Source organism: Aquisalimonas sp., from assembly GCF_007120195.1.
Taxonomy (GTDB): Bacteria; Pseudomonadota; Gammaproteobacteria; order Nitrococcales; family Aquisalimonadaceae; genus Aquisalimonas.
In genome coordinates this window covers 1-57,671 of sequence record NZ_SKOG01000073.1, presented here as the reverse complement: position 1 = coordinate 57,671, position 57,671 = coordinate 1, and the positions used below count along the sequence as shown (strand labels likewise).

General features: G+C 65.9%; 43 protein-coding genes (1 of these 43 running past the window's edge). 28 read left to right on the top strand and 15 right to left on the bottom strand.

Annotated features, from left to right (window positions below; genetic code table 11):
• Nucleotides 1–512: the 5' end (the start) of an acyl-CoA dehydrogenase family protein gene (locus QZT63_RS06365; protein WP_290649553.1), read on the bottom strand. It extends 694 nt beyond the left edge of the window; the window shows 512 of its 1,206 coding nt (coding positions 1–512); the start codon lies at nucleotides 510–512; its stop codon lies off the left edge, out of view.
• Between the two features lie 579 nt (nucleotides 513–1,091).
• On the opposite strand from QZT63_RS06365, the gene QZT63_RS06360 reads away from it, so the two are divergent.
• From QZT63_RS06360 to QZT63_RS06300, 13 genes are all read left to right on the top strand, one after another.
• On the top strand, nucleotides 1,092–3,047 hold the full coding sequence (locus QZT63_RS06360) for an AMP-binding protein (RefSeq protein ID WP_290649552.1): 1,956 nt from the start codon (nucleotides 1,092–1,094) through the stop codon (nucleotides 3,045–3,047).
• 5 nt (nucleotides 3,048–3,052) lie between these two features.
• Nucleotides 3,053–3,874, top strand: coding sequence for an ABC transporter ATP-binding protein (locus QZT63_RS06355; protein ID WP_290649550.1), 822 nt, complete (start codon nucleotides 3,053–3,055; stop codon nucleotides 3,872–3,874).
• 2 nt (nucleotides 3,875–3,876) lie between these two features.
• A complete protein-coding gene (locus QZT63_RS06350) occupies nucleotides 3,877–4,773 on the top strand; it encodes a branched-chain amino acid ABC transporter permease (RefSeq protein WP_290649548.1) in 897 nt (298 codons plus the stop codon).
• A 4-nt stretch (nucleotides 4,774–4,777) separates the two neighbouring features.
• Complete coding sequence (locus QZT63_RS06345) at nucleotides 4,778–5,836, top strand: branched-chain amino acid ABC transporter permease (RefSeq protein WP_290649546.1); 1,059 nt, start codon at nucleotides 4,778–4,780, stop codon at nucleotides 5,834–5,836.
• Between the two features lie 108 nt (nucleotides 5,837–5,944).
• Entirely contained in the window at nucleotides 5,945–7,267 is a 1,323-nt protein-coding gene (locus QZT63_RS06340; protein ID WP_290649544.1) for an ABC transporter substrate-binding protein, read from the top strand.
• A gap of 63 nt (nucleotides 7,268–7,330) precedes the next feature.
• The gene (locus QZT63_RS06335; protein WP_290649542.1) at nucleotides 7,331–8,158 is read left to right on the top strand and encodes an ABC transporter ATP-binding protein; all 828 of its coding nucleotides are present in this window, start codon (nucleotides 7,331–7,333) and stop codon (nucleotides 8,156–8,158) included.
• 41 nt (nucleotides 8,159–8,199) lie between these two features.
• Nucleotides 8,200–9,444, top strand: a complete 1,245-nt coding sequence (locus QZT63_RS06330) for an AMP-binding protein (protein ID WP_290649540.1) — start codon at nucleotides 8,200–8,202, stop codon at nucleotides 9,442–9,444.
• Nucleotides 9,445–9,508: 64 nt separating this feature from the next.
• Nucleotides 9,509–11,026, top strand: coding sequence for a CoA-acylating methylmalonate-semialdehyde dehydrogenase (locus tag QZT63_RS06325; RefSeq protein WP_290649538.1), 1,518 nt, complete (start codon nucleotides 9,509–9,511; stop codon nucleotides 11,024–11,026).
• A gap of 55 nt (nucleotides 11,027–11,081) precedes the next feature.
• A complete protein-coding gene (locus tag QZT63_RS06320; protein WP_290649536.1) occupies nucleotides 11,082–12,242 on the top strand; it encodes an acyl-CoA dehydrogenase family protein in 1,161 nt (386 codons plus the stop codon).
• 51 nt (nucleotides 12,243–12,293) lie between these two features.
• Nucleotides 12,294–13,070: an enoyl-CoA hydratase gene (locus QZT63_RS06315; RefSeq protein WP_290649534.1), complete on the top strand. Its 777-nt coding sequence runs from the start codon at nucleotides 12,294–12,296 to the stop codon at nucleotides 13,068–13,070.
• Nucleotides 13,070–14,194, top strand: coding sequence for an enoyl-CoA hydratase/isomerase family protein (locus tag QZT63_RS06310; protein WP_290649532.1), 1,125 nt, complete (start codon nucleotides 13,070–13,072; stop codon nucleotides 14,192–14,194). The genes QZT63_RS06315 and QZT63_RS06310 overlap by 1 nt, the downstream gene beginning before the upstream one ends.
• Nucleotides 14,195–14,262: 68 nt before the next feature.
• Nucleotides 14,263–15,165, top strand: coding sequence for a 3-hydroxyisobutyrate dehydrogenase (gene mmsB, locus QZT63_RS06305; protein ID WP_290649530.1), 903 nt, complete (start codon nucleotides 14,263–14,265; stop codon nucleotides 15,163–15,165).
• Nucleotides 15,162–15,968, top strand: coding sequence for a crotonase/enoyl-CoA hydratase family protein (locus tag QZT63_RS06300; RefSeq protein ID WP_290649528.1), 807 nt, complete (start codon nucleotides 15,162–15,164; stop codon nucleotides 15,966–15,968). Before mmsB ends, QZT63_RS06300 begins: the two co-directional genes overlap by 4 nt.
• A 160-nt stretch (nucleotides 15,969–16,128) precedes the next feature.
• On the opposite strand, the gene QZT63_RS06295 is transcribed toward QZT63_RS06300, so the two are convergent.
• Both QZT63_RS06295 and QZT63_RS06290 read right to left on the bottom strand, forming a co-directional pair.
• The gene (locus QZT63_RS06295) at nucleotides 16,129–17,316 is read right to left on the bottom strand and encodes an acetyl-CoA C-acyltransferase (RefSeq protein ID WP_290649526.1); all 1,188 of its coding nucleotides are present in this window, start codon (nucleotides 17,314–17,316) and stop codon (nucleotides 16,129–16,131) included.
• A 249-nt stretch (nucleotides 17,317–17,565) separates the two neighbouring features.
• On the bottom strand, nucleotides 17,566–18,711 hold the full coding sequence (locus QZT63_RS06290) for a CaiB/BaiF CoA-transferase family protein (RefSeq protein ID WP_290649524.1): 1,146 nt from the start codon (nucleotides 18,709–18,711) through the stop codon (nucleotides 17,566–17,568).
• Nucleotides 18,712–18,891: 180 nt separating this feature from the next.
• On the opposite strand from QZT63_RS06290, the gene QZT63_RS06285 reads away from it, so the two are divergent.
• Nucleotides 18,892–19,659: a 3-hydroxyacyl-CoA dehydrogenase gene (locus tag QZT63_RS06285; RefSeq protein WP_290649523.1), complete on the top strand. Its 768-nt coding sequence runs from the start codon at nucleotides 18,892–18,894 to the stop codon at nucleotides 19,657–19,659.
• A gap of 156 nt (nucleotides 19,660–19,815) precedes the next feature.
• Here the strand turns inward: QZT63_RS06285 and QZT63_RS06280 are convergent, their stop codons facing one another.
• Entirely contained in the window at nucleotides 19,816–20,955 is a 1,140-nt protein-coding gene (locus tag QZT63_RS06280; protein WP_290649522.1) for an acyl-CoA dehydrogenase family protein, read from the bottom strand.
• A gap of 136 nt (nucleotides 20,956–21,091) precedes the next feature.
• Between QZT63_RS06280 and QZT63_RS06275 the strand changes: the two genes are divergently transcribed.
• The gene (locus QZT63_RS06275; RefSeq protein WP_290649521.1) at nucleotides 21,092–21,757 is read left to right on the top strand and encodes a nitroreductase; all 666 of its coding nucleotides are present in this window, start codon (nucleotides 21,092–21,094) and stop codon (nucleotides 21,755–21,757) included.
• Nucleotides 21,758–21,862: 105 nt separating this feature from the next.
• On the opposite strand, the gene QZT63_RS06270 is transcribed toward QZT63_RS06275, so the two are convergent.
• Nucleotides 21,863–22,774 carry a methylenetetrahydrofolate reductase gene (locus tag QZT63_RS06270; protein WP_290649519.1) on the bottom strand — a complete coding sequence of 304 codons (912 nt, stop codon included), beginning with the start codon at nucleotides 22,772–22,774 and terminating at the stop codon, nucleotides 21,863–21,865.
• 366 nt (nucleotides 22,775–23,140) lie between these two features.
• Between QZT63_RS06270 and QZT63_RS06265 the strand changes: the two genes are divergently transcribed.
• The 5 genes from QZT63_RS06265 to QZT63_RS06245 all read left to right on the top strand — a co-directional run bounded on the left by QZT63_RS06265 (nucleotide 23,141) and on the right by QZT63_RS06245 (nucleotide 28,827).
• Nucleotides 23,141–23,662: a DUF5943 domain-containing protein gene (locus tag QZT63_RS06265; protein ID WP_290649517.1), complete on the top strand. Its 522-nt coding sequence runs from the start codon at nucleotides 23,141–23,143 to the stop codon at nucleotides 23,660–23,662.
• A gap of 69 nt (nucleotides 23,663–23,731) precedes the next feature.
• On the top strand, nucleotides 23,732–24,982 hold the full coding sequence (locus QZT63_RS06260) for a sarcosine oxidase subunit beta family protein (protein ID WP_290649515.1): 1,251 nt from the start codon (nucleotides 23,732–23,734) through the stop codon (nucleotides 24,980–24,982).
• Nucleotides 24,983–25,002: 20 nt separating this feature from the next.
• Nucleotides 25,003–25,290: a sarcosine oxidase subunit delta gene (locus tag QZT63_RS06255; protein ID WP_290649513.1), complete on the top strand. Its 288-nt coding sequence runs from the start codon at nucleotides 25,003–25,005 to the stop codon at nucleotides 25,288–25,290.
• On the top strand, nucleotides 25,287–28,250 hold the full coding sequence (locus tag QZT63_RS06250) for a sarcosine oxidase subunit alpha family protein (RefSeq protein ID WP_290649511.1): 2,964 nt from the start codon (nucleotides 25,287–25,289) through the stop codon (nucleotides 28,248–28,250). The genes QZT63_RS06255 and QZT63_RS06250 overlap by 4 nt, the downstream gene beginning before the upstream one ends.
• Before the next feature lie 4 nt (nucleotides 28,251–28,254).
• On the top strand, nucleotides 28,255–28,827 hold the full coding sequence (locus tag QZT63_RS06245) for a sarcosine oxidase subunit gamma family protein (RefSeq protein ID WP_290649509.1): 573 nt from the start codon (nucleotides 28,255–28,257) through the stop codon (nucleotides 28,825–28,827).
• Nucleotides 28,828–28,849: 22 nt separating this feature from the next.
• On the opposite strand, the gene uvrA is transcribed toward QZT63_RS06245, so the two are convergent.
• Nucleotides 28,850–34,384: an excinuclease ABC subunit UvrA gene (gene uvrA / locus QZT63_RS06240; RefSeq protein ID WP_290649507.1), complete on the bottom strand. Its 5,535-nt coding sequence runs from the start codon at nucleotides 34,382–34,384 to the stop codon at nucleotides 28,850–28,852.
• Between the two features lie 87 nt (nucleotides 34,385–34,471).
• Nucleotides 34,472–35,431 carry a universal stress protein gene (locus QZT63_RS06235; protein ID WP_290649505.1) on the bottom strand — a complete coding sequence of 320 codons (960 nt, stop codon included), beginning with the start codon at nucleotides 35,429–35,431 and terminating at the stop codon, nucleotides 34,472–34,474.
• Between the two features lie 212 nt (nucleotides 35,432–35,643).
• On the opposite strand from QZT63_RS06235, the gene QZT63_RS06230 reads away from it, so the two are divergent.
• Nucleotides 35,644–36,675 carry an NADP-dependent oxidoreductase gene (locus QZT63_RS06230; protein ID WP_290649503.1) on the top strand — a complete coding sequence of 344 codons (1,032 nt, stop codon included), beginning with the start codon at nucleotides 35,644–35,646 and terminating at the stop codon, nucleotides 36,673–36,675.
• A 147-nt stretch (nucleotides 36,676–36,822) separates the two neighbouring features.
• Here the strand turns inward: QZT63_RS06230 and QZT63_RS06225 are convergent, their stop codons facing one another.
• The 4 genes from QZT63_RS06225 to QZT63_RS06210 all read right to left on the bottom strand — a co-directional run bounded on the left by QZT63_RS06225 (nucleotide 36,823) and on the right by QZT63_RS06210 (nucleotide 40,187).
• A complete protein-coding gene (locus QZT63_RS06225) occupies nucleotides 36,823–37,263 on the bottom strand; it encodes a VOC family protein (protein WP_290649502.1) in 441 nt (146 codons plus the stop codon).
• A gap of 63 nt (nucleotides 37,264–37,326) precedes the next feature.
• Entirely contained in the window at nucleotides 37,327–38,538 is a 1,212-nt protein-coding gene (locus QZT63_RS06220) for an MFS transporter (RefSeq protein ID WP_290649500.1), read from the bottom strand.
• The gene (locus tag QZT63_RS06215) at nucleotides 38,535–39,779 is read right to left on the bottom strand and encodes a threonine ammonia-lyase (protein ID WP_290649498.1); all 1,245 of its coding nucleotides are present in this window, start codon (nucleotides 39,777–39,779) and stop codon (nucleotides 38,535–38,537) included. The genes QZT63_RS06220 and QZT63_RS06215 overlap by 4 nt, the downstream gene beginning before the upstream one ends.
• A gap of 3 nt (nucleotides 39,780–39,782) precedes the next feature.
• Entirely contained in the window at nucleotides 39,783–40,187 is a 405-nt protein-coding gene (locus QZT63_RS06210) for an acyl-CoA thioesterase (RefSeq protein ID WP_290649496.1), read from the bottom strand.
• 185 nt (nucleotides 40,188–40,372) lie between these two features.
• On the opposite strand from QZT63_RS06210, the gene QZT63_RS06205 reads away from it, so the two are divergent.
• From QZT63_RS06205 to QZT63_RS06185, 5 genes are all read left to right on the top strand, one after another.
• On the top strand, nucleotides 40,373–41,560 hold the full coding sequence (locus QZT63_RS06205) for a trypsin-like peptidase domain-containing protein (RefSeq protein WP_290649494.1): 1,188 nt from the start codon (nucleotides 40,373–40,375) through the stop codon (nucleotides 41,558–41,560).
• A gap of 34 nt (nucleotides 41,561–41,594) precedes the next feature.
• A complete protein-coding gene (locus QZT63_RS06200) occupies nucleotides 41,595–42,653 on the top strand; it encodes a glucosaminidase domain-containing protein (protein ID WP_290649492.1) in 1,059 nt (352 codons plus the stop codon).
• Between the two features lie 200 nt (nucleotides 42,654–42,853).
• Nucleotides 42,854–43,786: an efflux RND transporter periplasmic adaptor subunit gene (locus QZT63_RS06195; RefSeq protein WP_290649491.1), complete on the top strand. Its 933-nt coding sequence runs from the start codon at nucleotides 42,854–42,856 to the stop codon at nucleotides 43,784–43,786.
• Nucleotides 43,787–43,814: 28 nt separating this feature from the next.
• Entirely contained in the window at nucleotides 43,815–46,985 is a 3,171-nt protein-coding gene (locus tag QZT63_RS06190; protein ID WP_290649490.1) for an efflux RND transporter permease subunit, read from the top strand.
• Between the two features lie 34 nt (nucleotides 46,986–47,019).
• On the top strand, nucleotides 47,020–47,934 hold the full coding sequence (locus QZT63_RS06185) for a YihY/virulence factor BrkB family protein (RefSeq protein WP_290649488.1): 915 nt from the start codon (nucleotides 47,020–47,022) through the stop codon (nucleotides 47,932–47,934).
• Nucleotides 47,935–47,999: 65 nt separating this feature from the next.
• Here QZT63_RS06185 and metH read toward each other — a convergent pair whose 3' ends face one another.
• The 4 genes from metH to QZT63_RS06165 all read right to left on the bottom strand — a co-directional run bounded on the left by metH (nucleotide 48,000) and on the right by QZT63_RS06165 (nucleotide 54,284).
• On the bottom strand, nucleotides 48,000–51,689 hold the full coding sequence (gene metH / locus QZT63_RS06180) for a methionine synthase (protein WP_290649487.1): 3,690 nt from the start codon (nucleotides 51,687–51,689) through the stop codon (nucleotides 48,000–48,002).
• A 161-nt stretch (nucleotides 51,690–51,850) separates the two neighbouring features.
• On the bottom strand, nucleotides 51,851–52,660 hold the full coding sequence (locus tag QZT63_RS06175; RefSeq protein ID WP_290649485.1) for a gamma-glutamyl-gamma-aminobutyrate hydrolase family protein: 810 nt from the start codon (nucleotides 52,658–52,660) through the stop codon (nucleotides 51,851–51,853).
• Complete coding sequence (locus QZT63_RS06170) at nucleotides 52,657–53,700, bottom strand: amidoligase family protein (RefSeq protein ID WP_290649484.1); 1,044 nt, start codon at nucleotides 53,698–53,700, stop codon at nucleotides 52,657–52,659. Before QZT63_RS06170 ends, QZT63_RS06175 begins: the two co-directional genes overlap by 4 nt.
• Nucleotides 53,701–53,759: 59 nt before the next feature.
• Nucleotides 53,760–54,284 (bottom strand): zinc ribbon-containing protein, encoded by a 525-nt coding sequence (locus tag QZT63_RS06165; protein ID WP_290649483.1) that lies wholly within the window; start codon nucleotides 54,282–54,284, stop codon nucleotides 53,760–53,762.
• Nucleotides 54,285–54,511: 227 nt separating this feature from the next.
• Between QZT63_RS06165 and leuS the strand changes: the two genes are divergently transcribed.
• Together leuS and lptE are read left to right on the top strand one after the other, a co-directional pair.
• The gene (gene leuS / locus QZT63_RS06160) at nucleotides 54,512–56,968 is read left to right on the top strand and encodes a leucine--tRNA ligase (protein ID WP_290649556.1); all 2,457 of its coding nucleotides are present in this window, start codon (nucleotides 54,512–54,514) and stop codon (nucleotides 56,966–56,968) included.
• A 22-nt stretch (nucleotides 56,969–56,990) separates the two neighbouring features.
• A complete protein-coding gene (gene lptE / locus QZT63_RS06155) occupies nucleotides 56,991–57,488 on the top strand; it encodes an LPS assembly lipoprotein LptE (RefSeq protein ID WP_290649481.1) in 498 nt (165 codons plus the stop codon).
• The last annotated feature ends 183 nt before the right edge of the window (nucleotides 57,489–57,671 follow it).

The following is a 57,671-nucleotide window of genomic DNA, read 5'->3' as shown; positions in this document are numbered from 1 at the left end:
ATGGCGTTGGTAATGAACCACTTGCGCCCATTGATCACGTAGTCGTCGCCGTCGCGCAGGATGGAGGTCTCCACGTTGGTGGCGTCGCTCGAGGCCACGGCGGGTTCGGTCATGGCGAAGGCAGAACGGATCTCGCCGGCGAGCAGGGGGATGAGCCAGCGCTGCCGCTGCTCTTCGGTGCCGTACTTGAGGAGCACCTCCATATTCCCGGTGTCCGGGGCATTGCAGTTGAACACCTCGGCGGCCCAGAACACCCGCCCCATGATCTCCGCCAGCGGCGCGTACTCGATGTTGGCGAGCCCCGGGCCGTAGTTTGCGTCCGGCATGAACAGGTTCCAGAGCCCCTGCTCCCGGGCCTTGGCCTTGAGCGTTTCCAGAACCGCCGGAGACTTCCAGCGCTGTTCCTTCACCTGCTGATTGAAGGCGTGCTCGTTGGGGTAGACGTGCTCGTTCATGAACGCGGTGAGCCGCTGCTGCAGGTCCTGCACGCGCGGCGAATGCTGGAAATCCATGGTGCGGTCTCCTCCAGGGCAATCGGTTCATCAAATACCAGTGCCTGTCTGAATACCATAGAATAAACTGGCTGTTCGCTGTGCGTGGAGCAAGATCCCCGACCAGCGCCCCGGGCCGCGCGCGCAGTGGCCCGGCCTTGTCGACGTGCGCTTCGGGTCCGCGCGCACGCTCTTGGGACCCTGCCACCATGACTGTGTGAATCCGGGGATACCGGCGGCGCCGGGGTGTTTGCGCGCCCGGGCGGATCCAGGTCGCGGTGTGCGCAGGTGCAGCGCGGTGTCCATGCGGCTGCATCAAGGGCACGGCAGGCCTTGCATTTGTTGCCGGAGTCCGTACCCTGAACCCGTAATAATCATTATAAGTGCAGCCAATAATCAAAATGGCCTGCATAAAGCCGGAGGAGAGTCCGCGATGCGGCACGCCGTCTTCGAGGCCGTTGGTCCCGCTCCCGGGGGGCGAATTCGTGCCCATCCGTTGTCCAGCCACTGTCCTTTCACGTTGTCCGGTGAGTCTCGGGCCCACGAGCCCGCACGTGGCCGTGGGCCGCATCCCGTCGATGCCTGCGAGGAGCTGATGTAATGGCGGCAACCAATAGCAACCGCAACGATACGTTCCCCAAGCTCCTTATGCATAACGCGCAAACGCGGCCAAACCGGCCCGCCATGCGCGAGAAGGACTTGGGTATCTGGCAGACCTGGACCTGGAGCGAGGTGCTCGATGAGGTCGAGGCCCTGGCCGGTGGGTTCAAGACGCTTGGAGTTGCGCGCGACGACAAGGTCGCCATCATCGGTAATAACCGGCCACAGCTGTACTGGGCCTTTGCTGCCCCCCAAGCCATGGGTGCCGTCCCGGTGCCCGTCTATCAAGACTCGGCCGGTGAGGAAATGCAGTACGTGCTCGACCACGGGGATGTGCGATTCGTGGTCGCCGAGGACCAGGAGCAGGTGGACAAGGTCCTGTCCGTGAAGGACCGGCTGCCGAAGCTCGAGGCGGTAATCTACGAGGACCCGCGCGGGCTGCAGGGCTACGATTATCCCTTCCTGTATTCGTTGCAGCAGATCCAGGAACGTGGCCGTGAGTACGCGCGCTCGAACAAGGGCTTTTTCCAATCCGAGGCGGCGAAGGGCCAGGGTGAGGACCTGTCGGTGATCGTCTATACTTCCGGGACCACCGGTCGCCCGAAAGGGGTGATGCTCAGCTACGACAATCTGCTCAAGTCGGCCCAGCATGCAGTGGCCTTCGATCACCTCACCGAGAAGGACGAAACCCTGGCCTATCTGCCCATGGCATGGGTGGGGGATCACTTCCTAACGTACTGCCAGGGATTCCTCGCCGGGTTCTGCCTGAACTGTCCGGAATCCCCGGATACCGTGATGTCGGATCTGCGCGAAATCGGGCCCACGTATTTCTTTGCCCCGCCGCGGACCTGGGAGAACCTGATCACCAGCGTCATGGTACGCATGGAGGATGCCAGCCGCGTCAAGCAGAAGATGTTCCACTATTACCTGGCGTTGGCGCGCCGGGTGGGTGTGCGCATCCTGGAGGGGAAGGCAGTGTCCAGCGCCGACCGCATCAATTACGCCATCGGGAATGCCTTGGTCTTTGGGCCGCTGCGCAACGTCATGGGTTTCTCGCGCATTCGCGTCGCCTATACTGCAGGCGAGGCCATTGGCCCGGACATTTTCGATTTCTTCCGATCGATCGGCATCAACCTCAAGCAACTCTACGGCCAGACGGAGTGTTCCGTGTACCTGTGTCTGCAAAAGGATGACGATGTCCGGGCCGACACGGTTGGACCGCCCGGGGAAGGCGTGGAGATCCAGCTCGATGAGAACGGGGAGGTACTCTACCGCAGCCCGGGCGTCTTCATGGGCTACTACAAGAACGACGAGGAGACCCGGAAGACCAAGACCTCCGACGGCTGGGTGCACAGCGGTGATGCCGGCATGTTCACCCAGGATGGTCACCTGCGCATCATTGATCGCGCCAAGGATGTTGGCCGCCTTAACGACGGCACGATGTTCAGCCCGAAGTTTGTGGAAAACAAGCTCAAGTTCCACCCCCACATTATGGAGGCGGTGGCGTTCGGGCACGAGCGCGATTCCGTGACCGCGTTCATCAATATCGACTTCGAGGCGCTTAGCAACTGGGCCGAACGCGAGAACATCTCGTTCACCGGCTACGTCGATCTGGCGGGTCGCACAGAGGTCTATGCGTTGATCCGCGAGGAAGTCGAGGCGGTGAATCGGGATCTGGCTTCCGATCCGGAGTTGGTCCCCATCCAGATCACGCGCTTTCTCATCCTGCACAAGGAGCTGGACCCGGACGACGGTGAAATCACGCGCACGCGCAAGGTCCGCCGGCGCATTATCAACGAGCGCTATCAGAATCTCATCGAGGCCTTATATCGGGGCGACGACCGTGTGCACGTGGAGGCGCCTGTCACTTATGAGGACGGCAGCACCGGGGTGCTCGCGGCGGATCTGCGCATCAGTGACGCCACCACCTACCAATACATGAGCAAGGCAGGATAAGGCCCATGGCAGCCCAACCAGAACCGAAGCCCGGTCACCGCCAGGCGGGCGAGATCCTGCTGAAGGTCGAGAACGTGGATCTCGCCTTTGGCGGTGTGCGGGCACTTCGAGAGGTGAGTTTCGAGGTCCGGCGTCAACAGATCTTCGCGATTATCGGACCCAACGGTGCCGGGAAGTCGTCGATGCTCAACTGCATCAACGGCTTCTACCATCCAAACAGCGGCACCATTGCCTACAAGGGCGCCCCCCGCAAGCGCATGCGCCCGTACCAGGCGGCGACGCAGGGGATTGCACGGACTTTTCAGAATATCGCCCTGTTCAAGGGTATGAGTACGCTCGACAACATCATGACTGGGCGGCACCTCAAGGCCAAGGCCACGTTACTGGAAAACGCCATCTGGTTCGGGCGCGCGCAGCGCGAGGAGATGGAGCACCGCAAGTTTTGCGAGGGGATCATCGACTTCCTGGAGATCCAGCAGCACCGCAAGACGCCGGTCGGCACGCTGCCCTACGGCCTGCAAAAGCGCGTGGAGCTGGGTCGGGCACTCGCGGCAGAGCCTGAGTTGCTACTCCTCGATGAGCCCATGGCGGGCATGAACCTGGAGGAAAAACAGGACATGGCCCGTTTCATCCTCGATGTGAACGACGAGTTCGGCATGACCATCTGCTTGATTGAGCACGATATGGCCGTGGTCATGGATCTCTCGGACCACATCGTTGTGCTCGATCATGGCGAGAAGATCGGCGAGGGCTCACCGGAAGAGGTGAGTTCCAACCCCCGCGTGATCGAAGCCTACCTGGGGACAAGCGAGGAAGAGGGGGCCTGATCATGCCGATCGAATTATCGTTTTTCCTGGAGGTGCTGGTCGGTGGGCTCCTCGCGGGAATGATGTATTCCCTGGTGGCGCTCGGATTCGTGCTGATTTTCAAGGCCTCCGGTATTTTCAACTTCGCACAGGCCGCCATGGTGCTGTTTGCCGCAATGTTCATCGCCGGCATGCATCAGCGTTACGGCGTGCCGTTCTGGCTCGCGATCCCCCTCACGATCGTGTTGATGATTGGCGTTGCCTGGATCATCGAGCGGGTGGTGCTGCGGCCCCTGGTGAACCAGGAGCCGATCATCATGTTCATGTCCACGATCGGCATCTTCTTCGCCCTGATCGGCTTTGCCGAAATGATCTGGGGGAGTCGTTCCCGGTCACTGGATATCGGCATCCCGCAGGATCCGATCTTCGTCGGCGATATGCTGTTTCAGAGCTACGATCTGGTTGCCGGGGGCATTGCGCTGGTCCTGGTATTGCTGCTCGCGCTCTTTGCCCAGCGAACGCGCATGGGGCGGGTGCTGCGCGCCGTGGCGGATGATCACCAGGCGGCGCAGGCCGTTGGTATTCGCCTGAGTACGGTTTGGGTGGTGGTCTGGTCCATCGCCGGGTTCGTGGCTGTAGTCGCGGGTGTGGTCTGGGGTGGCAACCTCGGTGTCCAGCCCGTGATGGTCGATGTGGCCTTCAAGGCGCTGCCAGTGCTGTTGCTGGGCGGGCTCACGTCGATTCACGGGGCCATTATCGCCGGATTGATTATCGGCGCCGGCGAATCCCTCGCCGAGGTCTACCTCGGGCCCATCATCGGCGGCGGCATCGATAACTGGTTTGCCTATGTGATTGCCATGGCGTTCATGGTGTATCGCCCCGAGGGCATGTTTGGCGAAAAGATCATCGAAAGGATCTAACGGCATGCTGTATCGCGAATCCGGACAGTTCAAGACGACCTACGCCGCCGACCAGGCCATTCTGCCGATCAAGCAGGACCTCTACTTTGTCATCCTGGCAATCCTTATTGCGGTGGCGATCCCGTTCTTCGTCTCCAATTACGTCATCCAGGCGCTGCTGTTGCCGTTTTTGATCTACTCCCTGGCGGCCATCGGGCTGAATATCCTCGTGGGCTATTGCGGCCAGATCTCGCTCGGAACCGGTGGTTTCATGGCAGTCGGGGCCTTCGCCGCCTGGAACCTGATGGCGCGCATCCCGGATATGCCGCCGCTGGTGGCATTCATCCTCGCGGGGCTGATTGCCGCGGGGGCGGGGATTCTTTTCGGTCTGCCGGCACTGCGCATCAAGGGGTTCTACCTGGCGGTGACCACGCTGGCAGCCCAGTTCTTCCTGATCTGGCTGTTGCAGCGGCCCTGGTTCGTTGGCTACAGCCCCACGGGCGTGATCTCGGCGCAGACCATCGAGATCCTGGGCTGGCGCGTCGACACCCCGGTGGACCGTTACCTGTTCGCACTGGCCGTGCTGATCGTCATGGCGCTCGTCGCCAAGAACCTGGTACGCAGTGCCACTGGGCGAAAATGGATGGCCATACGGGACATGGACGTGGCCGCGGAGATCATCGGCATCCGGCCGATGATCACCAAGCTCAAGGCCTTCGCCGTGAGCTCCTTTTTCGTTGGCATCGCCGGTGTCCTGTGGGCCTATCTGTACCTGGGGCAGCTGGAGGCCGAGGCGTTCGACATCTACACGTCCTTTGATGTCCTGTTCATGGTCATCATCGGCGGTCTCGGTTCCATTCTGGGCAGTTTCCTGGGTGCAGCGTTCGTGGTCATCGTGCCGATCCTGCTGAACGTCATACCCGGCGCCCTTGGACTGCCGTTGGGTACGGCGATGATCAGTTACATCGAGATCTTCATCTTCGGTTCGCTGATCATCTTCTTCCTGATCGTCGAGCCCCACGGGCTTGCCCGCTTATGGAGCATCGCAAAGCAGAAGTTGCGGTTGTGGCCCTTCCCGTACTGATTCGGGGGAGGCCCGGCCCGGAGCGGTTTTTAGGGTGTGACCACGGTCCGATTGCCGTGGTATCCGGAGCACAAGGCGGGTCCCGAAACCCGCATGGAGGAGAGAGCAATGACATTTTCGATAACCCGAAAGCTCGGCGCGGTGGGTATGGGGCTGATCATCGGCATGACCGGCCTGTTCGCTGCCCAGGCGCAGGCCGATGAACAGTATCTGCCAAGTCTGGTGTATCGCACCGGTCCTTTTGCCCCCAGCGGTGTCGGTTTTGCCGACGGCTTTGCCGATTACGCCAGCCTGATCAACGCCACCGGTGGGATCAACGGCGTACAAATCCGGCTCGAGGAGTGCGAGACGGCCTATTCAAACGACCGCGGCGTGGAGTGCTATGAGCGGCTCAAGGGCCGTGGCAACGGTGCCACTGTGGTTGCGCCGCTGTCCACGGGGATTACCTATGCGCTGATCCCCCGCGCCCGTCGGGACAACATCGTCGTCCATTCCATGGGGTATGGCCGTGCGGACGCGGCGGATGGCCGCGTGATGGACTGGGTGTTCATGGTGCCCACCACCTATTGGTCCAGCTCCACCGTGACAATGCAGTACATCGCCGACCAGGAAGGCGGTTGGGAGAACCTGGAGGGGAAGACCCTCGTACACGCCTACCACGACTCCGCTTACGGCCGTGAGCCCCTGGCTCTGTTCCGCGGCTACGCCGAAGAGTACGGCTTCACCCTTGAGGAAATGGCCATCTCGCCCCCCGGCGTGGAGCAGCGTTCGGTCTGGACGCAGATCCGGCGTATGCAGCCGGACTGGGTGTCGTTGTACGGCTGGGGCGTCATGAACCCCACGGCAATCCGCACCGCCGCGTCGATGGGTATCGACCGTGAACGGATCATTGGCGGCATCTATGCCGCCCAGGATGATGCCGTGCGGCCGGCAGGCAGTGCTGCCGTGGGCTACAAGGCGGTGACCTTCCACGGTCCCGGGCGTGACTACCCGATCTATGACGAGCTGCAAGAGCACGTCTTCGATGCCGGAAACGCGGCGGGTGGCGGTGACCAGATCGGCAACATCGCCTACAACCGCGGCTTGATTAACGCCGCCTACATCGTGGAAGCCTGGCGCCAAGCGCAGGAAGAGTTCGGCGAAGGCGAGGTGATGGGCCGCGAGGAGACCAAATGGGCCTGGAATCAGCTGACCGTCGATGAGGAGCGCACGGAAGAGCTTGGCATGGCCGGGCTGATGCCACCAATCAACGTCACCTGCGAGGATCACGAGGGCGGTGGTCTGGCCCAGATCCAGCAGTGGGATGGTGAGAGCTGGAACGCCCTGACCGACTTCATGGAGCCTGACCTGGAGCGGGTCTTCCCGATGTATCGGGAGTCCGCCGAGAGCTTCGCCGAGAGCGAAGGCATCGAGGTGCGGGAGTGCGACTGAAGCCCTGAAGGTGCCGCCGGGCGCGTATCGCGCCCGGCGGCGGGCGACACGGGAGGCAAGTCAATGGCGGAGCAAACCGGCGAGGCGGCACCGCTCCTGGATATGCAGAACGTCGAGGTGGTGTACAACCACGTGGTTCTGGTGCTCAAGGGCGTGTCCCTGCACGTGAGGGAAGGCGATATTGTGGCGTTGCTCGGCGGTAACGGTGCCGGCAAGAGCACAACGCTCAAGTGCATCTCCGGTTTGCTGACCGGGGAGCGGGGTGAGATCACCCGCGGCTCGCTCACCTACGACGGCGAGGACATCAGCCACATGCCCGCGCCGGCCCGTGTGGAGCGTGGCCTGTCTCACGTCATGGAGGGCCGGCGGGTTTTCGAGCACCTGAGCGTCGAAGAGAATCTCATGGTGGGGTCCTACAGCCGCAAGATCAGCGGGGCCGAGGCGCTGTCCGAAATCGAGCGCGTCTATGAATACTTTCCGCGCCTGAAGGAGCGGCGCAAATCCACGGCCGGTTACACCTCCGGCGGCGAGCAGCAGATGCTGGCGCTGGGGCGGGCGCTGATGGCCAAGCCGCGCATGATCCTGCTCGACGAACCCTCCATGGGGCTCGCGCCACAGTTGGTGGAGGAGATCTTTCACATCGTCTCGCGCCTGCGCAAAGATGAGAAAGTGACCTTCCTGGTCGCGGAACAGAACACGAACGTTGCACTGAAGCACGCCGACTTCGGCTACATCCTGGAGAACGGGCGTGTGGTCCTCTACGGCACCGGCACCGATCTCAAAGAGAATGCCGACGTCAAGGAGTTCTATTTGGGTGTGGGGTCCGGGGAGGCCCGCAAGAGCTTCCGCAACGTCAAGCACTACCGCCGCCGGAAGCGCTGGCTTGCCTAAGCGCGCAGGCGGCCAATGGCATGCATAAGGAGTTGGAGCCTTTGAATGAGCATCCGTATTATGACGCGCGCGAGGCACGCCCCGTGGATGAACGGCTCGCCGAACAGCTGAGCACGGTCCGCGAGGTGCTGAAACACGCGCGCGAGCGCTCCCGCTACTGGGGGCAGGCGCTTGCGGATGTGGAACCGCAGTCCATCCAGAGCCTTGCCGACATGGCGCGGGTGCCCCTGACACGCAAGGCGGACATCCCCGGACGCCAGGCCGAAGATCCGCCGTTCGGAGGGATGGAGGCGGCCCCCATGAGCGAACTCGCCCATGTCTTCCAGTCGCCGGGGCCCATTTTCGAGGCCGCCGAGACCAAGGGCGATTACTGGCGTTTCGGTCGTGCATTCTGGGCAGCCGGGCTGCGCCCTGGACAACTCGTGCACAACACTTTCTCCTACCACCTGACCCCGGCGGGCATGATGATGGACAGTGGGGCCCGCGCGGTGGGTTGTCCGGTCTTTCCGGCAGGCATCGGTAATACCGATGTGCAGGTGGAGGCCATCGAACGGCTGCGGCCGCAAGTCTATGGCGGCACCCCATCGTTTCTCAAGGCATTGCTGGACAAGGGCACAGAGCTCGGGCGTGATGTATCCTCCATCGACCGCGCGCTTGTGGGCGGCGAGCCACTCAGCGGCGCTCTGCGGCAGGAGATGAGTGGACGCGGCGTGCGAGTGCTGCAGGCGTTCGCCACCGCCGAACTGGGGTTGGTGGCCTTTGAATCCGAATCGCTGGACGGGCTGATCGCCGACGAGGACGTACTCCTCGAGGTGGTTCGCCCCGGTAGCGGTGATCCCGTCGCCGCAGGCGAGGTGGGCGAGATGGTGGTCACTGTGCTGCGCGCCGGTGCGTTCCCCGTCATCCGGTTTGCCACAGGCGATCTGACTGCGTTCCTGCCTGGTCCCAGCCCCTGCGGGCGGACGGCGCCGCGCATCAAGGGCTGGATGGGGCGCGCCAACCAGACCACCAAGGTCAAAGGCATGTTCGTCACCCCTGAGCAAATCAACACCATCATGGCCCGGCACCCGGAGATCAGCCGGGCGCGGTTGGTCGTGACCCGGGACAATGAGAAGGACGCCATGAGCCTGCAGGTAGAGTCTACAATTTCGGATTCCGCGTTTGCCGGGCAAGTGGCGGAGACATTGCAGGCCGTCACCAAGATGCGCGGCCAAGTGCAGATCAAGGGCGCCGGCGAGCTGCCCAACGACGGCAAGGTGATCGCGGACGAGCGCTCGTTCGACTGAGCCTCACCGCTGTCGCTGACTGTCAGCAGCCAATCCCTGCAGAGGCAGGGTGCGAGGAGAGACTATGAGTACAGTACGCGACTCAGCAGCGCAGAGCGTGCCGTTGCTGATTAATGGCGAGTTCGTGCAGAGCACCACGGGGGAGTGGATCGACGTGACCAACCCCGCGACCCAGGAGGTCATCGGCCGCGCGCCGGTAACCACCAAGGCAGAAATGGACAAGGCGTTTGCGGCCGCGGAGGAGGCGTTCAAGACTTGGCGCCATGTCCCGGTACAGGAGCGCACGCGGTGCCTCATGCGCTACCAGGCCCTGCTCAAGCAGCACCACGATGAGCTTGCCGAGATCCTTGCGCGGGAGACGGGCAAGACCATGGCCGATGCCAAGGGCGATGTCTGGCGCGGCATCGAGGTGGTGGAGCACGGCTGCAGCATGCCCACGCTCATGATGGGCGAGACGACGGAGAACGTCGCCAACAGCGTGGATACCCACAGCATGGTCCATCCCATTGGGGTGTGCGCCGGGATCACGCCCTTCAACTTCCCGGCCATGATCCCGCTGTGGATGTACCCTCTGGCGGTGACCTGCGGCAACACCTTTGTGCTCAAGCCCTCGGAGCAGGACCCCTTGACCCCGACCCGCCTGGCGGAACTCTTTCATGAGGCGGGCTTCCCTGCAGGAACGCTGCAGGTGGTGCATGGTCGCAAGGAGCAGGTGGATCATATTCTCGAGCACCCGGCCACCAAGGCGATCTCCTTTGTCGGCTCCGTGCCGGTGGCGACCCACGTCTACCGGACGGGGACGCATAACCTCAAGCGCGTGCAGGCCATGGGCGGGGCCAAGAACCACATGGTGGTCATGCCCGATGCCAACAAGGAGCAGGTGATCAACCAGCTTGTGGGGGCCTCCTGCGGCGCGGCCGGCCAGCGCTGTATGGCCATCTCCACGGCGGTGTTCGTGGGCGAGGAGACCCGCGGCTGGATGGATGGAATCCGCGAGGCGGTGAGCAGCATCCGCCCCGGACCGTCCAGTGACCCGGACGCCGCCTTCGGCCCGCTGATCAGCCCCGCGGCCAAGGAACGCGTGGAGCGGCTCATCGGTACCGCCGAGGCGGAAGGCGCAAAGCTCCTGCTGGACGGCCGTGGCTGCACCGTTGATGGCTACCCGCATGGCAACTGGGTGGGGCCGACCCTGATCGACGAGGTCACCACTGACATGACGGTCTACAAGGAAGAGATCTTCGGCCCGGCCCTGTTGTGCATGCACGTGGACACCCTCGAGGAGGCCATTGAGCTGGTCAATGCCAACCCATACGGCAACGGCACCTCCATCTTTACCCGCTCCGGCGCGGCGGCGCGCAAGTACCAGCACGAGACCGAGGTCGGCCAGGTGGGCGTGAACCTGCCCATCCCCGTGCCGGCACCGTTCTTTTCGTTCACCGGTGGCAAGCACTCGTTTTTCGGTGATCTGCACGCCTACGGCAAGCAGGCCATCCGATTTTATACCGAGACGCGCACGGTGATCAGCCGCTGGCCGGAATCCGATCTGCCGACCGGGCCAAACATGACCATCAACTTGCGGTGACACCGTCGGGGCGGCGGTCGCCCACTGCTGCCCCGTCGTTCGAGCGGGAGGTCGCATGGATTTCGAACTCAACGACGACCAGCTCGCATTCCAGGAGACCGCGCGCGAGTTCGCCCATCGCGAACTCGCGCCCAATGCGGCACGGTGGGACGAGCAGTGCGTTTTCCCGGTGGAGACCCTGCGGCTGGCCGGGGAACTGGGCTTCTGTGGTGTCTACTGCCCGGAAGACGTCGGTGGCCTCGGACTCTCGCGGCTCGACGCCACCATTATCTTCGAGGCGCTGGCCGGCGGCTGTACGTCCACCACGGCCTACATCACCATCCACAACATGGCGACCTGGATGGTCGCGACCTTTGGCACGGGGGCGGTACGCGAGAGCTGGTGCCCGCAGCTTACTAGCGGCGACATGCTCGCCTCCTACTGCTTGACCGAGCCGGGGGCCGGTTCCGATGCCGCCTCCCTGCGGACCAAGGCGGCGCGCGATGGCGATGGTTACCGCCTCAACGGCAGCAAGGCGTTTATCTCCGGCGCCGGCGAGACCGACCTGCTGGTGGTCATGGCGCGCACCGGGGGCAGTGGCCCCTCCGGGGTGACCGCCTTCGCCGTGCCGGCCGATTCGGACGGTATTACCTACGGGCGTAAGGAAGGCAAGATGGGCTGGAACAGCCAGCCCACCCGTGGCATTACCTTTGAGGACGTCTACGTGCCGGCTGCCAACCGCCTGGGCGCGGAGGGCGAGGGCTTCAAGATCGCCATGCGCGGCCTCGACGGCGGGCGGCTCAATGTTGCCACCTGCTCCGTGGGCACGGCCGCCGCCGCCCTGGACGCATCCCTGCGTTACGCCCGCGAGCGCAAGCAGTTCGGCCGGGTCATTAGCGAATTCCAGGGCGTGCAGTTCAAGCTGGCGGACATGGCCACGGAGCTGGTGGCCGCCCGGCAGATGGTGCGTCTGGGCGCTGCGCGCCTGGATGCCAAGCATCCGGAGGCCAGCACGTATTGTGCCATGGCCAAGCGCCTGGCCACCGACCTCGGCTTTCGCATCTGCAACGAGGCGCTGCAGATCCACGGCGGTTACGGCTACATTCGGGAATACCCCTTGGAGCGCCATGTCCGCGACGTGCGCGTGCATCAGATACTCGAAGGGACCAACGAAATCATGCGCGTGATCATCGCCCGGCGCCTGCTGGCGCCGGGCAGCGAGAACCTTCTCGCCTGAGGCGGCGGGTGGCCTCGGCAGCACCATTTACTAACCGAGACTGGGGACATCATGGCTTTTGAAACCATTCGTGCTGAGAAACGCGGTGCCGTTGGCCTACTGACCCTCAACCGGCCCAAGGTCCTCAATGCCCTGAACAGTACCCTGATGCGGGAGCTGGGCGAGGCGCTGGCGGCCTACGAGGCGGACAACGATGTGGCCGTGATGGTCATTACCGGCAGCGACAAGGCTTTCGCCGCCGGTGCTGACATCAGCGAGATGCAAAGCAAGAGCTTTGCCGATGTCTACACCGAGGATTTTATTACCGCGAGCTGGGAAGACGTGACGCGCTGCCGCAAGCCCGTTATCGCCGCCGTCAGTGGCTACGCCCTGGGCGGTGGCTGCGAGCTGGCCATGATGTGCGATTTCATCCTTGCCGCGGACACGGCGAAGTTCGGCCAGCCGGAGATCAAGATCGGGGCCATTCCAGGCGCGGGTGGGACGCAGCGTCTGACCCGTTTCGTGGGTAAATCCAAGGCCATGGAAATGTGTCTCACCGGTCGTATGATGGATGCCGACGAGGCCGAGCGCTCCGGGCTGGTCAGCCGCGTGGTTCCGGCCGACCAGCTGCTGGACGAGGCCATGAAGACGGCCGAGCGGATCGCCGGGCTCTCGCGGGTCGCGGTTAGCATGGCGAAGGAAGCCGTCAACCGCAGCTACGAGACCACGCTCTCCGAAGGGGTGCGCTTCGAGCGGCGCGTGTTCCATTCCGTGTTCGCCACCGAGGATCAAAAGGAGGGCATGGCCGCCTTTGTGGAGAAGCGTGAGCCGCAGTGGAGGAATCGCTGATGGCGGCCGATGCGCCTGTTGTCATTGAAGCTGTACCGACGGGCGACGGCCAGCGCCTGATGCGGGTGCGGCTGAATGCCGAGAGGGCCCTGAATGCCCTGAGCCAGGCCATGATCGATCGGCTGCAGCCGGCCCTGGAGGAATGGGCAGGCGATGACACGGTGGCGGCGGTGTTCCTGGAGGGCACCGGCGGCAAAGCATTCTGCGCTGGCGGCGATGTGGTGGGCCTCTACGACGATATGCGCCAGCGCGCGGTGGGCGACCCCTGCCCGGTGGCCGAGCAGTTCTTCACCTCGGAGTACCGGTTGGATTACACCCTGCATACCTTTCCAAAGCCCATTGTCTGTTGGGGGGAAGGCATCATCATGGGAGGCGGCGTCGGTCTGCTGGCCGGGGCCAGTCACGGGATCGTGACCGAGCGCTCGCGGCTTGCCATGCCCGAAATGGCCCTCGGCCTGTTCCCGGACGTCGGCGGTACGTTCTTCCTCAACCGCATGCCAGGGCGCCTGGGCTATTACCTGGGCCTGACCGGTGAGCATATTTTCGCCACGGACATCTTTGCCGTGGGGCTTGGCAACTACGTCATCCAGTCAGACCAGCGCGAGCGCGTCGTCGACGCGCTCGCCGCCGCCAGCTGGGGTCGCATGGCGCGGGAGCGCCACGAGACCGCCAGTCAGGTGCTGGGCGGAATCTGGCGCGATAAGGACGCCACCGGCGGGACGCCACTCATGGACCGCTTTGCCCGGATCCAGGCGCTCACCGACCATGCCACGCCCGCGGCCGTCATCGAGGCCATCAACCGCGGCGCGCAGACCGAGGAATGGCTCAAGTCTGCGGCTGAGGGCCTCAAGCGCGGCTGTCCCGTCTCCCAGGCCGTCTTCGACAGACAGTATCGGGGCGGCAGGCACCTGTCGCTTGCGGCGTGTTTTCAGCGCGAGCTGCGGATCGCCGTGCAGGCATCGCGCGGCCCGGATTTCCGTGAGGGTGCCCGGGCGCTGCTCATCGACAAGGACCGGAATCCGTCCTGGTCGGTGCCGTCACTGGCGGAGGTCTCCGAGGCGGTCGTCGACGCGCATTTCACGCTGCCGGCGGATTACCATACCCACCCGCTGGCGGATCTCTAACACAAAGGCAGGGCGCCGGTCGGCCGGAGGCCCCCCTCAATAAAACGGCCCGGAGGAGAGAATATCCCATGGCGACGATCGGTTTTATCGGACTGGGCAACATGGGCGGCCCCATGGCCGCTAATCTGGTCAAGGGCGGCCATACCGTGCAAGGGTTCGATCTTTCGGCGGAGGCTGTGGCGCGGCTCACTGGCGCAGGAGCGAAAGGCTGTGCCAGTGCCGGGGAAGCGGCAAGCGGGGTTGAGGTGGTGATTTCCATGCTGCCCGCGGGCAAGCATGTGCGTGATCTCTACCAGGGCAGCGGTGGGCTGCTGGCATCGGTCGCCAAGGGAACGTTGCTGGTGGACTCCAGCACCATCGATGCGGATACCACCCGTGCCGTCGCCGCTGAGGCGGACAAGGCCGGTTGCCCCATGATCGATGCCCCGGTCTCCGGTGGCGTCGCCGGGGCCGAGGCGGGGAAGCTCATCTTCATGGTTGGCGGCGAGACCGGGCCGGTGGAACAGGCACGGCCCATTCTCGACATGATGGGGCGGGCGGTTTTCCATGCCGGCCCTGCCGGTGCCGGGCAGGTGGCGAAGATGTGCAACAACATGCTGCTCGCCATCAGCATGATCGGCACCTCCGAGGCGATCAACCTCGGCATCGCCGAGGGCCTGGATCCGAAAGCCCTTTCCGAGATCATGCAGCAGAGTTCCGGTGGCAACTGGGTGCTGAACGGCTACAATCCGCATCCTGACGCCATGGATGGCACCCCGGCGTCCAGGGGGTATACCGGTGGCTTCGGCACGGCGCTCATGCTTAAGGATCTGGGCCTCGCCATGGAGGCCGCGCTCAAGGACGGCAAGGCAACACCGCTAGGGGCACTCGCGCGCACGATCTACACGCTGCATGACGCCGCGGGCAATGGTCATAAGGATTTTTCCAGCGTCATCGAGTTCCTGCAACACGGTGGACGTCCGTCGCAATGAGCACAGTGCGCTGCGAAACACGTGACGGGGTCACCACGGTGATCCTGGATCGGCGCCACAGCCGCAACGCCGTTGATCCGGAGACCGCACGGGCGTTGTACCGTGCATTCCTGGATTTCGAGGCGGACGACGCGGCCAGTGTCGCCGTGTTGTTCGGCGACAACGGCACCTTCTGTGCCGGGGCGGACCTCAAGGCCGTGTCCACCGGTGCCCTGGGGGGCTATCTCAGTGAGCTGGAGCCGCCCGGCGACACGGATACAATCACCGGTTTGCCGGGCCCCATGGGGCCATCGCGGCTGGGCCTGAGTAAGCCGGTGATCGCCGCCGTCTCCGGGTATGCGGTGGCCGGTGGCATGGAACTGGCGCTGTGGTGTGATCTTCGGGTGATGGAAGCCAGCGCCCGTTTTGGGGTCTATTGCCGGCGCTGGGGTGTCCCGCTCATCGACGGAGGCACTGTTCGGCTGCCGCAGATTGTCGGGCTTGGCCGCGCCCTGGACCTCATTCTCACCGGGCGCACCGTCGAGGCCGACGAGGCGTACGCCATGGGGCTGTGCAACCGTGTCGTCCCGGATGGTCAGGCGCGCGCCGCGGCCGAAACCCTGGCCCGGGAACTCACCCGTTTCCCACAGTTGTGCTTGCGCATGGACCGGGCGTCCGTCTACGCGCAGCACGGGCAGCCGGTGGGTGAGGCGTTGCGTGGCGAATACGAGCGTGGCCTGTGTGCCCTGCGCGGGGAAGGGGTCGCCGGAGCCGCGCGATTCGCCCGCGGCCATGGCCGCCATGGGGACTTCGGCGATCTGTGAGGCAGCGATGGACATCGACGTGCCGGCGATCGACCCCAGCGCCACCGGAAGTGGCAGGTGCATGACGCCTTCGGCGGGTGCACCTGACGCCCGGACCCGAGCCGGTGTCCCGCTGCCCCCGGTGAGAGCGACCCGCTCGCGCGCCGCCAGGATGTCCGGCTCAGATCAGCCGCTCCACGGCGACGGCGGTCGCTTCGCCGCCGCCGATGCACAGCGATGCCACGCCTTTTTTCAACCCATGTTGTTGCAGCGCGTTCAACAGCGTGACGATGATGCGCGCGCCGGAGGCGCCGATCGGATGGCCCAGGGCGCAGGCGCCGCCGTGGACGTTCACCGCGTCGTGGGAGAGGCTCAGTTCCTTCATGGCGGCCATGACCACCACGGCGAAGGCCTCGTTGATCTCGTAGAGATCCACCTCATGGGCCGACCAGCCCACGTGTTCCAGCAACTGGCTAATCGCCCCCACGGGCGCGGTGGTAAACCACTGCGGCTCGCGCGCGTGGCTGGCCTGGCCGCGTATGACGGCCAGCGGTGCCAGGCCGCGCCTGTCGGCTTCGCTGCGTGGCATGAGCACCAGCGCCGCGGCGCCGTCGGAGATGGAGCTGGCGTTCGCCGCGGTCACAGTGCCTTGGGGGTCGAAGGCCGGCTTCAGCGTGCGCAGTTTTTCCGGGGCGGCATTCCAGGGCTGCTCGTCGCGGCTGATGGAGCGCTCGCCGCGGCGCTCCTTGATGGTAATCGGCGTGATCTCGGCCTCGAAGGTGCCATCCTCGGAGGCCTTGCGTGCGCGTCGCAGGGAGGCCTCGGCGTAGTCATCCTGGCCCTCGCGGCTGAAGCCGAAATGCCTGACGCAGCGCTCAGCGAAGCGGCCCATCAGCTCGCCTTTCTCATAGGCGTCCTCCAGGCCGTCGAAGAACATGTGGTCGGTGATTTTGCCGTGACCGAGCCGGTAGCCGCCGCGGGCCTTGTCGAGCAGGTACGGTGCGCGGGACATGTTTTCCATGCCGCCGGCGACGGTGACGCGGCCGCGGCCAAGGGCAAGCACGTCGTGGGCGAACATGGTCGCGCGCATGCCAGAGCCGCAAACCTTGCTGACGGTGGTGCAGGGGACGGACTGGGGCAGTCCGGCACCGAGCGCGGCCTGCCGGGCGGGGGCCTGGCCGAGGCCGGCAGGGAGGACGTTGCCCATGAACACCTCGTCCACGGCATCGAAAGGCACGCCGGCGCGTTCCAGGGCCGCGGCGATGCTGCGGCTGCCCAGCTCGGTGGCGGCCACGCCGGAGAGATCGCCCATCAGCCCCCCCATGGGGGTGCGTGCGCTACCGACAATAACAATCGGATCGTCCTGCATTCCAGTTCTCCTGGTGGCGGGCTGGCTGCCCGGTGTTTGCGTGTTGCGGCTGGTCGTGGGGCGCGGCTCGAGTCCTTTGCGCACAGTCAAGCGGCCGATGCGCCGCTGTTCACGCGACAGCATCCCATCTGGCCGCAGCCAGCCGGTCATCACAGGATGCGCCCCGCACCGTGCCCCTGGAGAGACACGGACCGGCCAGGGCGCTCCTCCTGGTATTGTCGACCCGGCTCGTGCCCCCGTCCAGATGCATTACCCGGTCGGGACTCTGCACACACCCAGCTCGAGCAGTTCGCCGATCGTTGTCGCATCCACGCCCCAGTCCGCCAGGGCGGCCTCGGTGTCCTCGCCGGGCCTCCGGGCACCGGTGGTGAGTTCTGGGCGGGTGCGGGAGAATCGCGGAGCGGGAGCCGCCTGGGTCATGCCGTCGTGGTGCACGAACGTGCCGCGGGCCCGATTGTGGGAGTGGTCGGGGGCCTCATCCATGTCCAGTACCGGGGCAAAGCAGACGTCCGTGCCTTCGAGCAATTCGCACCATTCCTCGCGGGTTCTGCTGGCGAAGACGGCCGCGAAGCGCTGGCGCATGGCGGGCCAGTGCTTCTGGTTCATTTGCTCCGCGCACTCCGGGACGCCGGTGAGGCCGATGCGCTCGAGCAGTTCCCGGTAGAACTGTGGTTCCAGTGCGCCGATGCTGATGTGGCGGCCGTCGGCGCAGGGGTACGTGTCGTAGAAGGGGGCGCCGCCATCGAGCAGATTGGTGCCGCGCGCGCTGCTCCACAATCCCTGGGCCTTGAGGCCGTGGAAGAGACTCATGAGCAGCGAGGAGCCGTCGGTCATGGCGGCGTCCACCACTTGGCCCTTGCCGGACTGGCGCGCTTCGAGCACCGCACAGACGACGCCGAAGGCGAGCATCATGGCACCGCCGCCGTAGTCGCCCACCAGGTTCAGGGGGGGCACCGGGCGTTCGCCCGCGCGGCCGATACCGTGCAGCGCGCCGGAAAGGGCGATGTAGTTGAGGTCGTGCCCTGCCGCCTGGGCGAGGGGGCCGTCCTGGCCCCACCCCGTCATGCGACCGTAGACGAGCTGCGGGTTGCGCTCCATGCAGGGCTCCGGCCCAAGGCCCAGGCGTTCCATCACGCCGGGACGGTAGCCTTCCAGCAGGATATCGGCCTGCTCGAGCAGTTGCAGCACGGTGCCGGCGCCGGCGGGGTGTTTCAAGTCCAGTGCCACGGAGCGCCGGCCCCGGGCGGTGACCGGATCGTCCACCGGCAATGCAGCCGCGCCCAGGCGATCGATTCGCAATACCTCCGCCCCCATGTCCGCGAGCATCATCCCGCAGAATGGGCCAGGGCCGATGCCTGCCATTTCGACAACACGGATGCCTTTGAGGGGGCCCATGGGTGTCCTCCGCAAGTCAGTAATGTGATGGGCAATGCCCGAGTCTCGGCAAGTCTGAGTGCGCGCGGGCGTGGCGCCAACAGTCCAGCGTTTTCCAGAGCGGGTCAAGCGGCCCGCCTGCACCGATTCCGGCCGTCAGCGGCAGACAGAGCGATCTGACAATCGAGTGGAGGGAGTGATATGCAGATTAATGAGCGTGTATTTCTTGTGGCGGGGGGTGCCTCCGGTCTGGGTGAATCCACGGTGCGGCGCCTGGTCGACCGGGGTGCCCGGGTTGTGGTTGCGGACATGAACGAGGAGGGGGGTGGCAAGCTTGCCCATGAGCTAAGCGGGGCGGTGCACTTCGTGCGCTGCGACGTGACCCGCGAGGCCGATGGCCAGCACAGCGTGGATGCCGCGAAAGAGACTTTTGGCGCGCTGCACGGGCTGGTGAACTGTGCTGGCGTGAGCAGCGCCGAAAAAACCGTCGGCAAGGACGGCCCGCACGACCTGGGCCGGTTCAATCAGGTCGTGCAGATCAACCTGGTGGGTACCTTCAATATGACCCGTCTGGCCGCCGCCCTGCTGAGCGAAAACACGCCGGATAAAGAGGGCGAGCGGGGCGTGATTATCAACACCGCTTCGGTCGCCGCCTTCGAGGGGCAGATCGGTCAGGCCGCCTACGCCGCCTCCAAAGCCGGTGTCGCCGGCATGACACTGCCCATCGCCCGGGACCTGGCCCGGTACGGCATCCGTGTTATGACCATCGCGCCGGGGCTGTTCGAGACACCGATGCTGCTGGCGATGCCCGAGAAGGTGCAGGAAGCCTTGGGGAGGAGTGTGCCGTTCCCGCCCCGACTGGGTCGGCCGGATGAATACGCTCAACTGGTGGAGACCATTATCGGCAACACCATGCTCAACGGGGAGACGATACGACTGGATGGGGCGATCCGTATGCAGCCGAAGTAGGGGCGAGGAGCAGGGAGCCAAGGGCGAGCGGCGCGGGTTGCGGTGCCGGAGCTGGCGCGCGACTGCACCCGCGTCGAGGATTTAGTGCCCATCCATGGCCGTGGCGGCTGGTGAGCGGCACGCTCGCCCTGTGCGCAGAAGCAGAGCCCGGGGGGGTTATCGGCCCAGGATCGAGCGGGCGATGATCTCTTTCATGATCTCGTTGCTGCCGCCATAGATGCGCTGCACGCGGGCATCCACGAAATCGCGGGCGATTGGGTACTCCTGCATATAGCCGTAGCCGCCGAAGAACTGAAGGCATTGATCGGCCACCCGGAACTGCAGGTCCGTGGTGGTGAGCTTGGCGATGGAGGCATTCGTGGTGGTGAGCTCACCCCGGTTGTACTCCTCCGTGCACTGCCGGATGAACGCCTGGTTCACCGCGATCTGGGAATGCAGATCGGCCAGCGCGAAACGCGTGTTTTGCATGGCCCCAATCGCCTGGCCGAACGCCTTGCGCTCCTGCACGTAGTCAATGGTGCGCTCCAACATGCCCCGGCAGGCGGCAACGGCGCCAATGGCGAGAATCAAGCGCTCACGCGGCAGCTCGGTCATGAGATTGGCGAATCCACGGCCTTCACCGCCAAGGATTTGGTCACTGGCCACGCGCAGATCCTGGAAAAACAGCTCGGCTGTGTCGGAGCCGTGCTGACCGATCTTCTCCAGCTTGCGGCCCCGGTCGAAGCCGGGCAGGGAGGTGTCCACCGTGAAAAGCGTCATCCCCTTGGCGCCGGCCTTGGGGTCGGTCTTCGTCGCCAGGATGAGAACGTCGGCGTGGAAGCCATTGGTGATGAAAGTCTTCTGACCGTTGATGACGAACGCGTCTGCGTGCGCATCGGCACGGGTTTTCATGGCCTGGAGATCCGAGCCGGCGCCGGGCTCGGTCATGCCGATGGCGCCTACAGCCTCGCCGCTGACCATTCGCGGCAGCCAAGCCCGTTTCTGCTCCTCTGTGCCGAGATGCAGAATGTAGGGTGCAACAATATCCGAGTGGACGGAGATGTTGGTAGCCAAACCGCCGAAGCCCATGCGGGCAACCTCCTCGACGACCACGGCGGAGAGCTGGAAGTCACCGCCAAACCCGCCGTATTCCTCCGGCACGTCCACACAAAGAAACCCGTTTTCGCCCAGGCGGTTCCAGACCTCGCGAGGGAACAGCCTGTCTTGCTCCCAGGTGGCGTAATGGGGCGCAATCTCGTTGGCCAGAAAGCGCCGCAGTGTATCGCGGAACAGCTCGATTTCGCTGGCCTCAAGCATGGTCTTTCTCCTTCACTCCCGGTATCCGCAGAGGTTACTCCCGGCCGGGCGCTGCGTCGATTGCCGCGGTGCTTGGCTGGGAGCTGGCGCGCACGTGTGAGCCGGTCACCGGGTCCTTATAGACAAGGAGTTCGGCATGAACTTTGAGAATTTAATGCGACAGCGCTACAGCACGCGTGCGTTCCTGTCCGATCCAGTGCCGCCCGGCATCATTCGGCACATCCTCGACGTGGCGCAGAAATCACCGTCCTGGTGCAACACGCAGCCCTGGGAGGTGGTTGTCACACAGACCCCGTCGGCCACGCAGCGCCTGCGCGAGCAGCTCTGCAAGCACGCCGCCTCCCGTCTACCGGCCCAGCCTGACCAGCCTTTCCCGCGGGAGTATGTGGGTGTGCATGACGAGCGCCGCAAGCAATGCGGGGCCGCGCTCTACGATGCGCTGGGGATCGGTCGGGACGACCGTGAAGCGCGAACACGGCAGACGCTTCGCAACTACGCCTTTTTCGGTGCCCCGCATGCCATGCTGGTGTTCTGTCACGAGAGCCTGGGCTTCTACGGGGGTGTGGATTGTGGCGTGTATATCCACGCCTTCATGTTGGCCGCCCTGGACCAGGGGGTGCACTCCATCGCCCAGGCCTCGCTCGCCGCCTACCCGGATCTCATCCGTGACCATTTCGAGATCCCGGCCGACCGCAAGCTGTTATTCGGCTGCGCCTTCGGTTATGCCGACGAACACCATCCGGTGAATCGCTACCGTACGGAGCGTGCCGCAATCACCCATGTCGTAAGGTACGTGCGGTAGCTTGGCTCAAGCGCCCGCGTACAGACGGTTAGGCGTGAGGAGGCGGATGTGCGTGAATGCGTGACCCGAGGCGGCAAGGCCGCCTCGGGTCACGGCGCGAGTGGGTCAGTAGCCGGCAGAGGTGTTCCGGGCCGTTGCAGCGCGTAGCTCGGTGTTCTTGGTCACACCGTGCCACTGGCAGAGGTCCTCGGCGGTTCGTTGCACCCAGGCCAGGGTATCCTCCACCTGGTTGAACGTATTCATGTGGAACCCGGCTAGCCCGGGCCCTTCAGGCGTATCGAATGCCGGGACCAGCGCCTGGATCAATTCGTCGGGCCGGTACGTGCTGCCGCCGAACAGGCGCGAGGCGAGCCCGGATTGACGTCGCAGCACCCGCGTGGAGGCCCCCAAGCCGATGCGCATGGCGAGCCCCATGAGCTTCATCCGGTCGATGACCCCCGGCAGGCCGATATACACCGGCAGTCTCAGGCCGCGCCGCTGCTGCGCCGCGAGCCAGAGCAGAATCACCTGTGCATCGAAGCAGATCTGGGTAACCGCGTAGTCCGCCAGCTCGTTCTTGACGTCCAGCGCGCCCTGCATGTCCGCGGACGAAATGCTTGCATGGGCCTCCGGGTACGCCGGAACGCCGATGATCTCGGGCCGTGGGCTCATCGCCGCCATGGTCTCAAGGAGCTCGCGGCCACCGCGATACGGGCCAGCGGGAGCCGGGGCGTCGCCGCCGACAACGAAGACCTCGTGCAAGCCGGAGCGGGCCAGCCGGTCGAGGATTGTCTGCAGCTCCGCGTTGCCATGGATCAGCCGGGCGGCCACGTGCGGAACGGCGTGATAGCCCTCAGCGATCAGGGATTCGGCCAGGCGCAGCGATGTGTCGATACCGTGCTTGGGCGAGCAGGTCACGGTGATCGTGGACCCGGTCGGGAGCAGGCGGGCCTGCTCCATCATCCCGCCGATGGGGATCAGCTCGTACCGGGGCGCTGCCAGGGCCTCGCAGCCCCGGGCAGCTCCGTTCGTTGTCACTGCTGTCGCCTGCCACATTGCCTCGTCCTCCGGGGGTCTCCGCGTCGGCTTCCGGGCTGCCGGCACGTCTGTGGGTGCGTGGGGCGTGCCGTACCGTTGGCCGCAATGTAGCGCCGCGTGTGGGGTGTCATCGCCTCGGGGGCGACAACCAGTTGCTCTGCTGCGTCACGGCGTAACTCCATGTCGCCAGGGGAAAATCCGGCGTCGTGCCCGGTGTCGCAGGTAGGTAAGGTGCCGTCGCCGCCGGACAGCGGGGAGTGACGCCCCTTCTCTACCTTAGGTGGAGGCGTCCATTGCTGATGAGTGGACCGGACGCCGCGGAGTGGATCCGCCAACTTCTGCACCAGCGCGCGCCGAGAGGGCACCATGGCAACCGTCACCCGTATTCCTGTTGAAATCGATGAGGCGTCCGGCGAGTGGCGTATGGACGGCCTACCCATGCTCCTGCTTCCCCGGGAAGACATGGCGCGACTGCAGGGCACGGTCGCGGGCGGCCCAGCCGAGGCGGCCTGGCAAGCTGTGGCGCGACGGTCGGCCCACAATTGGTGCGCAACCGAAGCCCAGCGCTCGGGAAGTGATCCCGTGACCGTGGTCGAACGCTACCTGGAGAACCTGTCGCAACGGGGGTGGGGTCGGTTCGAGCTGCTCTACTGCCGGCCCGACGACTGTGGCGCCGCGGTGCGTGTATATAACTCGCCGTTCGCCCTGGTGCCGGGCTCCGAAGCACGGGCCTGCCGGACATTCGTTGCCTGGCTCGAAGGGGCCATGAACTGGGCCTGCAGCGATCCGGACTACCTCGCCATTGCCGAAGAGCGTTGTTGCGTCGCCGGCGGTGCCGAGGCCTGCGAATTTGTGATCCGGCCGTCGGTGGCCTCCGACGACGATTGAACGGCGCAGATCGCACCCGGCGTCCCGCGCTGCGACCCCGCGACTTAATCAACCCAGGGGAGCGTTTTCATGCAACGCTATTCCGCACTCAATATTGCCCGCCACGCCGCGACTGGACACCGTCATTGGGAACCGGCCTGGCGGCAAGCGGCACCGCGGCGCCGCTACCGGGTGCTGATTGTCGGCGGTGGCGGTCACGGCCTGGCGAGCGCCTATTATTTGGCGCGCGAGCATGGCATCACCGACGTCGCGGTGCTGGAGAAGGGCTGGATCGGCGGCGGCAACACCGGGCGCAACACGACGATCGTGCGCTCGAACTACCTCTGGAGTGCTTCCGCCGCCCTGTATGAGCAGTCCATGAAGCTTTGGGAGGGCCTCTCCGCTGATCTCAACTTCAACGTGATGTTCAGCCAGCGCGGCGTGCTCAACCTGGGTCATACCCTGCAGGACATGCGCGACATCCGCCGGCGCGTCAACGCCAACCGCCTGAACGGCATCGACGGCGAGGTGCTCGACCAGGCCGGGGTCAAGAAACGGGTGCCGTTTATCAACACGGATCCGGGTATCCGCTTCCCGGTCATGGGCGCCTCCTGGCAGCCCCGTGCCGGCATTGCCCGCCACGACGCCGTGGCTTGGGGCTTTGCCCGCGCCGCGGATTCCCTGGGCGTGGATGTGGTGGAGAACTGCGAGGTCACTGGGATCCGGCGGGAAAACGGTTCCGTGGTGGGCGTGGACACCTCCCGCGGGCCGATCGATGCCGACCGCGTCGGCGTCGTGGTCGCCGGCCACGCGGGGGTGCTGGCGGAGATGGGCGGTTTTCGGCTGCCAATCGAGAGCCATCCTCTCCAGGCCCTGGTCTCGGAGCCCATCAAGCCGATTCTGGACACTGTGGTCATGTCCAACGCCATCCACGTCTACGTCAGCCAGTCGGACAAGGGCGAGCTGGTGATCGGTGCGGGCATCGATGCCTACAACGGCTACGGCCAGCGCGGCAGCATGCAGACCATCGAGCATTTCCTCTCCGCCCTGGTCGAGCTGTACCCGATCTTCAGCCGCATGCGCTTGCTGCGCCACTGGGGCGGCATCGTGGACACCTGCCCGGACGCCTCGCCGATTATCGGCAAGACACCGGTGAAGGGGCTGTACTTTAACTGCGGCTGGGGGACGGGCGGGTTCAAGGCGACCCCCGGTTCCGGCTGGGTCTTCGCGCACACGCTCGCAACCGGTGAGCCGCACCCGATCAACGAGCCGTTTTCACTGCAGCGCTTCGAGACGGGGGCGCTCGTGGACGAGCATGGCGCCGCCGCGGTGGCGCATTAGAAGGACCGGAGGTAAACCCCATGCTGCTGATCCCGTGCCCTTGGTGCGGCCCGCGCGACGAAAGCGAGTTCAGTTACGGCGGTGAGGCGCATATCGCTCGGCCCCGGGAGCCCGAGAGCCTCTCGGACGCCGAATGGGCCGATTATCAATTCATGCGCACCAACCCCTGCGGCTGGCACCGGGAGCAGTGGCTGCACGCCCACGGCTGCCGCCGCTGGTTCAACGTCGAGCGCAACACGGCGACCTATGCCATCCGCGCGGCCTATCGCCTGGATGAGGCACCGCCGCACCGGGAGGATGCACTATGAACCAGCCCCGTCGCCTGGAGCAGGGTGGCCTCGTGGATCGCGAGCGGCCCGTGGGCTTTCGTTTCGACGGACGCGAGATGCAGGGCTATGCGGGGGATACCCTGGCGTCGGCGCTGCTGGCCAACGGGGTGAATGTGGTCAACCGCAGCATCAAGCTGCACCGCCCGCGGGGGATCGTTGGCCATGGTGCCGAGGAGCCCAATGCGTTGCTGCAGATCGACCGTGGTGCGGCGACGCTGCCGGACCGGCGTGCCACCCAGACGGAACTCTACGAGGGGCTGGAGGCGCGGCCGGCAGTGGGGCGTCCCGAACGGGATCCGGCTGCGGCGATGGGTGCATTGTCGCCGTTCATGCCAGCGGGTTTTTACTACAAGACCTTCATGTCACCCCGGGGCTGGTGGGAACGCTACGAGCAGGTGATCCGTCCGGCGGCGGGCTTCGGCTATGCGCCCGACGGGCCGGACCCGGACATCTATGACCGTCGCAATGCCCATTGCGACGTGCTCGTGGCCGGGGGCGGCCCGGCGGGTCTGCAGGCGGCGCTGAGTGCGGCGCGGGGCGGCGCGCGGGTGATCCTGGCCGACGAGCAGGCTCGCTTCGGCGGTGGTCTGCTCGCCAGCGAGGCGCGTATTGATGGCGGGCCGGCACTGGTCTGGGTTGACGCCATGGTCGCCGAGCTGGCTGCCATGCCCGAGGTGACCCTGCTGCCCCGAACGGCCGTGTTCGGCAACTACGATCACGGCTTTGTCGGGCTTGTGGAGCGCCTGGGGGATCACGTGCCACCACAGCAGCGCACCGGGCCGCGAGAGCGCTATTGGCGCGTGCGTTCGCGGCAATTGGTGATTGCTGCGGGCGCCATCGAGCGGCCCATTGTCTTCGGCAATAACGACCGGCCCGGCATCATGATGGCCTCGGCAGTGACCACCTACATCCGCCGCTACGGGGTTCTACCGGGGCGCAAGGCCGTGGTGTTCACAAACAACGACTCCGCCTACGCGACCGTCGCCGCGCTGCGGGCGGCCGGGGCTTCCGTGGTGGTGGCCGATGCCCGGGAGGAGCCGGGCGCGCTGGCGGCCGCGGCGCGGCAGCAGGGTGTCGATGTGCGCGCCGGCAGTGCCGTACTCAGTGCCCACGGGCGCAAGCATGTCACCGCCGTCACGGTGGGTGACCTCGCGCGGCACCGCCACGAACGGCTGGACTGCGACCTGGTCGCCGTCTCCGGGGGCTGGAATCCGGCGGTGCACCTCCACTCCCACATCCGCGGACCACTGCGTTTTGACCACGACCTTGCCGCACCGGTCCCGGCGCCGGGGCCGGAGCACGTGCGCTCCGCCGGCGCCTGCGCGGGCCGTTTTGACCTGGCGGAGGTGCTGGCGGCAGGTGCACACGCCGGGGCTGCCGCGGCCGGCGCACTGGGCTTCGAGGGCGCGGTCGCGGCGGTGCCCGATACGCAGGGTGCCGATCCCGTCCCGGGCGCGCTGCGGGTGCTCTGGCGGGCGCCCCAACCGCCGGAAGGCAAGGCACCGGCCTTCGTGGACCTGCAGAACGACGTCAAAACCAGCGACCTTGCCTTGGCCGTTCGGGAAGGCTACCGCTCCATCGAGCACGTCAAGCGTTACAGCATCATGGGCTTTGGCACGGACCAGGGGCGCCTGGGGAATATCGTCGGTGCCGGCATCGTTGCCGAACTGTTGGGCGCAGACCTGGAAACCGTGGGGACCACGACGTTCCGGCCCGCCTGGACGCCCGTCACCTATGGCGCCCTGGCGGGCGAAGAGCTGCGCGAGCTGTTTCAGCCGGTGCGCAACACTCCCATGCATGAGTGGCACGTGGCCCGGGGCGCGACCTTCGAGGACGTGGGTCAGTGGAAGCGTGCCTGGTACTACCCGCGGCCGGGGGAGTCCATGGACGATGCGGTCCGCCGCGAGTGCCTGGCGACCCAGCGCGGCATCGGCGCATTGGACTACTCCACCCTGGGCAAGATCGACATCCAGGGCCCGGATGCGGTCACGCTGCTCGAGCGTGTGTACACCAACAATTGGCAGAAGCTCGCCGTGGGCCGTTGCCGCTACGGCATCATGCTGGACGAGAACGGCACGCCGATCGACGACGGCGTCACGGCGCGGCTCGGTGAGCAGCACTATCTGATGTACACCACCACCGGCGGTGCGGCCCGCGTACTGGCCTGGCTGGAGCGGTGGCTGCAGACGGAGTGGCCGCAGCTGGAGGTTTATCTGACTTCGGTGACCGACCACTGGGCGACCCTCTCCCTGGCCGGGCCCTACAGTCGCGACCTGGTGCGGGACCTGGGCACGGACGTGGATCTCGACCCGCAGGCCTTTCCGTTCATGTCCGTGCGGGAAGGCCACGTGGCGGGGATCCCCGCCCGGCTGCAGCGCTCGAGCTTCAGTGGCGAATTGACCTTTGAAGTGAGCGTGCCCGCCGACTACGGGCTCTGGCTGTGGGAGAAGGCCTTCGAGCTGGGCGAGCCGTACGGCATCACCCCCTACGGCACCGAGACCATGCACGTGCTGCGCGCGGAAATGGGCTTCATCATCGTCGGCCAGGACACGGATGGGTCAGTGAGCCCGCTGGATTTGGGGATGCACGGGCTGCTTAGCAACCGCAAGGATTTCCTCGGCAAGCGCTCCCTGGCCCGCCCGGACTTCCAGCGCGAGGACCGGCCGCAGTTCGTGGGGTTGCAGCCGGAGGATCCGGAAACCATCGTTCCCGAGGGGGCGCAGCTGGTGCGCAACCCGGATCAGACCACGCCTGTGCCCCTGGAGGGCTGGGTGACGTCCAGCTATTACGGTGCCCGCATCGGCCGCAGTTTCGCCTTGGCTATGGTCAACGGCGGGCGCGAGCGTTACGGCGAACGCCTCATTGCCTGGGACCTGGACGCGGGGGCCATCCCGGTGACGGTGACCGCGCCGTCTTTCTACGAACCACCGCAGGGGTGACGCCATGACCGAACCGCTTGCACGGACACCGCTGACGGATGACGCCCTCCCGGCCTTTACCGGGATGAGGCTGGAGGCCGTTGCCCCCGGGGAGATTCTTAATGTGCGGGGAAATGGCGGCGACCCCGCCTTCACCGAGGCCGTGGCCTCGGCCCTGGGCTGCCCGCCACCGGTGACGCCCAACACCTGGGCGCCGGGCGAGGGGCTGCACCTGCTCTGGGTGGGGCCCGACGAGTGGCTGGCGGTGGTGGACGCCGAGGGTCCGTCGGGCCGGCTTGCCGCCCTGCGCAATGCCTTGGGCACTCAGCACGCGGCGGTAACCGCCCTGGGTGCGGGTTACGCGGCCGTGCAGATGGCGGGTGAGCGCGCCCGTGACGCGCTATCCCGCGGCACACCGCTTGACATTCACCCGCGAGAATTCGGGCCCGGGCAGTGCGCCCAGACCCGCCTCGCCCACGCCTCGGTGGTGCTGTGGCAGCTCGATGCGGCGCCGACGTTTCGGCTGCTGATCCGCCGCAGCATGAGTGGGTACCTGCGGGACTGGCTGCACGCCGTGATGCGGAGAATGGACGGGTGAGCGGCGTGGTTGGTGTGGTCGCTCACTGCGCCGCCCGCTGTTGCCGCCCATCGCCGAGAAACTCCCGCAGGATCCGGGCCGTATGCGAGCTGTCCTTGGCGGCCACGTCCTCGGGCACGCCCCGGGCCACCACCCGGCCACCGTGCGCGCCCCCTTCCGGCCCCATATCGATGAGCCAGTCCGCCTCGGCGATGAGGTCCAGGTTGTGCTCGATGAGCACCACCGTATTGCCGGCGTCGACCAGGCGATGGAGCACGTGGATGAGCTTTTCCACATCCGCCATGTGCAGCCCTACCGTGGGCTCGTCCAGCACGTAGACGGTGTGCGGCTGCTGGCGGCCCTTGCCGTCAACGCGGGCCTTGGCCAGTTCCGTGACCAGCTTGATGCGCTGTGCCTCGCCGCCGGACAGCGTCGGGCTTTGTTGGCCGAGGGTCAGATAGCCAAGCCCGACGGCCTGCAGCAGCTCCAAGGCGTGGTGTATTTTCGGGTGGGCGGCGAAGCCATCGGCCGCCTCATCCACGCTCATGCGCAGCACATCGCCGATGGAGCGCTTGCGGTAGGTGACGGCCAGGGTCTCCGGCGTGAAGCGTCGGCCGTGGCAGAGCTCGCAGGGCACGGTGACGTCGGGCAGGAAGTTCATTTCCACGCGTTTGATCCCCTGCCCGTCGCAGCCGGGGCAGCGGCCGTCCTTGGTGTTGAAGGAGAAACGGCCCGGGCCGTAGCCGCGCAGCCGCGCTTCTTCGGTGCCCGCGTACAGACGGCGGATGTCGTCCCAAAAGCCGATATAGGTGGCGGGGCAGGACCGGGGTGTCTTGCCGATGGGGGTCTGGTCGACTTCCAGAACGCGGTCGACGTGGTGGGCGCCGATGATGGCCTCGCAGCCCTTCAGGGTCGGTGCCGGATCGCCGCGGCGCCGGCCGGTTTGCCGCTTGAGGCCAGCGTGCAGAACGCCCCGAACCAGGGAGGACTTGCCACTGCCGGAGACGCCGGTGACGCAGACCAGGCGCTGCAGCGGGAAGTCCACGTCCGCGCCGGCCAGGTTGTGCAGGCGGGGCTGCTGTACAGTCAGTGTCGCTGCGGCCGGAAAGCCGCGCCGGGAACCCCGCAACGGATGCTTGAGTGGCTTGGACAGTGCGCGGCCGGTGACCGAGTCGGGATGCTTCAGGAGCGCCTCCACAGTCCCCTCGGCCACCACGCGTCCGCCATTCACGCCGGCGCCGGGCCCCAGGTCGATGACATGCTCAGCGCGGCGGATGGTGTCCTCGTCGTGCTCCACCAGCACGATGGTGTTGCCTTTGCCTTCCAGTCGCTGGAGGGTATCCAGCAGCATGCGGTTGTCCCGCGGATGCAGCCCGATGGTGGGCTCGTCCAGGACGTAGCACACGCCCTGGAGATTGGAGCCCAGCTGCGCGGCCAGGCGGATGCGTTGGGCTTCGCCGCCGGAGAGGGTGGGCGCGGCCCGGTCCAGGGCCAGATAGCCGAGCCCCAGCTGCTGGAGAAACGCCAGCCGGCTACGCAGCTCTGGCAGGATATCCCGGGCGATGGCGGCCTCGCGGCCCTCCAGGGCCAGCCCTTCGGCCCACTGGGCCGCGGCGGTTACGGCGCGTTGAGACAGCGTTGCGATGGACTGCCCCCGGAAGCGCATGGCCAGGGCCACGGGGTTGAGCCGATGACCTTGGCAGTCGGGGCAGGTCACCGGCTCCTCCTCGCCGTTGCGCCAGGCGCGCTCCTCACCGCTTTGCTCGGCGTCGAACCCGGCCAGGAGTTGGCCGGTGCCGTAGCAGGCCGGGCACCAGCCGTGCTTGGAGTTATAGGAGAACAGCCGCGGGTCCGGTTCCTCGAAACTGCGCCCGCAGCCGGGGCACGCGCGCGTGCTGGAGAAGACCACGTCGGCGTCGCCGTCCGCGGCCAGCTTGAGCGTGTGAGTGCCGTGCTCCAGGGCGTGTTCCACCGCCGTGCGTAGGGTCGATTCTGCGGCCGGGTTCACGCTGAGCGTGGCCACGGGTAGCTCGATATCGTGTTCGCGGAAGCGGTCCAGCCGCGGCCAGTCGGCCGTGGACAGGTAGTCGCCGTCCACCCGCAGGTGGCCGAAGCCCTTGTTGGCGGCCCACTTGGCCAGGTCGGTGTAGACGCCTTTGCGGGCGACGATCAACGGTGCCAGCAGCGTGATCTCACGGCCGCGGTAATGCCCCACGATCCGGGCGCAGATGGCCTCGGGCGTCTGCGCCTCGATGGCCCGGTCGCAGTCCGGGCAGTGCTGGGTGCCCAGTTTCACATACAGCAGGCGCAGGAAGTGGTGCACCTCGGTCAGCGTGGCCACGGTGCTCTTGCGTCCGCCGCGGCTGGTGCGCTGCTCGATGGCCACCGTTGGCGGGATGCCAAAGATGGCCTCCACGTCGGGACGGCTGGCGGGCTGGACGATCTGCCGGGCGTAGGCGTTCAGGGATTCCAGGTAGCGGCGCTGGCCCTCGTTGAAGAGGATGTCGAATGCCACCGTGCTCTTGCCGGAGCCGGACAGCCCGGTGATCACCGTCAGCCGGTTGCGGGGAATGCGGATGTCCACGTTCTTGAGATTGTGCTCCCGCGCGTGGTGGATGGTGATCGCGTCGGGCAGCCGGTACGCCGGCGGCGCCTCGGCCACCGCCGGCAGGGCCGCCGCAGGCATTACCGCCCCGTGCTCGCGGCTGGTCAGAGCCCGGCCCGTGTGGCTATCCGCGACCGCCATCACGTGTTCCGGCGTGCCGCTCGCGACCAGGGTGCCGCCGGCGTCGCCGCCCTCTGGTCCCAGGTCGATGAGCCAGTCCGATGTTGCGATGACGTCCAGGTTGTGCTCGATGACCACCAGGGAGTGGCCGCCATCCAGGAGGCGTTCAAAGGCCCGCAGCAGCACCGCCACGTCATGGAAATGCAGCCCCGTCGTGGGCTCGTCGAACAGGAACAGGGTGCGGCCCCCGCCCTTGCGCCGCCGCGCGGCCTCGCCCAGGTGGGCGGCCAGCTTCACCCGCTGGGCCTCGCCGCCGGAGAGGGTCGGCACGGGCTGTCCGAGCTTGAGGTAACCCAGCCCGACGGCCTCCAGCGGCTCCAGGCGGTTCAGGATCTCCCGGTTGTCGGCGAAGAAACGCGTGGCCTCGGTGACCGTGAGTTCCAGGGCGCCGGCGATCGAGCGGGGCGCGTCATCCTCATGGCCGGGCGCCGGCGGCAGCTTGACCGCCAGCACCTCGTCGCGGTAGCGGCGTCCGTCGCAGTCCGGGCAGCGGATGTAGACATCGCTCAGGAATTGCATCTCCACGTGCTCGAAGCCGTTACCGCCGCAGGTGGGGCAGCGGCCGGCGCCGCCGTTGAAGCTGAACGTGCCCGATTTGTAGCCCCGTTGCCGGGCGAGGGGCTCCGCGGCATAGGCCTTGCGGATCGGCTCGAAGGCGCCCACATAGCTGGCCGGGTTGGAGCGGGTGGTCTTGCCGATGGGGGACTGGTCCACCAGGGCCACGTCGTCGATCTGGGTGTCGCCGCTGAGGATCTCGACCTGGACGGCTGCAGTTGGCGGGCGGCCCTTGCGCTTGGCCAGGGCGTTGTGGAGCACGTCGGTGACCAGGGTGGACTTGCCGGAGCCCGAGACGCCGGTCACGCACACCAGTCGCCCCAGCGGGATGTCCACGTCAAGCCCCTGCAGGTTGTGCTGCGTGGCGCCGCGCAGGCGCAGCCATTGCGTGGGAGTACCGCGACGGGACTGCGGGCGTGCCGCAGCCACGGTGCGCCGGCCCGCCAGGTAGTCGCCGGTGAGCGAGCCGGCGGTGGCGGCCACGGCGTCCGGGGTGTCGAAGCAGACCACCTCGCCGCCGCGCTCCCCGGGGCCGGGGCCAATATCGAGAATGCGGTCCGCCGCGCGCATGACGTCGGGGTCGTGCTCGACCACCAGCAACGAATTGCCGGCATCGCGCAGCCGTTGCATGACCTCGATGATGCGGCCCATGTCCCGCGGATGCAGGCCGATGCTGGGTTCATCGAGGACGAACAGCGTGTTGACCAGGGAGGTGCCCAGGGCGGTGGTGAGATTGAGGCGCTGGACCTCGCCGCCCGAGAGGGTGCGTGATTGGCGGTCCAGGGTGAGATAGCCCAGGCCTACCTGGTTGAGATAGCGCAGCCGCGTGCCGATGGCCTCCAGCAGCAGTGCCGCGGCTTCGTCCAGGGGCGTGGGCAGGTGGACGGCCGCGAAGAAGGCCTGCAACCGGGCCAGGGGCAGGAGCAGCATGTCCCGCAGGTTCAGCCCGGGCAGGCCAAGCATGGTCTCATGGTCCAGTCGCGAATCCCGCGGTCGGGCGCGTTGTTCGCGCCGCATCACCTGGTCCACCTCGTCATGGCCGCCCACGCGCCAGAGCAAGGGCTCGGGCTTCAGGCGGGCACCGTCGCAGTCCGGGCAACGGTCATAACTGCGGTAGCGCGAGAGCAGTACCCGCATGTGCATCTTGTAGCTCTTGGATTCCACCCAGTCGAAATACCGGCGAACGCCGTACCAGCAGTCCCTATTCCAGCCGCCTTCGCCCTCGATCACCCAATCCCGGTCTTCCTGAGGCAGGTCCTTCCAGGGCACGTCCGTGGCCACGCCCCGGCGTCGGGCGTAACGCATGAGATCCTGCTGGCACTCTGCCGAGCGGCCGGACTGCCAGGGGCGGATCACACCCTCGGCGAGGGTGCGGCTCTGGTCGGGGATGACCAGGTCGTAGTCGATGCCCATGACGCGACCGAAGCCGCGGCACGTTTCGCAGGCGCCCACCGGCGAGTTGAAGGAGAACAGGCTCGGAGACGGATCCTGATAGTGGATATCGCAGTCGGCGCAGTGAAAATCCTCGGAGAAGCGCCAGGGTGCTAAAGGTGCGCGGTCGTCGTCGAGCGGGTGCACGGCGACGCTGCCGCGGCCCAGGTGCAGTCCCGCCTCCAGGGCATCCACCAGGCGGTCACGGCGATCGGCAGCGAGGCGGACCCGGTCCACCACCACCTCGACGTAGCGATCGTTGACCCCGTGGAAGCGCGTGTAGCCCTGGCGCTCCAGCAGGCCCTGCAGCTCCCCCGGCGTGAGCCCTTGGGGAACGGCCACGGTTGCCACGACCATGGCGCGCTGCCCCTGCGTCCGGGCCAGCAGCCGCGCGGCAATGCTCTCCGCGTCGTCGCGCTGCACCCGGTGCCCGCAGCCGCCGCAGTAGAGCTGTGCGGTACGCGCAAACAGGAGTTTCAGGTGATCGTTGAGCTCGGTCATGGTGCCCACGGTGGAGCGGGACGTGCGCACGGGGTTGTTCTGGTCGATGGCGATGGCCGGGGGAATGCCGTCGATGGAGTCCACAGCGGGCTTGTCCATGCGGTCCAGGAATTGCCGTGCGTAGGGCGAGAACGTCTCCACGTAGCGGCGCTGGCCCTCGGAGTACACCGTGTCGAAGGCCAGCGAGGATTTACCAGAGCCGGACACGCCGGTCACCACCACAAGCTCGCCCAGCGGCAGGTCCAGATCGAGATTGCGGAGATTATTCTGGCGGGCGCCCTTGATGCGGATCACCTCGCGGGACATGCGCGCTGTGCCTCTGCCGGAGTGAAGCGGCAGTATAACGGCTCAGTGCCCAGCGGGCACGGCCCGTCCGCGCCCTCCTGCCGTGCCTCAGCCGATCACAGTCACCGGGCATTCCGCGCCGTGCAGCACCCGCTGGCTGACGCTGCCCAGCAGCACACCCTGGACGCGCCCCAGGCCCCGCCGCCCGATGATTACTTCGGCGGTCCCCAGGGACTGCACGTACTCCGTCACCGCTCGCGCGGGTAGGCCCTCCCGGCGGATCTCCACAATCCGTGGCATCTCCACCGGCGAGTCGGCGATCGCCGCGCGCGCCGTCGCAAACGCCTCATTGGCGCTGAGCCGCGCCATGTCCCCCAGCTCTTGGCGCGATAACGGAGCAGCGTTGGTGAGCGAGATAGTGCTGTTGAGGCTCGGGTCCAGCGACCCGAGTCCCGGGAAGGCGTGCAGCAGATGCAGCGCCGCGCCGGTGTGGCGCGCCAGGGAGGCCGCGTGCACCACGGCACTGTGCGCGGCCTCAGAGCCGTCCACCGGCACCACCAGTGGCGCTGGCTTGCCGTCCCGTGTCTCGCCCGCCTCCCGTCCGGCGGTGACCACGGTGACCGGCTGAGGCACCCGGAGGATCACCCGCTCGCTGACACTGCCCAGGAATAATTCGCGCACGCGTCCGATGCCGCGACGGCCCATCACCACCTGCACCTCGTGGCCATCACCAACGAATGCCGCAATGGCCTCCGAAGGCTCACCGTCGAGGACATGCTCGGTAATCGAACTGTCGGCGGGCAGATAACTTCGCGCATGCTGGAAGGCCCGGCGGGCGCTGCCATTGCGCAGCGTCTCGAATGTCTCCGCGGTCATGCGCTCGGCGCTGGCGTGCCGCGGGGTGCGGCCAAGGGTCTCCATGACCCGCTTGATCGAGCCCGGGAAGGCGTGCACCAAATGGAGATCCGCGGTAAGGGCCTGGGCGAGCCGCGCTGCATATCGCGCCGCCGCGCCGGCGTGGTCGGAGCCGTCCACGGGTACGATGATATCCTTCGGTGTTATGTCCATGGGTTGCCCTCCGACGGCGCGTGCGTCGATGGCACGCTGGCGCCTCCAGTTTGCAGCATAGTTCAGCATGGCGGTGCCATGCGTCCATTGATGCAGATCAAGCCTGGCGGCCTGGATGGGTCATGTCGCGGTTGCCAATGCTGCTATTCTCAATGGTACAGGTGCGATACAGCATGGATCCGTCACAGGCCGTCGCGGGGGAGTTTGAATTTATGGCCAACAACCAACGCATCATTCTGGCAGCACGTCCGGAGGGCATGCCGGATGAATCCCACCTGAAGCTCGAGTCTGCCCCCATGCCGGAGCCGGCGGACGGAGAGGTCCTGCTGCGCACCATTTACCTGTCCCTGGACCCCTACATGCGCGGCCGCATGAGCGCCTCCAAGTCCTACGCCCAGTCGGTGGAGGTCGGGAGCGTCATGGAGGGCGGTACTGTCTGCGAGGTGGAAGAATCCCACCATCCGGACTGGCAGCAGGGTGAACTGGTGCTCGCCCACACCGGCTGGCAGGCCTACGCCGCCGTGAACCCAAAGGGCCTGAAGCGGCTGAATCCGGACGAGGCACCGATCTCCACCGCCGTGGGCGTCCTGGGTATGCCCGGCTTTACGGCCTATGCGGGGCTCTTGGAACACGGCCGGCCGCAGAAGGGGGAGACGGTCGCCGTGTCCGCCGCCAGCGGCGCGGTGGGGCAGGTGGTCGGTCAACTGTCCAGGCTGTGGGGTTGCCGCGCGGTGGGAATCGCGGGCGGGCCGGAGAAGTGCAGGTTCGTCACCGACGAATTGGGGTTCGACGCCTGTGTGGATCACCGTTCCGCGAGCTTTGAACAGGACCTCGCCGCGGCCTGTCCCGACGGCATCGATGTGTACTGGGAGAACGTGGGCGGCAAGGTGCAGGCGGCGGCGATGCCGCTGCTGAATGAATTCGCCCGGATTCCGGTGTGCGGCATCATCGCCCACTACAACGAGGCCGATGCGCCGGCAGGCGCGGATAGGCTGCCCGGTTTCATGCGCCACATTCTCACCAAGCGGTTGACGATCCGCGGTTTTATCCAGTTCGACCACGCCGACCGGCGCAAGGAATTCTTCAAGAATGTCGCGCCGCTGGTGCGCGACGGCAAGCTGAAACACCGCGAGGATATCGTCCAGGGGCTGGAGAACGCCGTCTCCGCATTCCAGGGGCTACTGAGCGGCAAGAATTTCGGCAAGCTGCTGGTCCAGGTCAGCGAGGATCCTAGCCGCCCTTGAGCGTCATGTGTTCGGCGCGGGCTTGCCCCCACGCCGAACACCACGGCGTGCATGAGTGGCTCCGGCTGTATTCCGGCAGCCGCCGGTGCGGCGTCGGCCGCCTGACTGCGGATCGGCAACGATCACCGCGGTCCCGCCGGTCCGCTGCTACCAGGTGCCGGCGTTCTCCATGGACGCCCAGGGTTGGCGCTCCGGCAGAGGGTCGCCTTGCTGGAGCAGCTCGATGGAGATGCCGTCCGGCGAACGGATGAAGGCCATGCGCCCGTCCCGGGGTGGGCGGTTGATGGTGACGCCGGCGTCCATCAGCGACTGGCACAGCGCGTAGATGTCCTTGACGCGGTAGGCCAGGTGGCCGAAATTGCGCCCGCCGGTGTACTCCTCCGGATCCCAGTTCCAGGTGAGCTCAAGCATGGGCGCCCGATCACGGCGCGCCCGCTCTTCGTCCTCTGGCGCGGCGAGGAACACCAGCGTGAACCGCCCCGCCTCCACCTCCCTGCGGCTGACCTCGACCATTCCGAGCCGGTTGCAGTAAAACTCCAGCGATTCGTCAAGGTCGCTGATGCGGACCATGGTGTGCAGGTATTGCATGGCGTGTGTCCTGTCTCAGTGTAGTGTCATGGAATTCGGCATGTCGCACAGGGTCCGGGGCGCCTAGTAGACGCCGGCACGACCGCTGCGCAGCCCCGTGAAGATGACGATACCTGCAGCCACCAGGGTCAGACCACCCAGGCCGATCATCGTGTACTGCAGGCCGACCCAGTCACTCGCGCTACCCACCCCCAGGACCACGGCGGCCATGGTCAGATAGGCCAGCACGTAGAAGCTGGAGACCACCTCACCGCGCCGGTCCGCCGGGGCTTCGCGGCTGATGGTCGCCACCGCGCCCATGGCCGTGACACCGGCGCCGAACGCCGTGCTAATCGTGCCCAGGGCGAACACCCACGGCGAGGTCAGCACAATGCCGGTGACACAGACGGCCATTCCCGTCGCCAGGATGATGGGTCCGGCCAACAACAGCTGCTGCGGATGGTGTCGTCGGGCGGTGAACTGACCAATACCGGCGACGAACTGAAAGGCGGCGGCGTACAGACCGGCCAGGGCGCGATCGCCGATGCCCACCAGCTCCGCCGCCAGGGAGGGGCCCAGGGCAGCGTACAGGCTGCCTGCAGACCAGGACAGGCACATGGCGGCGCCGGCGAAGGCGAAACTGCCCAGAATATTCCGCGGTACGCTCAACCGGGTTGGGCGCCACTGACGCAACCGGAAATCGGGTTGGCGTCGCCCCACGTGGCGTGGCCAGCGAACCGTTGCGAGCAGGACGATGGCCCCCAGCGCCAGGCAGACGACCACTAGGAACGGGGCTGTCAGTGGCCAGTAGCCCAAATGCAGCGCCCCGGAGCTGAGTAGCGGTCCAGTGGTGGCGCCGGCGGTCAGCGTCAGGGCCGAAATGACAGCCGAGCGTGCCCAGTTGTTGTCGGGATCCATCTCGACCAGCGCGGCCGTGGCGGTGCCGGTGACCACGCCCGTACCAATTCCGGTGAGCAAGCGTCCCGCGGCCAGCCAGTAAATATTGGGCGCGAATGCGAATATGACGCCGGCCGCCGCGATACACAGTAACCCGGGCACGAGCACCTCGCGGCGCCCGGCTACGTCAGACAAGGCGCCGATGGCCGGCAGGGTGGCGACGACGCCGAGCACGTACACAGCAAATACCGCCGTGAGCGCTGACGAGGAGAATCCCCACTCGGCTTGCCAGACCGCATACATCGGGGTCGGCACGTTACTGGCGAAGATCGCCGTGAAAATCGCCAGGACAGCGGCCGCGCCCGCCAGCCACGGCCGGGACCCCGGCTTCTGGCTCATGGGTTGCTTCGCCGCTCGTCCGGGTGCAGATCGCTCTGATCGGGCAGAATCGGATCGTAGCCGTGATCCCGCAGCGCCGTAATGATTTCACGGGTGTGATCCGCGCCCAGGGTCTCCAGGATGGTTTCCACCTCCACCGACCGCAGGGGCAGATCCGTGAACTGGCGTTGATGGGCGATCTGAATCACGCCGGCGTTATGGTCTGCCAATATCCGCGTTAGGTCCGCCAGGGCACCCGGTACATCGGGCACCCCCACGCGCACACGCACCACCCGCTCCGTGCGAACCAGCCCCCGCTGAATGACAGACGACAGCGGCAGCAGATCGATGTTGCCGCCGCAGAGCACGATGCCGATGCGCCGACCCCGAAACCGCTCGGGGTGGGCCAGCACGGCTGCCAGGCCCGCCGCTCCGGCACCTTCGACGACGGTCTTCTCAATTTCGAGCAGGAGCAATATCGCCTGCTCCAGGTGCCATTCGTCCACCAGCACAATGTCCGAGACCAGGTCCCGGACCAGCGGCAGCGTGCGCTTTCCCGGCACCTTCACGGCGATGCCCTCAGCGATGGTGGGCGGACCCGTAACAATGGGCTCACCGGCGAGCGCCTGCTTCATTGCCGGGAAGCGCGTCGTCTGGACCCCGATCACTTCGGTCCCCGGTGAGACGGCCCGGGCGGCCACCGCCATGCCACCGATCAGCCCGCCGCCGCCGATAGGCACGACCAGGGTATCCAGCTGCGGTACGGTTGCCAGCATTTCCAGCGCAACCGTGCCCTGACCGGCGATGACGTGGTCATCGTCATAGGGGTGCACGAACACATAGCGGTGTTCCGCCGCGAGCCGCTCGGCGAAGGCACCGGCTTCGGCCACCCCGGCGCCTTGTAGCCAAACATCCGCGCCGAAGCGGCGGGTGTTTTCGACCTTCATGTTCGGGGTGTGCCGCGGCATGACGATGGTGGCGTGAATGCCCAGGCGGCTGGCGTGGTAGGCAACGGCTTGAGCGTGATTACCGGCGGACATGGCGATGACGCCACGCTGGCGCTCGTCTGTCGTCAGTGCCAGCAAGCGGTTCAGGGCGCCCCGTTCTTTGAAGGCTGCTGTGAACTGGTGGTTCTCGAACTTGAAATACAGTTCGGCATCGGTCATGGACGATAGCGTCCGCGACAGCTCACAGCGCGTGCACTGCACATTGCCGCGAATGTTGTCCGCGGCGCGGCGGATTGTGTCGATGGTGACTGCCATGGGTTACCCCGCCGTACCTGTCTCGGCTGCCTGCACGGCGCGTGGGCGCCCCTGCTTGTCCATGGCGACGTAGGTGAATACGCCGTCCGTGACCAGTAGCCGGTCCCGTTGGGCGCCGCCGCGCAGGACCCAGGCCTGAACGTCCACGGTAATGGATGTCCGCCCGATGCGTTTGAGGCTGGCATAACAGCACAGCACATCGCCAACGTAGACGGGTAGGTGGAATTTCATGGATTCCACGGCTACTGTGGTCACCCGGCTGCGGGCATGATCCACCGCCAGTAGGCTCCCGCCCACGTCCATCTGCGAGAGCAGCCAGCCACCAAAGATGTCCCCCGACGGGTTCGTGTCGGCCGGCATCGCCAGCGTTCGCAACATCAAGTCTCCGGTGGGGGCGTCGCTGGACATGGTGGGCTCCCGTTGCTGGCTCCGAGGTCCCGCGGTCGGGGACCGCGCTCGTTCTGAGCCATTGTAGCTGAGAGCAACGCGTCTTGGAGAGGAAAGCCCGCGCTCCCGGGAGCGGTTGCCTCTTGCGTGACGACTCCGGGTTGGTAACCCTGAGCATACATTGCGTTTGGCCAAGGATTGTCCACATGCGCTTTCGATTCCGACTCGTCCATGCTGTGCTGATGCTGCTGCTTGTCGCCCTTGGTGGCTGCGCTACGGTCGAGCGCGTACAGCCGGCGCCGGAACTGCTGGACCAGGTTGAATTCCCGTTTACACGTGGCGTCCCCGTCGACACCCAGCGCCCGCCGTTATATACGGAGGGGCTGCGCGACGAGGAAATCAATACCGTGCAGCTGCATCGCGATCGCATCCGTGGCGTGGTCAATATCACCTCCCTGAGCGCGTACCGGACCCGCTTCGGCCGAGCCTTCCCGGACGCCGGCACCGGCAGTGGCTTCATCATCGACCAGCGCGGCACAGTGGTGACCAATCACCACGTGGTGCAACGCGGTCAACGTCTGGTCGTCACGCTCTATGACGGCAGCCATTACCGCGCCGCGGTCATCGGCTCGGATCCGGAGCTTGATCTGGCGGTGCTGCGTTTCGACCCACAAGGGCGGGAGTTGACCACGTTAACGCCGGGGGACAGCGACAGATTGCAGGTCGGCCAGCACGTGTTTGCGCTGGGCAATCCGTTCGGATTGGAGGGCTCGCTGACCGCCGGTGTGGTGTCGGCCCTTAACCGGCCCGTTCAGACCGCCTCCGGGTTTATTATGCGGGATCTGGTGCAAACGGACGCCGCGATCAACCCCGGGAACTCCGGTGGGCCACTTTTGAATACGCGCGGCAAAGTCGTGGCCGTCAATTCCATGATGATCTCACCGCTGCCGGGCAGCGTGGGTATTGGTCTGGCCATACCCGTGAATGCGGTGGACCGCATCGTGTCGCAGATCCTCCAGGGGGGTCGCGTCTCCCGCGGCTGGATCGATATCCAGGGACTGGCGCTGACACCCCGGCTGGCCGCGGCGACCAATGTCCCGGTCCAGCGGGGGATTCTCATCACACGGGTCGCGTCGGGCAGTCATGCCGCCGACGCCGGGCTGCAGGGCGGTGACGAGCAGCGGCGAATCCGCTACGGGGCGCACCGGATTCCGGTTGGGGGTGATGTGTTGTTGGCGATCAACGGCCAGCGCATCGGCAGCGTCGCCGAGCTTTTGGCGAGCCTTGAATCCACCCGGCCCGGGGACCGCGCGACGTTGACCTTGCTTCGTGACGGGGAGCGCAGCGATGTCGCAGTGACGCTGAGCGCCCGTCAATCCGAGCGGTCGCAATGAGCACAAACCGCCTGCAACCACACAAGGAGGCACCATGACAAACCAGGACACGTCGCCATTCCATCGGCTGGGGGGTCGCACGCGGCCTGCGCTGCTCGGCCTGGCCGCTCTCGCTGCGGTGTTTGTTGTGGCAGCCTGGGGGATGCAGCAGCAGTCCGAGACCCCGCCACCGGCGGGGCTGCTGGATGAGGACGAGGAACTCCCCGAGGATATCCCGGAGTTGCCAGCGGATATCACCTATGGGGAGCGCCAGGACATTCTGCCGCCCATGGTCTCGATCCAGCCGGAGACGGCGACGCAACTGCAGGGTGCGTTCGCGACGCTTGACTATGACTGGCCGCCGAACGACACGGTGCCCGCCCTGGCTGTGCGCGCCTTTCCGCCCCTCGGGGAGCTGTCGGTCGATGAACGCAAGTCCGTGTTCTTTCGCACCCTGCTACCGCTGATCGTAGCCGAGAATCAGATCATGCTGAAGACGCGCGAGCGCCTGGGTGAGATTTTTGCCGGCGGTGAGATCGAGCCCAATTCGCGCGAGGACCGTTTGCTGCAGACCGTGGCCGCGCGTTTCCGCGTGGCGGGCGATTCCAACAGCACGGCCTTCCGCGAGGAACTGCTGCGCCGCGTGGATGCCGTCCCGGCGGACATGGCGTTGGCGCAGGCGGCGAACGAGAGCGGCTGGGGCCAGTCGCGGTTCACCCGCGAGGCCAATAACCTGTTCGGCGTGTGGACATGGCATGAGGATCGCGGGCTGGTCCCGGAACGCCGCGTCGCCGGTGCCACGCACTTCGTGCGCGTGTTCCCGGATCTGCGCGCGTCCGTGCGTAACTATCTGTATACCATCAACGTGGGTGATGCGTACGCCGGGCTGCGAGAGAGCCGCGAGCAAGGCCGGGCGGAAGGCGTAGGGTTGTCAGGGGCGCGGCTGGCGGCGGGCTTACACCGGTATTCCGAGCGTGGTGAGGCCTACGTTGAGGAAATTCGCTCGATGATCCGGGTCAATGATCTGGAAGGCCTGGATGGTCTGCAGCTGACGCCCGTGGATGCGCGGCGACTTTTGGACGCTGCCGACTGGACCGCAGACTTGCAACAGTGATGGACACAGACTTCCCGGGAGTTCGATTGACGCGAAGCGGGAGAAACCACCGAGTCATGCCGCACCGATGCCGTCGTTCCCGGTACGTGCCTCTTGTGTTCCTGTCGGCCTTTGGCCTGGCGTGGCTGAGTGGGTGCGACGGCGCGAGTCCGGATGAGCCATCCGGCGGCGCTCACAACCGGTCCACGCCGGTGGCCGCCGTGGAACTGGAACCGCGGGACCTCTCACGGACTCTATCTGTCTCGGCCACGGTTGAGCCAAAGGTGCGCATTCGGCTTGCCAGCCGGACGCACGGCACCCTGGATGCGGTTGTGCCGGAGGTGGGCGATGCCGTGCAGGCGGGGGATGTGCTGGCGCGCCTTGATGTCTCGGAAGAGCGGGCGGAGCTGGACCGGGCTCGCGCCCAGGAAGAGGATGCACGCCGGCAATACCAGCGCACGCGGGAGTTGCGTGGGCAGGGGATCGCCAGTGCCGCCGAGCTCCAGCGTGACGAGGCGGCGGTGCTGGTTGGCGAGAGCGAGCGACGCCTGTGGAAGAGTCGCTTGGCATTCGGTCGTGTGGAGGCGCCCCGGGACGCCGTGGTGACCGGGCGCTACGTGGAGCCCGGCGAGGCCGTGGATGCCCGGCAGACCTTGTTCGAGTTGGTGGCCATGGATGCGCTGGTGATGCGTCCCGGCGTCTCGGAGCTGGACGTGGTCCACTTGACCGAGGGAACGCCGGTGCCCATCCGCCTTGATGCCCTGCCGGATGACCCCATGGTCGGCGAGGTGCGCCGGGTGTTCCCGATGGCAGCGAGGGACACTCGCCTCGTTACCGTGGAAGTGGCGTTGCCCCGGGATGCCGCTGAGCGCGGCGTGCGCCCCGGTTTTCTCGGCCGCATCCGTATGGCGATCGACCAGCGCGCCGATGTGCTGGCGGTGCCCGCCGATGCCGTCGGTGAACGCAATGGCAGCCCGTTCGTGTACATGATCGAGGCGGATCATTTGGTCGCCCGCGCCGTTGAGCCTGGGGTTACCCGCGGGCAGTGGACGGAGATTCGCGATGGACTGCAAGCGGGCGATATCGTCCTTGCCAGTAATCCCGGTGAGCTGCAGGATGGGGACGCCGTGCGGATTGTGATGTGGCGCAGTTGAACGGGAGCGGCGCAACGGCCGAGACTGCATGGAGCGGATGACCCGACACAGGCGCAGCCCCGCCAACAGCGCTATCCGACGCCCCGTCGGCACCCTGGCCCTGGCCTCGGTGGTGTTCGTGCTTGGCCTGTTTTTTGTGGATCGCCTCCCCCTGGATCTGCTCCCCCATGTGGAATATCCCCAGATCCGGGTCACCGTGAATTACCCCGGGGTCGCGCCGGAAGTGATGGAACAGCAGGTGACCCGCGTGCTGGAGCGCCATCTCGCAGCCACGGAAAATCTGGTCACCATCGACAGCCGTGCCTCCCAGGGGCGGACCAACGTCAACCTGATATTCGAATACGGGACGAATCTGGACCTGGCGCTGCAGGATGCCTCGCGCCATTTGGAGCTGGCCCGCACGCAGCTGCCTGCGGATATCGAGCCGCCACGACTGTATAAGTTTGACGCCTCCCAGGACGCTGTCTGGCAGGCTGGCTTCAGCTCTACCGTGCGCTCGGAGGCCGCCGTGCGTGACTGGGTGGATAGCGAGCTTGTCCCGCAGTTGATCGCCATGCACGGCGTCTCTGGTGTGGAGGCCGCCGGTGGCATGGTGCGTGAGATGGAGGTGGTGGTCGACCAGCAGCGGCTGCGCTCGTACGGGATGGCGCACGCAGACCTGGTGAGTGCGCTCAGCATGGAGAACGCCGACATCGCGGCCGGCTGGGTGACGTCCGACACGTTCGACGTGATGGCCAAAACGGACGGCTTGTTCCAGAAACCGGACGACATCCGCGATGTGCTGATGCCCATGCCCGGCAATCAAGCGCAGCACGTCCGCGTTGGCGATGTCGCGGACGTGCGCGACGGCTTCCGCGAGCCGCGGGTGCTGGCGCGTCTGAACGGCACCGCCGCCGCCCAGGTCTCCGCCTTCAAACTGCCCGATGCCAACACGGTCGAGGTGGTGGACGGCCTGAACGAGACCATGGCGAGGCTGGAGCGCTCTGGCTTTATTCCGGAGGACATTCGCTACCAAGCCACCCGCGACCCGGCATTTTTTGTGCGGGGCGCCGTCTCCGGTGTGGCGACAGCGGCGCTGTTGGGCGGCACCCTGGCGATGGTTACGGTGTTGCTGTTTCTCGGTAGTCTGCGCAAGGCATTCGTCATCGGCCTGTCCATTCCAATCGCGCTCATGGCCACGTTCGCCATGATGGGCACCGCCGGACTGACGCTGAACATCATGAGTCTGGGTGGCCTCGCCCTCGGTGTCGGGTTGTTGCTGGACAATGCCATCGTCATGCTGGAGAACATCTCCAGGCACCGGGAGCAACTGGGCAAGTCGCCGAAGGACGCCGCCCACGACGGCGCCCGCGAGGTCATCTCCGCCATTACTGCGGGTACCGTGACCAATCTGGCGGCGGTGCTGCCATTTCTGCTGATCACCGGGATTGCGGCGCTGATCTTCCGCGAGCTGATTCTTACCATCTCCTTTGCCATTATCGCCACCCTGGCTGCTGCCGTGACGCTGGTGCCCATGTTGGCGGCACTGCTCGGTGGCATCCGCTTCCGCAGCCACCTTGGCGGTACGGTGCCGTTTCGGGCGTTCAACTGGGTGATCGATCGGGCTCGCGCCGGCTACCGCCGGCGCATGCCATGCATTTTGCGCTGGCGCTGGGCCGTGCTGGGTACCGCCGCCGCGGCCATGGTGGCCTCGGTGCCTGTGTTCCAAGAGCTTGGGACGGAGTTTCTGCCTCAGGTTGACGACGGCAACGTCGACGTACGCCTGTTTCTTCCACCAGGAACGCCGCCCAAAGAGACGGACGCCGCGAAGCGTCGGGTGGAGGCGGAGCTGGGGCAGATGCCCCACGTGGAGAGCCTGTTCACCATTGTGGGCGGACACTTAAGCGGTGGGGTGATCAATGAGCGCCCGGGAACAGCCCGCAGCAGCGTTCAGCTGGTCCCCGCAGGCGAGCGGCCGGACATGCCCGCGGGAACGTGGGTGGCCCAGGCCCAGCGGCGATTGGATGCCCTGGACATTCCCGGTGCCCGCATCAGTGTCCGCCCACCGCGCATCGACGGGCTGCGCTTTGCCACCTGGGGTGACGATCTCACCATCGGCGTGGTCGGCGAGGACCTCGGCACCATGCGCTCCGCGGCGCTGGACATCGCCTCCCGGCTTGAAGGCATTCGTGGGCTCGAGGGTGTCGAGCTGACACGCGAGGACGAAAGCCCGATGCTCAGCATCGAGGTGGACCGGGCCCGGGCCAGTGATTTTGGGCTGCGCGTCGCGGACGTCGGTCAGTCCGTTCGCGATGCCGTCGATGGCGCCGTTGCCACGCGTTTCATGACCCGGAACCAGGAGTACGACGTTCGCGTGCGCCTGCCCCGCGATGCCGTCCAGGATACCGAGACCCTTGGGGATCTGCTGCTGTTCCGCCATCAGGGGGAGCCGATTCAGCTCCGTGACGTGGCCCGTTTCGAACTCGGCGACAGCCCGGCGCATATCGAACGGGAGAACCAGAGCCGTCTGGTTCGCGTCGGCGGTGACATCAACACCGATCTCAACGACGTGGGTAGCATCATGGCGCAGGTGGATGCCCGCCTCGCCGATCTCGAGCTGCCTGAGGGGTACAGCCTGATCTACGGCGGTCAGTGGGAGACCATCCAGGAGACCAACCGCGAGCTGGGCACGGTGATCCTGCTTGCGGTTTTCCTGGTGTTCGTGGTGCTGGCCGTGCAGTACGAGCGGCTGAGTAACCCATTGGTGATCATCAGCGCGGCGCCGCTGGCCATGGTGGGCGTGACCGCAATGCTCTGGGCCACGGGTAGCGTGGTCTCGGCGCCGGTCCTGATCGGCATGATCCTGCTCATCGGCATTGTGGTGAACAATGCCATCCTGCTGGTGGAGTACATCGAGATCGGCCGGCGCAACCAGGCCCTGTCCATGGCCCGGGCTACCGTCGCCGCAGGCGGCCTGCGGCTGCGCCCCATCCTGATGACCACGTTAACCACGGTGCTGGGCATGACACCGCTTGCCGTCGGCATGGGCGCCGGTACCGAGATCATGCAGCCGTTGGCGCTGACCGTCATTGGGGGACTGCTGATGGGCATGGTGCTGACGTTGCTCGTGGTGCCCTGCCTGTACCTGGTGGTCAGTGCCGCCGCTGTGGGCTTAACGCGCTGGCTCACGGGGGCGCGCCCGGCCGCGGAGCCGGGATGACAGACATGTCACACCGTCGACGACACGGGGGGTAATGGTGATTGCAATCGGCAAGTATTGGCTGCGCCTGCTCACGGACAGCGTCAAGCTCTGGCTGGAGGGCAACGCCTTCGCCCATGCCGGGGCGCTGGCGTTTTATACCCTCTTTTCACTGGCTCCGGTGATGATTATTGCCATTACCATGATCGGCATCGTGCTCGGCCCCGATGCGGCGCAGGGGGAAATCGTCGATCAACTGGAGGACGTCATCGGTGCGGATGCCGCCGCAGCGGTGGAACAGGCCGTCGCCGCATCGCGGCTGGAGCAGGCCGGCTGGCTGCCCACCATCATTGGCATCGCGGCGATGCTGATTGGCGCCACCACAGTGTTTGCCCAGATGCAGCTCTCCCTCAATGCGATCTGGGGCGTCATCGCGCGGCCGACACGCAGCAGCGTGCTGATTCTCCTCAAGAGCCGGCTGCTGTCGCTGGTCGTGGTCATCATCATCGGCTTCGTCATGCTGGTCTCGCTGCTGCTCACGGTCATGCTGCGGGCCGTGCTCCGCTTTGCCGATGCCTGGCTCCCGGTCCACCCCAGCGCGGTGTCGATAGCCGAGATCAGTCTGTCCCTGGTCGTGATCGTGCTGCTCTTCGCCATGATCTTCCGCATCCTGCCGGACGTGGTCGTGAGCTGGCGCGACGTCATTCCCGGGGCGTTGCTGACCGCGGTCCTGTTCCTCCTCGGCCGCTACGGCATCGCCACCTATCTGACGCTGGCGGCGCCGGCCTCGCCGTATGGTGCCGCGGGCTCACTGGTGGTGCTGTTATTATGGGTGTATTTCTCGTCGCTCATCCTGCTCTTCGGCGCGGCCTTCACCAAGACACTGTTGGTGGCCCGGGGCGGCCGCGTGGTGCCGCGCAATCTGGCCGTTCGCGTCAGGAATGAGCTGGTGGAAGACGAGGCGTTTTGACGCGTCGCTGCCGGAGATGCGAAGGGGTGCTGCCACCCCTCGCGGTTGAACGCCGGGACGCGCGTTCAGTCGTCCGCTTCGTACCCCAGGTTCGGCGCCAGCCAGCTTTCCAGCTCGCGTTTGGACAATCCCTTGCGCTTGGCGTAGTCCTCCACCTGGTCCTGGTAGATGTTGCCAAGACCGAAGTAGCGGCTCTCCGGGTGGCCGATATAGATGCCGCTGACCGCGGCGGTGGGCACCATGGCCTTGCTCTCGGTGAGATGCAGGCCGATGCGCGCCTCCGGCTCGAGCAGCTCCCAGAGCACGTCCTTCTCGGTGTGATCCGGGCAGGCGGGGTAACCCGCCGCTGGCCGGATACCTCGATAGCGCTCCTTGATGAGGTCCTCGTTGGCGAGGTCCTCGTCCGGCTGATAGCCCCAGAATTCCCTGCGGACGCGCTCGTGCAGGTGCTCGGCAAAGGCCTCGGCGAGCCGGTCGGCAAGAGCCTTGACCATGATGCTGCTGTAGTCGTCGTGGTCGGCCTCGAAGCGCTTGATGTGCGCGTCGATGCCGATACCCGCGGTCACGGCGAAGGCGCCCATGTAATCGGGCTTGCCGCTCTCCTTCGGCGCCACGTAGTCCGCCAGGCTCTGGTTCGGCCGGCCTTGCGGCTTCTCGTTCTGCTGGCGCAGGTGGTGCAGGGTAGTGAGCACCTCCCGGCGGGAGTCGTCGGTGTAGAGCACCGTGTCATCGCCCACCGCATTGGCCGGGAACAGGCCGAACACGGCACGGGCGGTGAGCCAGTTTTCGTTGACGATCCGCTCCAGCATGGCCTGGGCGTCCTCAAAGAGCGCGCGGGCCTGCTCGCCCACGTGCTCGTCCTCGAGGATTCTGGGATAGCTGCCGGCGAGCTCCCAACTTTTGAAAAACGGCGTCCAGTCGATATACCGGGTCAGCTGCGCCAGCGGGTAGTCGTCCAGGACCTGGATCCCGAGCCGTTTTGGCACGACCGGTTGGTAGCCCTCCCAGTCCACCGGCGTACGGTTTTCCCGCGCCTTGTCGATGGAGATCCACTTCTGCTTCTTCTGCCGCGCGGCGTGCTGCTCACGGACCTTGTCGTACTCGACCTTGAGCTTGCCCACGTACTCCGCGCGCCGGGTCTCGCTGAGCAGGTTGGAAGCCACGCCCACGCCCCGTGAGGCGTCCTTGACGTAGATCACCTCGTTTGAGTATTGCGGGTCGATTTTCACCGCTGTGTGCACCCGTGACGTGGTAGCGCCGCCGATGAGCAGCGGCTGCGTCATCTTGCGGCGCTCCATCTCCTTGGCCACATGCACCATCTGCTCCAGCGATGGCGTGATCAGCCCCGAGAGGCCGATGATGTCCACGTCTTCCTTGATGGCGGTGTCCAGAATGGTCTCGGCGGGCTGCATGACCCCGATATCCGTGACCTTGAAGTTGTTGCACTGGAGCACCACCCCGACGATGTTCTTGCCGATGTCGTGGACGTCGCCCTTGACCGTGGCCATGAGGATGTGGGCGGCAGGCTTATCGCCTTCCTTCTTCTCGGCCTCGATGTAAGGCAACAGGTGTGCCACGGCCTTTTTCATGACACGCGCGGACTTGACCACCTGCGGCAGGAACATCTTGCCGTCGCCGAAGAGGTCGCCGACGACATTCATCCCGTCCATGAGCGGGCCCTCAATGACCTCAATCGGACGGTCGTGCTGCAGGCGCGCCTCCTCGGTATCCTCTTCCACGTAGTCGACGATGCCCTTGACCAGCGCGTGTTCCAGGCGCTTGTTTACGGGCTGCTCGCGCCAGGCCAGGTCTTCTTCCTTCTTCTTGCCGCCCTGGTCCTTCACCGACTCGGCGAACTCCAGCAGCCGTTCGGTGCCGTCCTCGCGACGGTTGAGGATCACGTCCTCCACGCGCTCAAGCATCTCCTTGGGGATGTTGTCGTAGACCTCGATCTGGCCGGCGTTGACGATCGCCATGTCCAGACCGGCCTTGATGGCGTGGTAGAGGAAGGCCGAGTGCATGGCCTCGCGCACCGCATTGTTGCCGCGGAACGAGAACGACAGGTTCGAGAGTCCGCAGGAGACCCGCGCATAGGGCAGGTTGTTCTTGATCCAGCGCGTGGCCTCGATAAAGTCGATACCGTAGTTGTCGTGCTCCGGGATGCCTGTCGCCACCGGAAAGCAGTTCGGGTCGAAGATAATGTCCTCGGGCGGAAACGCCGCTGTGTCCACCAGCAGGTCGTAGGCCCGCTTGCAGATCGTGATGCGGCGGTCGTAGGTGTCCGCCTGGCCGTCTTCGTCGAAGGCCATGACCACGACGGCGGCGCCATAGCGCTTCAATTTTTCGGCCTGCGCCAGAAACGGTGCTTCGCCCTCCTTGAGCGAGATGGAGTTCACGACGGGCTTGCCCTGGGTGCACTTCAGGCCGGCCTCCAGGACCTCCCAGTTGGAGGCGTCGATCATCAGCGGCACGCGGGCGATGTCCGGTTCCGCGGCGACCAGGTTGAGGAAATCCGTCATGGCCCGCACGGCGTCGATCATGCCCTCGTCCATGTTGACGTCGATGATCTGGGCGCCACCGTCCACCTGATCCCGGGCCACCTCCAGGGCGGTGTCGTAATCGCCTTCCTTGATCAGGCGCTTGAAGCGTGCGGAGCCGGTGACGTTGGTGCGCTCACCGATGTTGACGAACGACGCGGTGGCCCCGAGGTTAAAGGGCTCCATCCCGGACAGGCGCATGGCGCGCTCCGGCTCCGGGATCTTGCGTGGGGGAATATCCTTGGTGGCCTCACGCAGCGCCTTGATGTGCTCCGGCGTGGTGCCGCAGCAGCCGCCGATGATGTTGACGAAGCCGCTCTCGGCGAAGTCCTTGACGTACTTCGCCATTACCTCCGGCGACTGATCGTATTCGCCGAACTCGTTGGGCAGTCCGGCGTTGGGGTAGACGGCCACGTAAGTGTCCGCGACCCGGGAGATGTCTTCGACAAACGGGCGCATCTGCTCGGCACCCAGGGCGCAGTTGAGGCCCACCGTAAATGGCTTGGCGTGCCGCACGGAGTTCCAGAACGCCTCCGTGGTCTGACCCGAGAGCGTGCGCCCGGAGGCATCGGTAATGGTGCCGGAGATCATCACCGGCAGGCGGTGGCCAAGTTCCTCGAAGAGCTGCTCCGTGGCGTAGATGGCCGCCTTGGCGTTGAGCGTGTCAAAGATGGTCTCGATGAGGAGCAGGTCGGCTCCGCCCTCGACGAGGCCGCGCGCGGCTTGCAGATAAGCGGCGCAGAGCTCGTCGAAGGAGGTGTTGCGGTAGCCGGGGTTGTTCACGTCGGGCGAAATGGAGGCGGTCCGGTTGGTTGGGCCCAGGGCGCCTGCCACGAACCGCGGCCAGTCGGGGTTTTCCGCTTCGGCGGCGTCGCAGGCTGCGCGCGCCAGGCGCGCGGCCTCAACGTTCAGCTCATGGACCAGGTCCTCCATCTGATAGTCGGCCTGCGCGATGGTGGTCGAGCTGAAGGTGTTGGTCTCGATGATGTCCGCGCCGGCGGCCAGGTTATCTGCATGGATCTCGCGGATGATGTCCGAGCGCGTCAGCACCAGCAGATCATTGTTGCCCTGGATGTCGCCTGGGCGGTCCTTGAACCGCTCGCCGCGGAAATCCTCCTCGCTCAGGGGGTACTGCTGAATGCTCGTCCCCATGCCGCAATCGAGGAAAAGAATACGTTCGTTAAGCGCATGTTTGAGCGTATCGATTCGGTTAGTCATTCGGTCTCAAGTGGTTGCGATGCACACTCATCGGAGGCGCTCATTATAACGCCTGGGTGGAAAGTAACGAGGGGGTGCGCTTGCTCAGGTCCCGGCACATGCGGACTCGGCGGCCCCGGAAGGGGCTTCAGCGCCCGGCGCAGCGCCGCCTTGAAAAGTGCTCATACTCGAGTTGAATAATCATTATTGGCGTGGACGTGCTCGGCCGCGCAGGCGATGAGGTGTCGAAAGAGGGCGCGTTGCTCGCGCTTTTGCGGCAGGTATTCCGGATGCCATTGCACACCCAGGACACACGGGGCGTTGGAGTCCTCGATGGCCTGGATGACCCCCGAGTCCTCATGACCGACGGGCTCGAGCCGCGGTCCTGGGTCCCGAATGGCCTGGCGATGCAGCGAGTTGACATGGCAGTAGGTGCGGTCCAGAGCCTGGGCGAGCCGGCTATGGGGCCGAAGCCGCACCGGCTTCTGGGGCCAGATGGTCCATAAATTGGGTGTCTCGCTGTAGAACGCGCGCAAGTCCTGGTAGAGCGTGCCGCCGCAGACCACGTTCAGCAGTTGCGCGCCGCGGCAGATCCCAAGGACCGGCAGGCCGCAATCCAGGGCCTCCTCTAAGAGACGCGTTTCCAGGAGGTCCCGGTCCGTATCCCCGCCGACCGCCGCTTTTGTACTGAGTAGCCGTCGTAGCAGCCACAGCAGCGGAAACAGGGCCAATGTGGCGAGAAACCGGGGCAGGTTGCGGCTGCTGCGCCGCAGCGCGCGCATGGATGGAGTGGCCGGTTCCTCGCCGTAGAGACCCGGATCCACGTCGGCGCCACCGCCGACGATCAGGGCGTCCAGGGCGTCTGCGGTCATTGGACGCCCAGGTGTGATGCGAACCGCGCGTCCGCCTGCCAGCCAGACCGCGAACCGGCAGCACAGCCAGGCGGCCGTGCCCCCGCGATCCGGTCCCGTAACGCCAACCACTGGTTTCATTCGCGTAGCCAGGCTTCAGTCTCCAGCGCCCATTCCTGATCCACCCGCGACAGGCTGGGTGGCCGCCTCTTGAGGTAGGCGGTCACCATGTGCCGCATCAGTGCTGGGCGTTCGGCAAGCCACTCCACGCTGACCCAGCCGCTCCATTCCGATGCCAGGGTCCAGTCCGCCTCGTCCACCCGGCAGTTGGGCAGGCGATAATGGAAGGCGGGCCGCGGGCTGACCAGGTCCGCGTCGGGCACGTCACGCACGGCCTGGTCGCCGGCCAGGAAACAGAATAACGGCAGCATGTCCAGCGCCCGGTTACGGGTTGGATTATGTGTGAGGTAGTCGGCGATCAGCCGCTCCTGATCCGGCTCATAGCCGGGATCCAGCAGCAAGCGCCGGTAGGCGTGCGGGAACTCGTTGATGTAGGGGGAAATACGCCGCGCCCAGTTGATCTCCCCCCGCACCTGCAGCCAGTCGTAGAGCAACAAGAACGCGCGCATTATGGCCACGAGGTGCTCGGTGCGGAGCGACGCCGCCTCGGGGTTGAGGTGCAGTCCGAAGGCGTAGAATAGCGATGCCCGCGTGCCGAGTGCTTCACCGGTCTGCAGGGCCGCGCGCAGGGCCTCGAGTTCGTGGATGTCAACGAACGGGATGGGGGGTGTGACAATTTCGTGGGGGACCACCGTGCCGGCCAGGCGCGCCAGTAGATCGTCCACGCGCTCACGATGCAAGGGCTCGTGCACGTTGAAGCCGAGACGCTCAAGGAGTTGCAGGTAACTGCCGTCTTTGAGCAGGGCCGTATCGATCTCCGCGGTGAAGGTGCCCCAGCGCGTGTCGGTGATGCGGTGAGAAAACCGGCTGTCGCGAATGATCCGTCCACCGTACAGCGAGGCCACCTGGGTCGAAATCGTCTCGAGGTCCAGGCCGGCGAATTCCAGTTCGACGCCCAGACGGCGGGGTTGGCCACTGTCCGTTGTCATGGCGGCAGGTAACGGAAACGTCATGCCCGGCTCCTTGGCCACGGGGTTGCAGGGTGCACCGATCGGCTGCATGTCAAACGCCTACACTTTAGCCTGATCCGCGACGGGCGGAAATGCCCCGCTGGCGCGCCTCAATCCGTGACGCGCTCGAAGCGTGTCCCCCGGCATCCGGGGCACGGTGGAATGTGTCCCGCGTTCTTAAAATGCATGGCCTTGTTGCAGGCGGAGCAGCGCAGCTCGCCGGGGCCGGTGATCTCGCCTGTGTGGTAGTGACCGGCCTCCTCCCACTGGCGGTTGAGTTCCAACCACTCCAGGCGGGTGCGGTCGGCAATGGTACTGAAGCGGTCGTACAGCCAGGAGCCGATGAGCTGCATGTCCATGCGGAACCAGCCGCGCAGGTCTTCACCATCACTGTCGCGGTCCAGGAAGCGGGCCGCATCCTCGACATCGCGGCGCAGGTATTCGCTGATGCGCTCGGCCTCCTCGGCTGTCAGCTCGTTCAGGTCCACCGCCTTCTGGCGTGCCCAGTCCAGTGCCTGGCGCAGCCGCGGCTGCGCCTCGTCACCCGCTTGTTCCAGGGCGTCGGTGACGCGCTGCAGCATTGTTTCGTAGCCTTCCAGCTGCCGCTGGTCCTTGGAATCCTTGCGCTCACTCATGCTGGTCCCCTGATGCGGTGCGCCGTAAGCGGCGTACAACGTCTGCGTCTCTCTAGTGTCATGTAACCGATTTTCGGTTACATGACACTAGATTGCGGTTTTGCTGGCGGGCGCACAAGGCCCTGGACGGGTCAGTGTGTTCCCGCGCATCGGCAGCCATGGCCCGATTACCGTATACTTGCGCCTTTGTCTGCGATGCAAATGAATACCACGAGCCGAAGATGACTATGGACGACGCCTACAAGCCGGAGATCATCGAAGCCGAAGCCCGACGCTACTGGGAAGACAACCAGACGTTCAGGGTCACGGAGGAGCCAGGGCGGGAGGCATTCTATTGCCTGTCCATGTTCCCCTATCCCAGCGGTAAGCTGCACATGGGGCACGTGCGCAATTACACCATCGGCGACGTTATGACCCGGTACCAGCGCATGCAGGGGCGCAATGTGCTCCAGCCCATGGGCTGGGACGCGTTCGGCCTGCCGGCGGAGAACGCCGCGATGCAACACAACGTGCCTCCCGCCCGGTGGACGCGGGAGAACATCGCGGCGATGCGCGAGCAGCTCAAGCAGCTGGGCTTCGGCTATGACTGGTCCCGGGAGTTCGCGACCTGTGACCCCTCCTATTACCGCTGGGAGCAGTGGCTGTTCACGCGGCTGTATCGCAAAGGGTTGGCCTACCGGGCGGTCGCCACGGTCAACTGGGATCCTGTTGATCAGACCGTGCTTGCCAATGAGCAGGTGGTCGACGGCAAGGGGTGGCGCTCCGGTGCCACGGTGGAACGCCGCGAGATCCCGCAATGGTTCCTGCGGATTACCGCCTACGCCGACGAACTGCTTGAGGCGCTGGAGGATCTGCCTGGTTGGCCGGAGCAAGTGCGCGCAATGCAGCGCAATTGGATTGGCCGCTCCGAAGGCGTGCGGCTGGAGTTCCCGGTCCAGGGACGGGGTGAGGCCTTGAGCGTCTATACCACGCGTCCGGATACGCTCTTCGGTGTCACCTATATGGGTCTTGCGCCGGAGCACCCGTTGACCCGCGAGCTGGCCGCGGGCAATGCAGAGGTGGCTGCATTTGTGCAAGAGTGCAGCAAGGCCGGTGTCGCCGAGGCCACAGTGGCCACCCTGGAAAAGAAGGGCCTGGATACCGGATTGCGCGCTGTGCATCCCCTGACGGGTGAAGAGATCCCGATCTGGATCGCGAACTTCGTGCTCATGACCTACGGTTCCGGGGCGGTCATGGCGGTGCCCGCCCATGACCAGCGGGACTGGGACTTTGCCACCAAGCACGCCCTGCCGATCCGCCCGGTCATTGCCCCCGCCGGTGGCGGCGCAGCGGATATCAGCACCCAGGCCTTCACCGACACCGGTGTGCTGGTGAACTCCGGCGACTACACCGGCATGACCTCCGAGCAGGCCTTCGAGGCCATAGCCGACTGGGTCGAGGCGCAGGGCCTCGGCGAACGCCAGATCCACTACCGCCTGCGCGACTGGGGTGTTTCCCGCCAGCGCTACTGGGGTGCGCCGATTCCCATGATCAACTGCCCCCGCTGCGGGCAGGTGCCCGTTGCGGATGCCGATTTGCCCGTGGAGCTGCCGGAAGAGGTCTCCTTTGACGGCGCCGGCTCGCCGCTCAAGCACATGCCCGAGTGGTATCGCACGACCTGCCCGGACTGCGGCGGCGATGCCGAGCGCGAGACGGATACGTTTGATACGTTCATGGAGTCATCCTGGTATTTCGCCCGCTTTGCCTGCCCCGACAATCAACGGGCCATGATCGACGACCGTGCGGGCTACTGGCTGCCCGTGGACCAGTACATCGGCGGAATCGAGCACGCCATCCTGCACTTGCTGTACGCGCGCTTTTTCCAGAAGGTCATGCGCGACGAGGGGCTCATTGCCGTGGGCGAGCCATTCACCAACCTGCTCACCCAGGGCATGGTGCTCAAGGACGGGGCCAAGATGTCCAAATCCAAGGGCAATACCGTGGACCCCCAGTCGCTGGTTGAGCGCTACGGTGCCGACACCGTGCGGCTGTTTACCATGTTCGCGGCGCCGCCGGAGCAGTCCCTGGAGTGGTTGGACTCGGGGGTTGAGGGGAGCTATCGCTTTCTCAAACGCCTCTGGCAGCTGGTGCGCACGCATACCACCCGCCCGCGTCCACCGGCGCTGGAGGCGTCCGCATTGACGGATGACCAGCGCGCGACGCGGCGCAAGATCCACGAGACCATCCGTAAGGCCACCGACGACATGGGGCGTCGCTACACCTTCAATACCGGTATTGCCGCGGTGATGGAGCTGATCAACACGCTCTACAAGGCCGCCGACGACGAGACCGAGCATGGCCGGGCTGTCCTCCAGGAGGGCCTGGAGGCCGCGGTGCTCATCCTGGCGCCAATTGTGCCGCATATCTGTCATCGCCTCTGGGCGGAGCTCGGCCACGCGGGGCCGGTGGTGGATGCCGCCTGGCCGCAGGTGGACGCCCAGGCCCTGACCCAGGACACCCTGGCCCTCGTGGTGCAGGTCAACGGCAAACTGCGCGGCAACATCCAGGTGCCGGCGGATGCCGGGCGCGACGTCATCGAGGCGGCTGCGCTTGAGGAGCCCAACGTGCAGCGTTTTATCAGCGATAAGTCCGTGCGTAAGGTGATCGTGGTACCGGGTAAACTGGTGAATGTAGTGGCCCACTGAGGGGCCGCTGAGGAGGCCGCCGATGCGCAGCCTGCGCCGTATCACGGTAGCGTTGCTCATTATTGCGCTGGCGGGTTGCGGCTGGCACCTGCGTGGGTCCGCTCCAGGGGCGGCGTCTCTGGACGGCGTGACCGTGGTGGTGGACAGTCGCGTGGGACAAGGCGGGCTTGCCCGGGAAGTTCGCCGCGCCGTCAGTGCGGCGGGCGCCGACGTGCGCGAGAGCGGCGACGGCCCGCGGTTGATCCTGGAGAGCGAGCGGCGGGATCGGCAGCAGCTCAGTGTGGCCGCCGATGGTGGCATCGAGGAGTTCGAGCTGCGGTACCGGGTGGGCTGGTCCATCGAGTCGGCCGATGGTGAGACCCTGGCGGGTCCGGATACCTTCGAGCAGGTGCGTGCCTTCCGTTACGATCGCGGGCAGGTGCTTGGTAGTGAAGAACGGGAGGAGGGATTGGTGGAGGAGTTGCGGCGCGACATTGCCTTTTTGTTGGCGGAACGCGTACAGGCGACAGTCGGCGAATAGACAGGACACTAGCGTCCTGTCCCGCAAATAACGTTACGATTGTCGCGGCCCTGACGGCCCCTGGCGGCGTTGCGCCTCCTCGCCGTAGTGCCCGCTACGCCTCGTCGGCGCGCCTTGCCGGGAACCGTCAGGATCCACGCCAATTTTCGCAACTTATTTACGGGACAGGACACTAGGGTAGCG

Excerpts from the sequence above, each read along its gene's own strand:
- QZT63_RS06280 (WP_290649522.1), bottom strand. The coding sequence starts at position 20,955 with ATGCTTGAGGCCAGCGAAATCGAGCTGTTCCGCGATACACTGCGGCGC.
- mmsB (WP_290649530.1), top strand. The coding sequence starts at position 14,263 with ATGGCGACGATCGGTTTTATCGGACTGGGCAACATGGGCGGCCCCATG.
- QZT63_RS06315 (WP_290649534.1), top strand. The coding sequence starts at position 12,294 with ATGGCTTTTGAAACCATTCGTGCTGAGAAACGCGGTGCCGTTGGCCTA.
- QZT63_RS06325 (WP_290649538.1), top strand. The coding sequence starts at position 9,509 with ATGAGTACAGTACGCGACTCAGCAGCGCAGAGCGTGCCGTTGCTGATT.
- QZT63_RS06360 (WP_290649552.1), top strand. The coding sequence starts at position 1,092 with ATGGCGGCAACCAATAGCAACCGCAACGATACGTTCCCCAAGCTCCTT.
- QZT63_RS06225 (WP_290649502.1), bottom strand. The coding sequence starts at position 37,263 with ATGCAATACCTGCACACCATGGTCCGCATCAGCGACCTTGACGAATCG.
- QZT63_RS06340 (WP_290649544.1), top strand. The coding sequence starts at position 5,945 with ATGACATTTTCGATAACCCGAAAGCTCGGCGCGGTGGGTATGGGGCTG.
- QZT63_RS06300 (WP_290649528.1), top strand. The coding sequence starts at position 15,162 with ATGAGCACAGTGCGCTGCGAAACACGTGACGGGGTCACCACGGTGATC.
- QZT63_RS06245 (WP_290649509.1), top strand. The coding sequence starts at position 28,255 with ATGACCGAACCGCTTGCACGGACACCGCTGACGGATGACGCCCTCCCG.
- uvrA (WP_290649507.1), bottom strand. The coding sequence starts at position 34,384 with ATGTCCCGCGAGGTGATCCGCATCAAGGGCGCCCGCCAGAATAATCTC.
- metH (WP_290649487.1), bottom strand. The coding sequence starts at position 51,689 with ATGACTAACCGAATCGATACGCTCAAACATGCGCTTAACGAACGTATT.
- leuS (WP_290649556.1), top strand. The coding sequence starts at position 54,512 with ATGGACGACGCCTACAAGCCGGAGATCATCGAAGCCGAAGCCCGACGC.
- QZT63_RS06205 (WP_290649494.1), top strand. The coding sequence starts at position 40,373 with ATGCGCTTTCGATTCCGACTCGTCCATGCTGTGCTGATGCTGCTGCTT.
- lptE (WP_290649481.1), top strand. The coding sequence starts at position 56,991 with ATGCGCAGCCTGCGCCGTATCACGGTAGCGTTGCTCATTATTGCGCTG.
- QZT63_RS06255 (WP_290649513.1), top strand. The coding sequence starts at position 25,003 with ATGCTGCTGATCCCGTGCCCTTGGTGCGGCCCGCGCGACGAAAGCGAG.
- QZT63_RS06265 (WP_290649517.1), top strand. The coding sequence starts at position 23,141 with ATGGCAACCGTCACCCGTATTCCTGTTGAAATCGATGAGGCGTCCGGC.
- QZT63_RS06175 (WP_290649485.1), bottom strand. The coding sequence starts at position 52,660 with ATGAAACCAGTGGTTGGCGTTACGGGACCGGATCGCGGGGGCACGGCC.
- QZT63_RS06235 (WP_290649505.1), bottom strand. The coding sequence starts at position 35,431 with ATGGACATAACACCGAAGGATATCATCGTACCCGTGGACGGCTCCGAC.
- QZT63_RS06290 (WP_290649524.1), bottom strand. The coding sequence starts at position 18,711 with ATGGGCCCCCTCAAAGGCATCCGTGTTGTCGAAATGGCAGGCATCGGC.
- QZT63_RS06345 (WP_290649546.1), top strand. The coding sequence starts at position 4,778 with ATGCTGTATCGCGAATCCGGACAGTTCAAGACGACCTACGCCGCCGAC.
- QZT63_RS06275 (WP_290649521.1), top strand. The coding sequence starts at position 21,092 with ATGAACTTTGAGAATTTAATGCGACAGCGCTACAGCACGCGTGCGTTC.
- QZT63_RS06210 (WP_290649496.1), bottom strand. The coding sequence starts at position 40,187 with ATGTCCAGCGACGCCCCCACCGGAGACTTGATGTTGCGAACGCTGGCG.
- QZT63_RS06350 (WP_290649548.1), top strand. The coding sequence starts at position 3,877 with ATGCCGATCGAATTATCGTTTTTCCTGGAGGTGCTGGTCGGTGGGCTC.
- QZT63_RS06355 (WP_290649550.1), top strand. The coding sequence starts at position 3,053 with ATGGCAGCCCAACCAGAACCGAAGCCCGGTCACCGCCAGGCGGGCGAG.
- QZT63_RS06250 (WP_290649511.1), top strand. The coding sequence starts at position 25,287 with ATGAACCAGCCCCGTCGCCTGGAGCAGGGTGGCCTCGTGGATCGCGAG.
- QZT63_RS06260 (WP_290649515.1), top strand. The coding sequence starts at position 23,732 with ATGCAACGCTATTCCGCACTCAATATTGCCCGCCACGCCGCGACTGGA.
- QZT63_RS06215 (WP_290649498.1), bottom strand. The coding sequence starts at position 39,779 with ATGGCAGTCACCATCGACACAATCCGCCGCGCCGCGGACAACATTCGC.
- QZT63_RS06170 (WP_290649484.1), bottom strand. The coding sequence starts at position 53,700 with ATGCAGCCGATCGGTGCACCCTGCAACCCCGTGGCCAAGGAGCCGGGC.
- QZT63_RS06335 (WP_290649542.1), top strand. The coding sequence starts at position 7,331 with ATGGCGGAGCAAACCGGCGAGGCGGCACCGCTCCTGGATATGCAGAAC.
- QZT63_RS06220 (WP_290649500.1), bottom strand. The coding sequence starts at position 38,538 with ATGAGCCAGAAGCCGGGGTCCCGGCCGTGGCTGGCGGGCGCGGCCGCT.
- QZT63_RS06310 (WP_290649532.1), top strand. The coding sequence starts at position 13,070 with ATGGCGGCCGATGCGCCTGTTGTCATTGAAGCTGTACCGACGGGCGAC.
- QZT63_RS06295 (WP_290649526.1), bottom strand. The coding sequence starts at position 17,316 with ATGCAGGACGATCCGATTGTTATTGTCGGTAGCGCACGCACCCCCATG.
- QZT63_RS06165 (WP_290649483.1), bottom strand. The coding sequence starts at position 54,284 with ATGAGTGAGCGCAAGGATTCCAAGGACCAGCGGCAGCTGGAAGGCTAC.
- QZT63_RS06190 (WP_290649490.1), top strand. The coding sequence starts at position 43,815 with ATGGAGCGGATGACCCGACACAGGCGCAGCCCCGCCAACAGCGCTATC.
- QZT63_RS06230 (WP_290649503.1), top strand. The coding sequence starts at position 35,644 with ATGGCCAACAACCAACGCATCATTCTGGCAGCACGTCCGGAGGGCATG.
- QZT63_RS06320 (WP_290649536.1), top strand. The coding sequence starts at position 11,082 with ATGGATTTCGAACTCAACGACGACCAGCTCGCATTCCAGGAGACCGCG.
- QZT63_RS06285 (WP_290649523.1), top strand. The coding sequence starts at position 18,892 with ATGCAGATTAATGAGCGTGTATTTCTTGTGGCGGGGGGTGCCTCCGGT.
- QZT63_RS06185 (WP_290649488.1), top strand. The coding sequence starts at position 47,020 with ATGGTGATTGCAATCGGCAAGTATTGGCTGCGCCTGCTCACGGACAGC.
- QZT63_RS06200 (WP_290649492.1), top strand. The coding sequence starts at position 41,595 with ATGACAAACCAGGACACGTCGCCATTCCATCGGCTGGGGGGTCGCACG.